Annotated in this window: 43 protein-coding genes and 3 pseudogenes (1 of these 46 running past the window's edge); 23 read left to right on the top strand and 23 right to left on the bottom strand. The window is 43.0% G+C overall.

Annotated features, from left to right (window positions below; all coding sequences use genetic code 11):
* The 7 genes from pntA to ACED46_RS03680 all read left to right on the top strand — a co-directional run.
* Positions 1–1,403: the 3' portion of a Re/Si-specific NAD(P)(+) transhydrogenase subunit alpha gene (gene pntA / locus ACED46_RS03710; protein ID WP_371720917.1), read on the top strand. The gene continues 145 nt to the left of window position 1, outside the view; the window shows 1,403 of its 1,548 coding nt (coding positions 146–1,548); the start codon falls outside the window, past its left edge; its stop codon occupies positions 1,401–1,403.
* Positions 1,404–1,413: 10 nt separating this feature from the next.
* The gene (gene pntB / locus ACED46_RS03705) at positions 1,414–2,811 is read left to right on the top strand and encodes a Re/Si-specific NAD(P)(+) transhydrogenase subunit beta (protein WP_017064580.1); all 1,398 of its coding nucleotides are present in this window, start codon (positions 1,414–1,416) and stop codon (positions 2,809–2,811) included.
* Between the two features lie 289 nt (positions 2,812–3,100).
* Positions 3,101–4,573: a sensor histidine kinase VxrA gene (gene vxrA / locus ACED46_RS03700; protein WP_371720916.1), complete on the top strand. Its 1,473-nt coding sequence runs from the start codon at positions 3,101–3,103 to the stop codon at positions 4,571–4,573.
* The gene (vxrB, locus tag ACED46_RS03695) at positions 4,548–5,207 is read left to right on the top strand and encodes a response regulator transcription factor VxrB (protein WP_017060099.1); all 660 of its coding nucleotides are present in this window, start codon (positions 4,548–4,550) and stop codon (positions 5,205–5,207) included. The genes vxrA and vxrB overlap by 26 nt, the downstream gene beginning before the upstream one ends.
* Entirely contained in the window at positions 5,207–6,094 is an 888-nt protein-coding gene (locus ACED46_RS03690) for a DUF2861 family protein (RefSeq protein WP_029235234.1), read from the top strand. Before vxrB ends, ACED46_RS03690 begins: the two co-directional genes overlap by 1 nt.
* A gap of 50 nt (positions 6,095–6,144) precedes the next feature.
* Positions 6,145–7,299 carry a conjugal transfer protein TraF gene (locus ACED46_RS03685; protein WP_371720915.1) on the top strand — a complete coding sequence of 385 codons (1,155 nt, stop codon included), beginning with the start codon at positions 6,145–6,147 and terminating at the stop codon, positions 7,297–7,299.
* A 41-nt stretch (positions 7,300–7,340) separates the two neighbouring features.
* Positions 7,341–7,493 (top strand): YoaH family protein, encoded by a 153-nt coding sequence (locus ACED46_RS03680; protein ID WP_004731009.1) that lies wholly within the window; start codon positions 7,341–7,343, stop codon positions 7,491–7,493.
* 546 nt (positions 7,494–8,039) lie between these two features.
* On the opposite strand, the pseudogene ACED46_RS03675 reads toward ACED46_RS03680, so the two are convergent.
* From ACED46_RS03675 to ACED46_RS03665, 3 genes and pseudogenes are all read right to left on the bottom strand, one after another.
* A pseudogene (locus ACED46_RS03675) lies at positions 8,040–8,531 on the bottom strand (GGDEF domain-containing protein); the annotation flags it as partial.
* Between the two features lie 1,031 nt (positions 8,532–9,562).
* Entirely contained in the window at positions 9,563–9,874 is a 312-nt protein-coding gene (gene yciH, locus ACED46_RS03670; protein WP_008221404.1) for a stress response translation initiation inhibitor YciH, read from the bottom strand.
* A gap of 3 nt (positions 9,875–9,877) precedes the next feature.
* Positions 9,878–10,246: a DUF3319 domain-containing protein gene (locus ACED46_RS03665; protein ID WP_017060095.1), complete on the bottom strand. Its 369-nt coding sequence runs from the start codon at positions 10,244–10,246 to the stop codon at positions 9,878–9,880.
* Between the two features lie 100 nt (positions 10,247–10,346).
* Between ACED46_RS03665 and ACED46_RS03660 the strand changes: the two genes are divergently transcribed.
* Positions 10,347–11,315: a tyrosine-type recombinase/integrase gene (locus ACED46_RS03660; protein ID WP_017060094.1), complete on the top strand. Its 969-nt coding sequence runs from the start codon at positions 10,347–10,349 to the stop codon at positions 11,313–11,315.
* A gap of 155 nt (positions 11,316–11,470) precedes the next feature.
* Here the strand turns inward: ACED46_RS03660 and ACED46_RS03655 are convergent, their stop codons facing one another.
* On the bottom strand, positions 11,471–12,466 hold the full coding sequence (locus ACED46_RS03655; protein ID WP_065584955.1) for a D-alanine--D-alanine ligase: 996 nt from the start codon (positions 12,464–12,466) through the stop codon (positions 11,471–11,473).
* A 179-nt stretch (positions 12,467–12,645) separates the two neighbouring features.
* Entirely contained in the window at positions 12,646–13,209 is a 564-nt protein-coding gene (locus tag ACED46_RS03650) for an SPOR domain-containing protein (protein WP_017069919.1), read from the bottom strand.
* Between the two features lie 216 nt (positions 13,210–13,425).
* Here ACED46_RS03650 and ACED46_RS03645 point away from each other — a divergent pair, with 216 nt between their 5' ends.
* Positions 13,426–16,110, top strand: coding sequence for a GNAT family N-acetyltransferase (locus ACED46_RS03645; RefSeq protein ID WP_371720914.1), 2,685 nt, complete (start codon positions 13,426–13,428; stop codon positions 16,108–16,110).
* Here ACED46_RS03645 and ACED46_RS03640 read toward each other — a convergent pair.
* On the bottom strand, positions 16,099–16,986 hold the full coding sequence (locus tag ACED46_RS03640; RefSeq protein WP_371720913.1) for a LysR family transcriptional regulator: 888 nt from the start codon (positions 16,984–16,986) through the stop codon (positions 16,099–16,101). The two genes, ACED46_RS03645 and ACED46_RS03640, sit on opposite strands and share 12 nt — an antisense overlap.
* Before the next feature lie 224 nt (positions 16,987–17,210).
* Between ACED46_RS03640 and ACED46_RS03635 the strand changes: the two genes are divergently transcribed.
* A complete protein-coding gene (locus tag ACED46_RS03635; RefSeq protein WP_371720912.1) occupies positions 17,211–19,343 on the top strand; it encodes a TonB-dependent hemoglobin/transferrin/lactoferrin family receptor in 2,133 nt (710 codons plus the stop codon).
* A gap of 338 nt (positions 19,344–19,681) precedes the next feature.
* Here ACED46_RS03635 and galE read toward each other — a convergent pair whose 3' ends face one another.
* The 4 genes from galE to ACED46_RS03615 form a co-directional block, all read right to left on the bottom strand.
* On the bottom strand, positions 19,682–20,695 hold the full coding sequence (gene galE, locus ACED46_RS03630; protein WP_371720911.1) for a UDP-glucose 4-epimerase GalE: 1,014 nt from the start codon (positions 20,693–20,695) through the stop codon (positions 19,682–19,684).
* Between the two features lie 82 nt (positions 20,696–20,777).
* Positions 20,778–22,754, bottom strand: coding sequence for a diguanylate cyclase domain-containing protein (locus ACED46_RS03625; protein ID WP_065584959.1), 1,977 nt, complete (start codon positions 22,752–22,754; stop codon positions 20,778–20,780).
* The gene (locus ACED46_RS03620) at positions 22,754–23,290 is read right to left on the bottom strand and encodes a YfiR family protein (protein ID WP_371720910.1); all 537 of its coding nucleotides are present in this window, start codon (positions 23,288–23,290) and stop codon (positions 22,754–22,756) included. The genes ACED46_RS03625 and ACED46_RS03620 overlap by 1 nt, the downstream gene beginning before the upstream one ends.
* Positions 23,280–25,343, bottom strand: coding sequence for a TonB-dependent receptor plug domain-containing protein (locus ACED46_RS03615; RefSeq protein ID WP_371720909.1), 2,064 nt, complete (start codon positions 25,341–25,343; stop codon positions 23,280–23,282). Before ACED46_RS03615 ends, ACED46_RS03620 begins: the two co-directional genes overlap by 11 nt.
* 170 nt (positions 25,344–25,513) lie before the next feature.
* On the opposite strand from ACED46_RS03615, the gene ACED46_RS03610 reads away from it, so the two are divergent.
* The 3 genes from ACED46_RS03610 to ACED46_RS03600 all read left to right on the top strand — a co-directional run bounded on the left by ACED46_RS03610 (position 25,514) and on the right by ACED46_RS03600 (position 28,087).
* Positions 25,514–26,257, top strand: a complete 744-nt coding sequence (locus ACED46_RS03610; RefSeq protein WP_017060084.1) for a 5-oxoprolinase subunit PxpA — start codon at positions 25,514–25,516, stop codon at positions 26,255–26,257.
* 134 nt (positions 26,258–26,391) lie between these two features.
* Positions 26,392–27,144, top strand: coding sequence for an allophanate hydrolase subunit 1 (locus tag ACED46_RS03605; protein WP_371720908.1), 753 nt, complete (start codon positions 26,392–26,394; stop codon positions 27,142–27,144).
* Positions 27,137–28,087 carry a biotin-dependent carboxyltransferase family protein gene (locus tag ACED46_RS03600; RefSeq protein ID WP_371720907.1) on the top strand — a complete coding sequence of 317 codons (951 nt, stop codon included), beginning with the start codon at positions 27,137–27,139 and terminating at the stop codon, positions 28,085–28,087. The genes ACED46_RS03605 and ACED46_RS03600 overlap by 8 nt, the downstream gene beginning before the upstream one ends.
* A gap of 180 nt (positions 28,088–28,267) precedes the next feature.
* Here ACED46_RS03600 and ACED46_RS03595 read toward each other — a convergent pair whose 3' ends face one another.
* The 3 genes from ACED46_RS03595 to ACED46_RS03585 form a co-directional block, all read right to left on the bottom strand.
* Positions 28,268–29,722: an FAD-dependent oxidoreductase gene (locus ACED46_RS03595; protein WP_371720906.1), complete on the bottom strand. Its 1,455-nt coding sequence runs from the start codon at positions 29,720–29,722 to the stop codon at positions 28,268–28,270.
* 532 nt (positions 29,723–30,254) lie between these two features.
* A complete protein-coding gene (locus ACED46_RS03590) occupies positions 30,255–32,693 on the bottom strand; it encodes an ABC transporter permease (RefSeq protein ID WP_371720905.1) in 2,439 nt (812 codons plus the stop codon).
* Between the two features lies 1 nt (position 32,694).
* Positions 32,695–33,369 carry an ABC transporter ATP-binding protein gene (locus ACED46_RS03585; protein ID WP_017067780.1) on the bottom strand — a complete coding sequence of 225 codons (675 nt, stop codon included), beginning with the start codon at positions 33,367–33,369 and terminating at the stop codon, positions 32,695–32,697.
* Here ACED46_RS03585 and ACED46_RS03580 point away from each other — a divergent pair.
* The 5 genes from ACED46_RS03580 (at position 33,368) to mrdA (ending at position 41,410) form a co-directional block, all read left to right on the top strand.
* Positions 33,368–33,991 (top strand): arylesterase, encoded by a 624-nt coding sequence (locus ACED46_RS03580; RefSeq protein WP_017069908.1) that lies wholly within the window; start codon positions 33,368–33,370, stop codon positions 33,989–33,991. The two genes, ACED46_RS03585 and ACED46_RS03580, sit on opposite strands and share 2 nt — an antisense overlap.
* An 81-nt stretch (positions 33,992–34,072) precedes the next feature.
* The gene (gene fabV / locus ACED46_RS03575) at positions 34,073–35,272 is read left to right on the top strand and encodes an enoyl-ACP reductase FabV (RefSeq protein WP_371720904.1); all 1,200 of its coding nucleotides are present in this window, start codon (positions 34,073–34,075) and stop codon (positions 35,270–35,272) included.
* 179 nt (positions 35,273–35,451) lie between these two features.
* A complete protein-coding gene (locus ACED46_RS03570) occupies positions 35,452–37,359 on the top strand; it encodes an EAL domain-containing protein (protein ID WP_371720903.1) in 1,908 nt (635 codons plus the stop codon).
* A gap of 120 nt (positions 37,360–37,479) precedes the next feature.
* Positions 37,480–39,135, top strand: coding sequence for an ABC-ATPase domain-containing protein (locus ACED46_RS03565; RefSeq protein WP_017060076.1), 1,656 nt, complete (start codon positions 37,480–37,482; stop codon positions 39,133–39,135).
* A 376-nt stretch (positions 39,136–39,511) separates the two neighbouring features.
* A complete protein-coding gene (mrdA, locus tag ACED46_RS03560) occupies positions 39,512–41,410 on the top strand; it encodes a penicillin-binding protein 2 (RefSeq protein WP_371720902.1) in 1,899 nt (632 codons plus the stop codon).
* 125 nt (positions 41,411–41,535) lie between these two features.
* On the opposite strand, the gene ACED46_RS03555 is transcribed toward mrdA, so the two are convergent.
* Both ACED46_RS03555 and ACED46_RS03550 read right to left on the bottom strand, forming a co-directional pair.
* On the bottom strand, positions 41,536–42,156 hold the full coding sequence (locus ACED46_RS03555; RefSeq protein WP_371720901.1) for a DNA-J related domain-containing protein: 621 nt from the start codon (positions 42,154–42,156) through the stop codon (positions 41,536–41,538).
* A gap of 309 nt (positions 42,157–42,465) precedes the next feature.
* Entirely contained in the window at positions 42,466–43,305 is an 840-nt protein-coding gene (locus tag ACED46_RS03550; protein ID WP_371720900.1) for an isopenicillin N synthase family dioxygenase, read from the bottom strand.
* 201 nt (positions 43,306–43,506) lie between these two features.
* Here ACED46_RS03550 and ACED46_RS03545 point away from each other — a divergent pair, with 201 nt between their 5' ends.
* Positions 43,507–44,112, top strand: a complete 606-nt coding sequence (locus tag ACED46_RS03545; RefSeq protein WP_102320821.1) for a DUF2238 domain-containing protein — start codon at positions 43,507–43,509, stop codon at positions 44,110–44,112.
* A gap of 82 nt (positions 44,113–44,194) precedes the next feature.
* On the opposite strand, the pseudogene ACED46_RS03540 reads toward ACED46_RS03545, so the two are convergent.
* The 5 genes and pseudogenes from ACED46_RS03540 to ACED46_RS03520 form a co-directional block, all read right to left on the bottom strand.
* A pseudogene (locus tag ACED46_RS03540) lies at positions 44,195–44,446 on the bottom strand (hypothetical protein).
* Between the two features lie 21 nt (positions 44,447–44,467).
* Positions 44,468–45,363: pseudogene (locus tag ACED46_RS03535) on the bottom strand (DMT family transporter).
* Between the two features lie 49 nt (positions 45,364–45,412).
* Entirely contained in the window at positions 45,413–47,104 is a 1,692-nt protein-coding gene (locus ACED46_RS03530) for an SgrR family transcriptional regulator (protein ID WP_102394480.1), read from the bottom strand.
* 153 nt (positions 47,105–47,257) lie between these two features.
* A complete protein-coding gene (locus ACED46_RS03525) occupies positions 47,258–47,491 on the bottom strand; it encodes a DUF3389 domain-containing protein (RefSeq protein WP_017064605.1) in 234 nt (77 codons plus the stop codon).
* Positions 47,492–47,586: 95 nt separating this feature from the next.
* Positions 47,587–48,012, bottom strand: a complete 426-nt coding sequence (locus ACED46_RS03520; RefSeq protein WP_017060067.1) for a hotdog fold thioesterase — start codon at positions 48,010–48,012, stop codon at positions 47,587–47,589.
* Between the two features lie 139 nt (positions 48,013–48,151).
* Between ACED46_RS03520 and ACED46_RS03515 the strand changes: the two genes are divergently transcribed.
* Positions 48,152–48,940 (top strand): M48 family metallopeptidase, encoded by a 789-nt coding sequence (locus ACED46_RS03515; protein WP_017060066.1) that lies wholly within the window; start codon positions 48,152–48,154, stop codon positions 48,938–48,940.
* Positions 48,941–49,077: 137 nt separating this feature from the next.
* Here the strand turns inward: ACED46_RS03515 and ACED46_RS03510 are convergent, their stop codons facing one another.
* Positions 49,078–50,160 carry a site-2 protease family protein gene (locus ACED46_RS03510; protein ID WP_371720899.1) on the bottom strand — a complete coding sequence of 361 codons (1,083 nt, stop codon included), beginning with the start codon at positions 50,158–50,160 and terminating at the stop codon, positions 49,078–49,080.
* 358 nt (positions 50,161–50,518) lie between these two features.
* Here ACED46_RS03510 and ACED46_RS03505 point away from each other — a divergent pair, with 358 nt between their 5' ends.
* The 3 genes from ACED46_RS03505 to ACED46_RS03495 all read left to right on the top strand — a co-directional run bounded on the left by ACED46_RS03505 (position 50,519) and on the right by ACED46_RS03495 (position 55,081).
* Positions 50,519–51,772, top strand: a complete 1,254-nt coding sequence (locus ACED46_RS03505) for an outer membrane protein transport protein (protein ID WP_371720898.1) — start codon at positions 50,519–50,521, stop codon at positions 51,770–51,772.
* An 18-nt stretch (positions 51,773–51,790) separates the two neighbouring features.
* On the top strand, positions 51,791–54,295 hold the full coding sequence (locus ACED46_RS03500) for a VolA/Pla-1 family phospholipase (protein WP_371720897.1): 2,505 nt from the start codon (positions 51,791–51,793) through the stop codon (positions 54,293–54,295).
* Positions 54,296–54,523: 228 nt separating this feature from the next.
* Positions 54,524–55,081 carry a PhnA domain-containing protein gene (locus ACED46_RS03495; protein ID WP_017060062.1) on the top strand — a complete coding sequence of 186 codons (558 nt, stop codon included), beginning with the start codon at positions 54,524–54,526 and terminating at the stop codon, positions 55,079–55,081.
* Positions 55,082–55,164: 83 nt separating this feature from the next.
* On the opposite strand, the gene ACED46_RS03490 is transcribed toward ACED46_RS03495, so the two are convergent.
* The gene (locus tag ACED46_RS03490; RefSeq protein WP_371720896.1) at positions 55,165–56,316 is read right to left on the bottom strand and encodes a BamA/TamA family outer membrane protein; all 1,152 of its coding nucleotides are present in this window, start codon (positions 56,314–56,316) and stop codon (positions 55,165–55,167) included.
* A 261-nt stretch (positions 56,317–56,577) separates the two neighbouring features.
* Positions 56,578–57,483 (bottom strand): LysR family transcriptional regulator, encoded by a 906-nt coding sequence (locus ACED46_RS03485; RefSeq protein ID WP_102427943.1) that lies wholly within the window; start codon positions 57,481–57,483, stop codon positions 56,578–56,580.
* Positions 57,484–57,671 lie beyond the last annotated feature (188 nt).

Genomic DNA, 57,671 nt, shown 5'->3' with positions numbered 1-57,671 from the left:
CTTATGAACAAGCTGGAGCAAAAGTTGTCACCGCAGATGAAGCTTGGAAATCCGATATTATCTTTAAAGTTAACGCTCCGATCGTTGACGAGTCTAAAAATGAAATCGATCTTCTTAAAGATGGCGCAACATTGGTCAGCTTTATTTGGCCTGCCCAAAATCCAGAATTAATGGAACAATTGTCCAGTCGTAACATCAACGTGATGGCGATGGATTCTGTACCACGAATTTCAAGAGCTCAGGCGTTAGATGCATTGAGTTCTATGGCAAACATCGCGGGTTATCGTGCTGTTGTTGAAGCGGCGCATGAGTTTGGTCGATTCTTCACGGGTCAGATTACGGCTGCGGGTAAAGTTCCGCCAGCAAAAGTACTGGTTGCAGGTGCTGGTGTTGCTGGCCTAGCGGCAATCGGCGCTGCGGGTAGCTTAGGTGCAATCGTTCGTTCATTCGATGTTCGTCCTGAAGTTAAAGAACAAGTTGAGTCGATGGGTGCTGAATTCTTGGAAGTGGATTTCAAGGAAGATACCAGTGCTGGTGACGGCTACGCAAAAGAGATGTCTGAAGCATTCAATAAGAAAGCGGAAGAGCTTTATGCAGCTCAAGCAAAAGACGTTGATATCATCATTACAACGGCGCTGATTCCAGGTCGCCCGGCTCCGAAGCTGATTACCAAAGAGATGGTAGACAGCATGAGTGCAGGTAGTGTGATTGTAGACCTTGCGGCGGCCAATGGCGGTAACTGTGAATACACGGTTGCGGATCAAGTCATTACAACGGCTAATGGTGTGAAGGTGGTTGGTTACACTGATATGGTTGGTCGACTGCCGACTCAATCATCTCAACTGTATGCAACGAACCTAGTTAACCTTCTGAAACTGCTTTGCAAAGAGAAAGATGGCAACATCAAAATTGACTTTGAAGATGTTGTTCTGCGTGGTGTTACTGTGGTTAAAGAGGGCGAGGTCACTTGGCCAGCTCCACCAATTCAAGTTTCAGCTCAACCACAACAAGTTAAGCCAAAAGCGGCCAAACCAGAGCCTAAAGTTGAAGAACCTGTTTCTCCAATTAAGAAAGTGGCGGGTATGGCGGTAGCTGTTGGTGCATTCGCTTGGGTAGCTTCGGTTGCTCCAGCTGCGTTCTTATCTCACTTTACCGTTTTTGTTCTCGCTTGTGTGGTGGGTTATTACGTAGTTTGGAATGTAAGCCATTCTCTGCATACGCCTTTGATGTCCGTGACTAACGCGATTTCAGGCATCATTGTAGTAGGTGCACTGTTACAGATCGGACAAGGAAGTGGCGTCGTCACGTTCTTATCATTTATTGCCGTATTAATTGCAAGTATCAATATCTTTGGTGGCTTTACCGTGACCAAACGTATGCTTGAAATGTTCCGTAAAGACTAAGGAGTAACAGATGTCTGAAGGATTAGTACAAGCAGCTTATATTGTTGCTGCTGTATTTTTTATTATGAGCTTGGCTGGGTTATCGAAACAGGAATCTGCGCGTGCAGGTAACTATTACGGTATCACGGGTATGGCAATTGCGTTGATCGCGACGATCTTTGGCCCTCACTCTGCAGGTATTGTATGGATCATCATTGCTATGGTGATCGGTGGTGGTATTGGTATCCACTACGCAAGAAAAGTAGAAATGACTGAAATGCCAGAGCTGGTTGCAATTCTGCACAGCTTCGTAGGTATGGCTGCAGTACTTGTAGGTTACAACAGCTACATCGATCCACCTGCTGCTGTTTCTATCAACCCTGCAGATATTCATGCAGAGCACGTTATCCATCTAGTGGAAGTGTTCCTTGGCGTGTTTATCGGTGCGGTGACGTTCACGGGTTCTATTGTTGCGTTTGGTAAGCTTCGTGGCGTTATCTCTTCGTCTGCATTGAACATCCCTCATAAGCACAAGTGGAATCTAGCGGCTATCGTAGTTTCTACACTGCTGATGATCATGTTCGTTAAAGCAGACGGCAGCATGTTCGCACTAATGGTGATGACACTTATCGCATTCGCATTCGGTTACCACCTAGTGGCATCGATTGGCGGTGCAGATATGCCAGTAGTTGTCTCTATGCTGAACTCGTACTCTGGTTGGGCAGCAGCAGCGGCAGGTTTCATGCTTGCAAACGATCTGCTTATCGTAACTGGTGCATTGGTTGGTTCGTCGGGTGCGATTCTGTCTTACATTATGTGTAAGGCGATGAACCGCTCTTTCATCAGCGTTATTGCTGGTGGATTCGGCCAAGAAGTGGTTGTGTCTGATGGCGATGAAGAGCAAGGTGAACACCGCGAAACATCAGCTGAAGATGTGGCTGATATGCTGAAAAACTCTAAGTCAGTAATCATCACTCCTGGATACGGCATGGCAGTAGCTCAAGCACAATACCCAGTGCATGAAATCACTGAGAAGCTACGAGCGCAGGGCATTAATGTTCGATTTGGTATCCACCCAGTTGCTGGTAGGTTACCGGGTCACATGAACGTACTGCTTGCTGAAGCGAAAGTGCCTTACGATATCGTTCTAGAAATGGACGAAATCAACGATGACTTCGATGAGACAGATACTGTATTGGTAATTGGTGCGAATGACACCGTAAACCCTGCAGCACTTGAAGATCCAAACAGCCCAATTGCTGGTATGCCAGTACTTGAAGTTTGGAACGCTCAGAATGTTATCGTATTCAAGCGTTCGATGAACACAGGTTACGCCGGTGTGCAAAACCCACTGTTCTTCAAAGAGAACACGCAGATGCTGTTTGGCGATGCTAAAAAGAGTTGTCTAAGTATCTTAGAGCATCTATAGAGATCACCTCTAAACAATATGTAACAACTCGATAAGGAGCTCATTTGAGCTCCTTTTTTTATCTTACGAAAGCGACTCTATGTGTGATCTCAGTTGATACGAAGTTGACGAAGCCTGATGCAAAACTTGTCGCAATTGAGGTTTGGCTTGCCAATCAGCCCACTAGTACATATGTACAATGTGGCCGTAATATATTGGCCTTTATCTCTGTAGCTCGCCATTCTCAATGTTTTTCATGCGGTTAAAAATTTATCTTTGATAGCGAATGGTATATATTTGGTTGATCTATATGAATTTGCGTTGGTTTGTGATCATCAAAAGAACATTTACTCTTCTTATCGCTACGTTGTCTGTGTCTGCAAACGCATTTGCTGACTCTTTACCTGAGCGTATCGATAATTTCACCAAACTCTTTGATCATGAAACGGCAATCGAATCTTACGATATTCGAGTGCTACAGGCTGATTATCCAACACGTTTGATCATGCCGTCTTCTATGCTGCCACAAACAGCAGAGTACCCGTTAAAAGACATTCAGCGCTTGTACCAGTTATCAAAAACCTGTAGTGGTAAACTGCCGTTAAGCCCTTTGATTACTGAGCCTTTAGTTTTTACTCGTGCAATGTGTAAAGGCACCAAGCTTTCTGACCGTTGGTTTAGCCGTAGTGGTTTGATTCACCCTGGTGGCGGTTCTTATGCGGCACGATACGTTGAGAAGTACCCAGAAAAATTCGACTCTCTGAAGCGCTTTATGCATATTCAAGAGCGACCAAACACCGAACACGATGAACTACTGTCTCGCTTGCAACAAATGGATAGCGAAGCAATCACCGCGCTGTTAGCGGGTGCGAGTATGTTTGTTGAGCTTGATGAGATGTGGGTAAAACGCGGCTACAGATATTACCTGTATAAAAAATCAGTCTGGAACGAAAATGCCACGCTTGCTGGGTTATCGTTTAGCTTGTCTTCAGAAGGTAAAAGCTGTTTTGTCCAGCGTGGTAATGTGTGTTGGGAAATAGAAGATCATTCAGAGCTTCTGCAAGTCGCCATGTTTATCTTGGTTATTGCCAACATCATGCTTGTCTTAGGTTGGGCGATTTACCGCTGGAACAGCAAGAAACAAGAGATGAAGAGTCGCATGCTGGTTCTTCAAATCCTAACGCACGAATTAAGAACGCCGATTGCGAGTTTGTCATTGACGGTGGAAGGGTTCAGGCGTGAGTTCGAACACTTACCAGAATCGGTATATGATGAGTTCCGTAGGCTGTGTGAAGATACACGCCGTTTAAGACAGTTGGCGGAAGCAAGTAAAGATTACCTGCAATCAGATAATCAACCGCTCGCAACAGAGTGGGTGCCAAGTGTTGAAGAGTGGCTCCAATACAAAGTTGAAGAAGACTTTGCGCCGGGGATTGAACTCCGTGTAAACAAAGATATAGCTGCAAAAGTGAACGTATATTGGTTGGGAACGTGCATCGATAACCTAATCAGAAATGCCGTGAAATACGGTGTGGCTCCAGTAATTCTAGAACTGAATACTTCTGACAAGAAGCTGACATTCAAAGTTATAGATAATGGAGACTTGTCTCGCATAGATTGGGGGCAACTAAGAAAGCCATTCGTAAGTAAGAGTGGACTCGGTTTAGGTCTGACGATAGTGGAATCTATGGTTGGAAAAATGGGCGGTCACATGACGCTTATCGGCCCCCCAACAACATTTATTTTGGAGATACCTTGTGAAACAGACATTGCTTCTCGTTGAAGATGATAAAAATTTAGCTGACGGTTTATTAGTTAGCCTTGAGCAAGCTGGATATGAATGTTTGCATGCAGAACTGATCTCTGAAGTTGAAGGCTACTGGGAACAAGCGGATCTAGTGATTCTAGACCGTCAACTTCCTGATGGCGACTCAGTAGATTCACTTCCAGGTTGGAAGAAAAAGAAAGATATCCCAGTTATTTTGCTGACGGCTCTCGTGACAGTAAAAGACAAAGTAGCGGGCCTAGATTCAGGTGCAAACGACTACTTAACAAAGCCATTCGCAGAGGCTGAGCTATTTGCTCGAATTCGTGCTCAACTTCGCCTGCCAGATTCTGAAGAACAAGATGCATCAAAAGTTATCGCTCAGAATCTTGTTATCGATAAAGCGACACGTGAAGTGTTTTTCAATGAACAGGAAGTAACGTTAACGCGCACTGAATTTGACCTTCTACTGTTCTTGGCAAGTAACCTTGGACGTGTGTTTACACGTGATGAACTGCTTGACCATGTATGGGGTTACAACCATTTCCCAACAACACGTACGGTAGACACGCACGTTCTGCAACTAAGACAGAAACTGCCGGGTCTAGAAATTGAAACGCTGCGTGGCGTTGGTTACAAGATGAAAGCGTAATGAGAATAGCCTTACTTCCACTATTAATGTTTTCTTGCGTAGCGAATACCGCGCAAGCAACGGATTGGTTTAAGAGCAGCGATGCTCTGACTCAAGTTCATAAACATCTGCTAGATAACGATTTACCTCAGATGTTTGACTCATTAGTGGAAGTTTGGCAAATCAACTCGTCTCAATCACGAGAAGATCACCTCAATGAACTGTTCGATCAAGCATTGAACAAAGATTGTGGTAAAACTCTCACCAGAAAAACACTCCCAGATTGGATTAGTTCAGTCGTCGTTAAAAGACACATCATTCAAAGCCCTGGCCGAGATACCTTTCGTGTATCGATTAATGTTGAATCCGAAAACAACATTCAAGACATTACCTTCGAGAAGTGGGTCGATAAGATCGTTTCTTCGGACAGTGAGTTAACCAAAGACAGTGAAGTGGTTAACAACGCATCGGTGAGTCTATACCGCAAGCGTTACAATTTAGCCTCTCAACTTGAATCCGGTTTATACCGTTTAAGCGTTAAAGGTGATGGCGGAAAGTCTTGGAGCACTTGGGTTGTTTTGGGTGAAGTTGCCATGCGTCAACAAGTTCGCTGGGCATCAAAAGACACGTGGCGAATCGATAAAAAAGAACTACTCAATCCTTATTGTCCGCTCCCTAAGCTCGAAATCGGTTTGTACGATTACGTTGATGAACACTATGAACAGGTCTGGGGCAAGAGCTACGAATCTGATTATCCAATGAACCTTACTGGTGAAGAACTTCCTAATGATCGCTATGTTTTAGCGGTTTCAATGGTGCATTCACGCTGGCAAGGCGACATAGCGATAGAACAAGCACAAACTATCAGTAAAACTTATGATATTTCTAGCGAAGAAGAGTTAAAGTAATTTAAAATTGTGCCGTTAACTATGTAAGGGATCTAACAAAGATAAACGGCATGAAAAAAACTACAAAACTACTCGCAGCGTCAATTGCATTCGCCAGTCTTCCTCTTTCAGCAGCAAACTACGCCATTGAAACGCGTGGTGATGCGATGGGTGGTGTTGGTGTTGTTTCAGCAAACTTCCTAACTGCTCCATTCTATAACCCAGCACTTGTTGCGATTTATCGTCGTAATGATGACATGGGAATGATCACGCCAAGTTTTGGCGGTAATTATAATGACCCTAATAACTTAGTTGATGATATCGATAATTTAGTTGACAGCATTGAGTCAGGTACTGTGACTGGTTCTGATCTAGATGCTCTTAATGGTGATAGCCTGAATGTTGATTTAGGTGGTGTTGTAGCATTCGCTCTACCAAATCAGTATATTGCAGCAAACGTATTTGCAAAAGCATACACTGAATCATTTGTAACCCCTGATACATCTAGTGACGCTGCTAATAGTGACTTGGTTAATGCTGAGTTAACTGCTGTTAAAGCTGTTTCTATTGGCATTATGGAAGCTGGTATATCATTAGCAAAATATCAAACGTTCATGGGACAACATTTGTCGTTTGGTATTTCTCCAAAACTCCAAAGAATCTATACGTATAACTACATTGCCTCGGCACAAAACTACGATCTAAGTGATGTTCGAGAAAACGACACCGCGGAAACTACATTTAATATTGATGCAGGTGCGCTTTGGTTTTACGGCCCATTTAGAGTGGGTTTTTCTGCAACGAATATTATAGACCGTGAGATTGAAACTAAATCCGTTAGCCAACAGCTAACAAGCAGCACAGGGGCTACAAGAACAGTAACATCGAGTCATTCTTATAACCTGGGGCCTGTCTACACTGTTGGTGCGGGGATCGTTTCTGATTACTTTACGTTGAGTGTTGATTATGATTTGAATGAAGCAGAGAAGTTTACTTCGTTCGAAGACAACGAACAGATGATTCGTGTTGGTACTGAAGTCGACCTGTTACGTCAGCTTAAGCTAAGGGGAGGGTATTACAAGAACCTGGCTTACTCTGATTCAGAAGGAACAGTGACAGCTGGTGTTGGTATCTCGCCATTGAACTTGTTTCAGCTAGATCTAAGTGCTAACTACACGAATGAAAATGCAATGGGTGCATCCATCAATTTCCTTGCTAGTTACTAACAGTCCTTATATAGTTCTGCTCCTAAATAAAGGAGCAGAGCATGCTAAACGACTTACCAACCCTTTCTCACGAAGAACAACAGAAAGCTGTTGAACGAATTCAAGAAATGATGACCCAAGGCATCAGCACAGCACAAGCTATCAAAATCGTTGCTGAGCAAATCCGTGAAGAAATGAGTAATAAAGAAGAGTAGGGCATCAGCCCTTCTTTTTTAACCCTTAGTGCACTATAACTAAATAATATACCCTCTAGTATATTATCTCGTACATACCAACTCTTTAGCTACCCTGAATTCCCGACCTATCCAAAACCATTAAGTTCCTTTTATTCAGTAAGTTATGTCGGAGTGATCCACTTTTCAGGCATTTCTTGGCTTTGGGTTGTAATTAAATTACAGTAAGTTCTGAAAGTGGAACAATCGCCATTTTAGGTGTCAGTATTTGTGTCACCGTACCTAAGTGGCTAAATATATGGTGTTTTTACGGCTAGTGACGTTGTGACTTGTATTTTGAACGGATGAGAATCCATGAATGTTCAGAAGCAGACAAATGATGATTTCATCGAAGAACAGAGTGAGACAATCCACAGCGGTAATGTTCAAAACCGATATCGCGAATGGCTTACCACCGCTTAGAGCAAGCTTCGTTGCCACATATGTGCTTTACAGAATAAGTATTTAAAAAGCTTACGAGGCGTAAGGTGTTGTGTAGAAGTCGATTAAGGAATGCGGCGCGTATCAATTTGAGAATGCTAAATTGATGTGTTTTCTATTGGGGAATGATAAGTCTAAGCGATAGAACTTGTTAGAAATAGGGTCGCTTTGAGCGCTGTAGTTGTCGTCGTGGTTACGTATGTAGAATCGAAACCTTGGCTCCTCTTGACCTTCATATTCTATATTGATGGTGACCGAATCGAACGTTGAGAGATCGAGCCCTTTATTTTGGGTCGATCTCTTAACGTACTCAATTTCACAGAAGGGTAAGCTATAGGTTTGTTCAAAGTCACGCTGTAACTTAATTCCATCTTCTGACTTATGTAATGAGCCTACGGTGCCACCATCGTGGTCTCTGTCCGTATTTACGCGCGTAGGCTATCTGTCAGGTGTGATGATGTAGTTCTTATCCATGAGCGTATTAAAAGAGATCAACGACACTAGCGTGAATGCTAGGCAAAAATACGCGCCCAGCGACAGATATATGCCTAAATAGCGTTGTTTTTGTTCGGTATTTATACGAAAGGTAACGTTTTTAAGGGGATAATAATTTAACTGTGTAAATATACAGTTATTATTTGGGTTCTTTATTTTGTGTTCCATAGGACCAAGCTTTACCTGTACAGCTAGCTACAGTGTCACTTTACTTATTGATTACATGTGTCGATAAACATTATAAGCTTTCTAATCTCAGGCGGTAACACCATTGCGACTTCAAAGCAGGCATATCAGTTAGAGAAAACAAGTAAAGAAAAACTAAGCGCAATGGGTTTAAAGTAACTCTTAGGTTTATTACCAAAGCTACCTAAGTCCAATTGAACGTAATTTCAAGGAAAACCGTGATTATGGATCTCCCAAGTATCGGTGTTGTGTACCAGCAATAAGTGTAATGAATCTATGCAAACTGAACACAAAGTACTAACTCTAGAGAGAATCGTTAAGAAGGTTTGAAAAATGTGTGTGCGAATCTACGTAAGACAGACGAACTTTATTAGCTGATGGATTTGAACGAAAGCTCAGCATGTGCAGTTGATAAAAAACATTGGTCGCGTGTGTGAAATCTGAAAAAGAAACAACAGCAATGCTCACAAGAATCACACACAACGCGGCGGTTCGTTAGTGCAAACAGAGAAGTGGCAAGATAAGTTAAATCAGATGGACAAAGTTTCTCGTCAATTAGATTTGCTGAATGAAGGTTGGATTGTGTAGATGTTGGCCGCACATATAATTATTTGATTTCAAATGCGCTAAGAAAACCCTGAACGGCGCAAGAAGCGTGAGAGTCAGTTGGAACAAGGATTTTAAGGACAAAAGATGAGAATACTACCTTTAGAATTAACTACACGTATTATTAACTGCGTATTATGTACGTTATGTTAAATGGATTTTGATGTTTATAAGGCAGATATCTTTGTGTGATGCCCTGCCTTTGTATTGTGCCGATATTCTCTAATTTATACTGTGTATTTAACCAAACTAGCTATTTACCATAAAATACCTAATAACCAGTGATAATAATCTTCGATTTTAACCCTGGTATTAGTTAGAGATTAACCGCCAGCAAATTTAACTTTGTAGCCTTTCTTTTCAAGGTGCGCTTTGATCTTGTCGCGCGCGTCACCTTGAATTTCGATGTTGCCATCTTTTACTGAGCCACCGCAGCCGCAAACTTTCTTGAGTTCTGCTGCCATTAGTTTTAATGGTGCGTCATCTAGGTCTAAGCCAGTTACGACAGAAACGCCTTTGCCTTTACGGCCTTTGGTTTCTTTTTGGATTCGAACGATACCATCGCCTTTAGGACGTTGGACTTTCTCTTCTTCAGGCTTAATGCGACCTGTTTCTGTTGAATATACTAGGCTCATAATTTACTTCTTTTGTTGCTCTGCTTTTTGTTTTGCGAGTAAGTAAGCTTCTATATGGCGTTGGATTGCAACCTTGCCGCCTTTGATTAAGCGACCGTTAAACATGCAATACCACGCATTAGGCTCACCGGTGTCATTCTTGATTTGGTAGCCGTTGAAGTTTTCAGTCGAGCCACCAGTTCCTCTCGACTTATTTAATGACATGAATTCTTTTGGATCAATAATAGATGCGGTATCAATCCACCAATCAATACTCTTTTTCACGGCAGCTAGGTTGCCCTGAATAACGTTGTTTTTTAACTTAGCACGCCAAACTGTGTTGTTAGCATCTATCGATTGAAGATGGACGCTTCGGTAAATTGAATTAGCCATATCTATTAATCATCTTTCTGTTTTCACTGCATTAATCATAAGTATACTAATAATGATATCAAGCATAATATGGTAAAAACACCTGTCGAGGTATGGTAATTTGAGAAAAAAAGTCCCTATTTTAACTGACTCTGTGATAATTAATTCATTTGTTGAAAAATTAAACAGCAACGCGACAATAGAAATTATAGATGAGTTGACAGGATTTCAATACTCTCGCAATTCACTGTTGGGCATTTACAGTGATTGGAATCGCTATCATGCGTTCTGTACCAAACATCGTATTAACACACTTCCCGCATCTATAACCGCTGTTCGTCGTTTTCTTGAAACGGAGTCTAACGATAGAAAATACGCATCGCTAAAACGTTACACTGCAACGCTTAGCATGTTACATACTGTGTTGAGCTTTGCTAACCCGATCAAGCACAGGCAAGTTCGCTTTACCCTACTCCACTTACAATCTCAAATGGCCGGTGACGCTAAACAAACCAATGCTATGACATCTGTGCATCTCACTGATTTGAATACGTTACTCTCCCATGAGAAAGCAAACCTGAAAGAGATCAGAGACATTGCTATTTATAACGTGATGTTCGAGTGTGCTTTAAAGCGCTCAGAGCTTAAGTTGTTATCGATGAGTGATGTTGAGTACGTTGAAGATCATTACCAAGTAACAGTCAAAGATTCAGCTTATCAGTTGTCACAAATAGCCAGTGTTGCACTTCAACGTTGGCTTTCGTTTACTGGTATACAAGATGACTTGCCAGTATTTCGTGCGATAGACAAGCATGAGAATATTGGTTTGCAGCCTTTAGATGATTCGTCCATCTATAGGATATTGAGAAGAGCTAGCGACTTACTTCAACTGCCAGAAAATCACCATTTCTCTGGAAATTCGATTCGTGTTGGTGCTGCACAAGAGTTGTCGAAACAAGGTCTTAAGGTGAGAGAGATTCAGGACTTTGGTCGTTGGCTTAGCCCGGCAATGCCAGCTCAATATGTCGGTTTCACGGGAACGGCTGATAGTGAGAAAATGAAGTTTAAGGCGTTAATACCTTGGCAATGACGGGTCGCAGATTACTTGGATATTACTATTTTGATATAAGTTATGGTTAAAACGATATTTGTAAAAACGGTTAGCGTTAAAAACAAAAAGCGCCTTGGCGAAAGCTCAAGGCACTTGTTGGTTCAGCTCTAAGTGAACGAAAACGAGTTAGAAACCTAAGAAAGGCTTGTTCTCACGCAGTTTTCTAAGAACTGGCTGAATTTGTGGCCGTCATGCTCAACCATTTTAGGGAACATGGAGATTGGCGTCATACCTGGGAAGGTGTTGACTTCGTTCAGGTAGATTTCGTTGTCTTGCGTTAAAAAGAAGTCGATACGAGACAAGTGACGAAGCTTCATCTGGGTGAAGACTTTTCGTGCGCTGTCTGCAATCAATTCACGCTGTTCGTCAGTTAAATTACTTGCTTCAACTTCAGTGATCGAGTGGCTGTCTGCACTGTACTTCTCTTCGTAAGAGTAAAATGCGCCATTCGGTGCAATCACCTCACCCGGTTTGCTGATGTGTAGCTCGCCATCGATTTCATAAGCAGCAATTTCTAGCTCTCTAGGCACCACTGATTTCTCAACCAATACTTGGTTCGAGAAAGTGAACGCCTTGTTGATAGCCTCGCTTAAATCTTCTACTTGGTTAACTTGGTAACAACCTACAGAAGAACCTTGACGAGCCGCTTTCACAAACACTTTACCCCACTTTTCAAATGCTTGAGTTGCTTGTGAGTGAGCTTGATCATTGTTGTCTGATAAGAACAGGTACGGCGTGTTTGGAATACCAAGTGCGTCGTACCAAAGCTTTGACGTGATTTTGTTAAAGCTGTTGTTGCTTGCTTCTGGACCACAACCTAGGTATGGAATTTTAGCCATTTCAAACAGTGATTGAATGTCACCTGTTTCACCTGGGAAACCGTGTATGCAAGGCACAATGAAATCGACTTTAGATGCTAAATTGTCACCGCGTAAGGTTTGGTCGTTAATATCAAGATAAACCAATTCACCTGAATCAAGACACCAGCCTTCGTTCTTAATTTCAACTCTTACAACGTTAAAATCTGCAACGCTATTAAGTTGTTCAAAAAGGTAATTGGCTGAAACTAAAGATACTTCATGCTCTGAAGATCCACCGCCGCAAAGTAGAAGGATGTTTGTGGTGTTCATGGGTAAATTCGGTCCTTGAAACTAGGAGTACTGACTTCAATGATAAACAAAAGTCGAGATAGGTACAGTGTTTTGATTGTTAAAATTGCGTTCGAAAGATCGAGCGATTAACTATTAAACAAAACAGCGAGTCTTAAAACAAAAGAAGGAGCATTTGCCCTTTCTTTATGAATCAAAACTTAGTTCAACTTGTTAAGCGTTGGGTATTCAGAGTTCTTGATGTCATCAATGCTCTTAACGAACGGCTTCAAGTTTTGGAAAGTGTTCGGCAGTGTTGAGATTGCCTTTTTAGCTTCTAAGCGTGTTGCGTAGTCACCATAAAGTACCGTGAACCACTTAGTGCCGTTAACCATTTTGTAGTTTTCCCAAACTGGTTGAGAAGTCGTAGGTAGCATTTTCACGAAAGAATCGACTTTACTTTGGCTGCCAACAGCAACAACTTGAACTGTGTAACCAAAACGTTGGTTCATGTCTTGTTGTTTCTTGGTTGGGCCTGTCACTACTGCAACTGGCTTAGCTTGAGTCGTTTGAGCGACTTTCTGTTCAACAGGTTCGGTTCTGATAACGTTGACAACATTTTCTTCAACAACGCTTGTTTGCTCAGATTGAGATACAACTGGAGCTTCAACTTTTGCCGTTTTGTACTCTTCTTGATAACTATCTGAAGTGACATTGGTAACGTAGTCGTCAGATACACACGCAGCCAAGAGCAGTGGCAAAGTCACAATTGCAAATTTTTTCATGGAAAGCTCTATATCCTTAATAATAATTACTATAAATCATGCCGATACGTCGGTTTAGAATCAAGTTAACTTTGGGATTATACACCATTAGTGGGTGACCTATTTCACAAACTTTATGCAGTGTTTACTTATTCATCTGAATTCGGTGAATTTGCCATCAACCTGTGAGTGCAAAGTAAGTTACGATGAACTTACGTGCATTGCTAGGATATGTCTATGAATCATCTTGATCCCCTACTTAAACCCCGTTCAATCGCTGTTGTTGGTGCTTCTCAACGAGAAACACGCGCAGGATATATTGTTATGAACAATTTGTTGCATGGGGATTTTAAAGGTGCGGTGATGCCGGTTACGCCGAAATATGATTCAGTGGCCGGTGTGCTTTCTTACAAGAACATTTTGTCGTTACCGATTGTTCCTGACCTCGCAATCTTGTGTACCAATGCGACCCATAATGTCGCTATTTTTGAAGAACTGGCTGAGAAAGGTATAGCCTCTGTCATTGTGCTTTCTTCAGACATGCAGCAAGAAAGCGATAATGGTGAGACGTATGATGAACGATGCCTAGCGATTGCCAAAAAGCACAACATTCGAGTGTTGGGTTCCAATAGTTTGGGGGTGATTGTTCCTTGGTTAAATTTGAACGCCTCATTCTCTCCAGTGACAGCATTACCCGGTAAGATCGCCTTTGTTTCTCAGTCGGCAGCTGTGTGTACCACTATTCTCGATTGGGCTAATGACAAAGAGATCGGTTTTTCGGCGTTTATCTCTATAGGCAATGGTAGCGATATCGAATTCTCGGAGTTATTGGATTATCTCAGTACCGACTCTCACACCGAAGCGATATTGCTTTATGTAGACAGCATTACTGATGCGAGGCGCTTTATTTCTGCAGCGCGTGCGGCTTCGCGTAACCGACGAATTTTGGTGTTGAAAGGCGGTCGAACGGCGAAAGGCAGAGCCGCAGCAATGGCTCACACTGGCGGTGCCGACACATTAGATATTATTTATGATTCCGCAATCCGACGCAGCGGCATGCTACGAGTTAAGAACTTACATGAACTGTTTGCTGCGGTAGAAACACTGACTCATTCAGTACCATTGCGAGGCGAGCGCTTGGCTATTGTTACTAATGGTGGCGGCCCTGCGATTATGGCTGTGGACACCCTATTTGACCGCGGTGGTAAGCTCGCAGAGTTTTCAGAAGAGACACTTGATAAGTTGAACAAGGTTTTGCCATCGAGTTGGTCTCATAGCAATCCTATCGATATTGTCGGCGACGCTGGTGATCAACGTTATATCGACACTATAAACATCTTACTCGATGGCGATGAAGCAGACGCGATTCTTATCATGCACAGCCCTTCAGCGGTCGCACATTCCGCTAAAACGGCAGAACGAATTATTGAAGCGATTAAGAAGCACCCTCGCCACAAGCGCTTTAACATCCTGACGAATTGGTCTGGTGAGCTAACAGCAAGGCCCGCACGAAAGCTGTTTACCGAAGCGGGTTTCCCAACTTATCGGACCCCTGAAAGCTCTGTGGTCGCATTCATGCACTTAGTCGAGTACAGACGTAACCAACGTCAGTTAATGGAAACGCCGACCACTGCAGAAAAAGTACACATTGAAGATCTAGCAGATGCGAAAGGTTGGATAGAAAGAAAACTACTGGATAAAGATACAGTTAGCCTTGATACTCACCAAAACAGTCAGTTTTTCAAGAGCTTCAACCTCGATGTGTTACCAACTTGGATCGCTTCTGACCCAAGTGAAGCGGTACACATCGCTGAAACGATCGGTTATCCCGTCGCAGTAAAATTACGTTCGCCGGATATTGCACATAAGTCAGACGTACAAGGCGTGATGCTCAATTTGCGAAACAGCAGTGAAGTTGCCAATGCGGCTCAGGCAATTCTCGATCGTTCTCAATTATCCTTCCCTACAGCAAACATCCACGGCTTGTTAATTCAAGGTATGGCTAAGCTCGCGGGCGGCCAAGAGTTGCGTATTAAGGTTACAACAGACGAAACCTTCGGCCCAATCATATTACTTGGACAAGGTGGTTCGGAGTGGGATGAGTCGATTGATGCCGCAGCTGCTTTTCCACCGCTCAACATGACACTGGCGCGTTACTTGATTATTCGAGCGATAAAAAGCGGCAAGATTCGTCTACAAAAACTCCCTAACCCCATCGATATAGAAGGTTTGTCTGAGTTATTGGTACGTATATCGCAAATGGTAGTGGATTGCCCTGAAATACATGATTTGGATATCCATCCAGTACTGGCCAATGGAGACAAGTTCACAATATTAGACGCAGATATTATCTTGAAAGCTTATGAAGGTGATCCTCAAGAACGGTTGGCAATACGTCCTTATCCTGTAGAGCTCGAAGAAAACATTCAACTCAAGGATGGCACAGAAGTGCTGTTACGCCCTATTCTCCCTGAAGATGAACCACTTCACGCAGACTTCATTAATAGAGTATCGAAAGAAGATCTTTATAAGCGTTTTTTTAGTGATGTGGGTGAATTCAATCATGAGGCATTGGCTAATTTTACTCAGATTGATTTCGACAGAGAAATTGCTTTTGTGGTTGTTCGCAAAGAACAAGGTGTTCCGGCTATTATCGGTGTATCAAGAGCGCTAATTAACCCAGAAAACACAGATGCAGAGTTTGCGATATTAATTAGGTCTGATCTGAAAGGTGTCGGATTAGGTCGAATTCTTCTGACTAAGGTTATCGACTACTGCCGAGCAAAGCAGACCAAGCAAATGTCTGGGATGACGATGCCAACGAACAGAGGCATGCTAACACTAGCTCAAAAGTTGGGGTTTGAGCTAGATATTAGTTTTGAAGACGGTACTGCGGATATGGTGTTGCCGTTACTTGAGTGACCATGTCTTTTTAAGGTGCTGAATACACCATGATTTGGCGTCGCCCATTTTATTGCGTCGCCAAGCCATAACAATATCGATCGGTTGTGGTTCTGTACCGGAGATCTGCTGTAGTACGCCAGATTCAATCAAAGGTTTAGCGACACTATTCGGTAAGGTGCCAATCCCTAGTCCTGATGTCAAAGCCTCTACTTTCGCAGGAAAGCTTGTCACGGTTAAACGTGGCTGTTTCTCTAGAATATTGATGCTTAGTGCTGGCTGATCGCGTGCGGTGTCTGCAATGGCAATAACCCTGTAACTTTCTCTCGCCTTCTGATCGAATTCACCAGAACGCTTGTGAACATAGTGGCTTGATGCCGCGACCCACACCATCTCCATTTTACCAATTACGTCACTTTTCATATCGTTTGGAATTGTATCGAGCTTAGGGCATATCAATAAGTCAGCACGACCATCTGTGAGAGATTCCCAACAACCCGCTAAGATTTCCTCTTGCAAACGAACGCGTGTTTTACTGATTTTTCCTAGTTCATCTACCAGTGGGAAAAAGTTAGCAATCGGGATAATGCCATCAAAGGCGATGGTCAAATCGAGCTCCCAACCATTGGCTAGAATGCTTGCCTCGTTAACAAGACGTTCTGTAGCTCCAAGAATGATTCTACCTTGCTCAAGTATCAACTGACCCGCTTCCGTGAAATTTGCACGGTGGCCTGAGCGGTCAAAAATCATGATGTCTAGATCTTGTTCAAGCTTCTGTATTTGATAGCTGAGTGATGAAGGCGCTCTGTCCATTTCATTGGCCGCGGCGGCGAAACTTCCACGTCGGTCGATGGCGTCTAGGATGTGTAACGCTTCAAGTGTTATTGGACTATGCATAGCTTTCCTACTTTATAAATGAGACTTGAATCACAAAAACAGAAGCATTCAGACTGTGAATGGAACTGTAAAAGTCTTTTTAATACAGATATTTAAGAGTATTAATTATGAGTTAGTTGATAAAATTGAAAATTATTTAAATGCAAATAATAGTAATTATCATTTAGATCTAATATTATGTTTCGCAAATCAAGATAATACTATGGAACTAAGGTAACTATCAGATGTATAAGCAATCCCTGCTCTCTGCTTCAATCGTTTTAGCGCTTTCATCAACATCAGCCTTTGCTGAAGATTATGCCCTATTTGACGAGGTTGTTGTATCTTCGACTCGTACTAATCAACAACTTGAAGATGTTGCTGCGTCGGTAACTGTGATTAACGATAAAGATATCGAAAAAAACATGGTTACGGATGTAGAAGACTTATTTAAGTACACACCAGGTGTCACGGTGACTACGAATTCTCGCCAAGGGATTCAAGGTATTAACATTCGTGGTATGGAAGGTAACCGAGTAAAGGTTATCGTTGATGGAGTATCACAAACTAGCCAATTTACTCCAAGTGGTACTCAGTCATATAACTTCATTAACTCTTCACGCATTGATGTCGATACGGATATGTTGAAGTCTGTCGAGATTGTTAAAGGTGCGGCTTCTTCTCTGTATGGTTCTGACGCGATTGGTGGTATTGCTGCGTTCGAAACAAAAGACCCGAGTGACTTTTTAAAAGACAAAGACTTCGGTGGCCACGCGAAGTTCAACTACTCTTCATCTGATAATACCTTTAGCGAATCGGTTGCTTTAGCAAATCGTATTGGCGACCTAGAAACGTTAGTTGCTTATACTCGCAGAGACGGTGAGCAAACTGATAACTTTGGTACACCTGATGAGCAAGATACTCAGAACAACAACTTGTTGGTTAAGCTTCAGTACCAATTAAACGAACAACACCGTTTAGAGTTTTCTGGTAACTTCATTGAGAATTCTGGTGATACCGATTTAAATAGTGCAAGTTACACCGACTACACTGGCGAAGACACAACCAGCCAACAGCAAATCGGTATCAAACATATTTGGGATGCTGACCTAGCGTTTGCAGATACTATTACTTGGCAAGCTGACTGGCTGAGCAAAGAAGAGAATGGCGTAACTAATCGTACTTCTAATGGCGGTATGTTCCTACCTCCGGCAGGTAATGTTCAGAAAAAGGACTATATCTACGAGGATGAAGGTTATCAATTTGATGTGCAATTCGATAAGTTCTTCATGACGGGTAATGTAGAAAACTACTTTATCTATGGCGCTTCATATTCGGACAAAGACATTAAAAACGTTAATAACGAATATAACTCCATCAGCGCAGACCAAGTTATTTTCTACATCCCTGCCGCATCTGAAAGAAAATATGGATTCTTTGCTCAAAATGAAATGACGATCGGAAATTGGATGATTACTCCGGGTGTTCGTTTTGATGGTTTTGAAACTGATCCAGGTGATACAAGTCAAAACCCAAGTGGTAACCTAGAAGAGTCTTATGCAAAATATTCAGACTCAGCTGTTACCGGACGTTTGGGTACAACTTACACGCTTAATGATGAAAATAAGATCTTCGGTCAAATCAGCCAAGGCTTTAGAGCTCCTGATTTCCAAGAGCTTTACTACTCATTTGGTAATCCTGCTCACGGTTATTTGAATGCCCCTAACCCTGACTTAGAAGCTGAAGAAAGTATTTCATACGAGTTAGGTTGGCGTCATAACACAAATTATTCATCAAGCGAAATCGCTATCTTCTACAGCGATTATGATAACTTTATTGATAACGTAGCAGTTAGTGGCTCAGCCACTCCGGCCGATCCAACAATATATCAGAATGTAAACATTGATGAAGCCGTAATTAAAGGTATCGAAGCGTCAAATACACAGTCTTGGAATAGCTTCATGCCAGTGAAAGGTGTTAGTACTCGTGTTTCTGCAACGTATACTGAAGGTGAAGATGGCGAAGGTAATCCTCTTAACAGTGTAAACCCTTGGAACGCTGTCGTTGGTTTTAACTATGATGCTCCTTCAGCACTATGGGGTACATCACTTAACATAAGCTACACAGCAGGTAAGAAGTCTAGTGATATCAACAGCGATGGTTTGAATGATGAAATTCTACCAATTGATTCAGCAACTGTAGTTGACCTAACAGCATACTACTTGCCGATGAAGGATCTTACGCTTAGAGCAGGTCTCTTCAACGTTACGGATGAAGAGTACTACTCGTGGAATGACGTTCGTGGATTCTCACAAGAAGATAAAGATTACACGCAAGCAGGTCGTAACTGGTCAATTACAGCTAAATACGAATTCTAATTCGTTAAAAAACTGAATTGCAGATACTAAAAAGCCAGCTAAATGCTGGCTTTTATTATTTCACTAAAAATTGTATCAAAAAGGATAAAGTGAAATTACTTCTCTGCCATTTCTTTCTTAACCATTACTGCTGCAGCAATGATGAAAGTGATGATTAGGCCTAGTTCCATGATTAACTCCAAAGAAAATTAACATTAAACATATAATTCGCGAGCATAATAACACAGTGGATACAGAATGATACTTTTTAACCACTAATTTACTTTTTATTCGATTAAGATCAAAAAAGATGCCCGAAAGCATCTTTTAATTTTTGAATCATTCACGAAACCACTAGGTTAACCAGGGAATCCATTCGGGTTTGTTGACTGCCAGCGCCATGTATCTTCGGTCATTTCAGCCAATGTGCGGCTTGCATTCCAGCCCAGTTCTTTCTGAGCTTTAGCTGGATCTGCCCAACACTCTGCGATGTCACCAGGACGGCGTTCAACTAGCTTGTAAGGGATCTCTTTACCGCTTGCTTGTTCGAATGCTTTAACCATGTCTAACACACTTGAACCGTTACCCGTACCAAGGTTGTAGATATGAAGACCGTCTTTGCACCCTACTTTCTCAAGCGCTGCGATGTGGCCATCAGACAGATCCATTACGTGGATGTAATCGCGAACGCCAGTCCCGTCTTTTGTTGGATAATCGCTACCAAATACAGATAGGAATTCACGGCGGCCCACTGCTACTTGAGAGACAAATGGCATTAGGTTATTTGGGATACCTTGCGGGTCTTCACCTAGCTCACCACTTGGATGTGAACCTACAGGGTTAAAGTAACGCAGCAGTGTAATGCTCCAATCAGGATTGGCTTTTTGGAAATCGGTTAAACACTCTTCAACCATTAGTTTACTACGACCATATGGGTTGGTAGCGCTTGTTGGGAAGTCTTCAGTAATTGGCACACTTGCAGGATCACCGTATACCGTTGCTGAAGAGCTAAATACCAAGGTTTTTACACCCGCATCACGCATTGCATCAACAAGAACTAAAGTGCCGTTTACGTTGTTGTCGTAGTATTCAAGAGGCTTTTCCACAGACTCTCCGACGGCTTTCAGACCAGCAAAATGGATAACCGCTTCGATGTTGTGTTGCTTCATAGTTTCAGTCAAAAGCGCTTTATCACGAACGTCACCTTCAATGAAGTTGGGACGAACGCCCGAGACTTTTTTGATGCGCTCTAGAACGCTTGGTTTGCTGTTGTACAAGCTATCAAAAAGTACAGGTGTCATACCTGCGTTGATCATCTGGATACTTGTATGGCTACCAATGTAACCCATGCCACCTGTAACTAAAACATTCATGCTTAGCAGACCTTTTAATTAAAAATATTCAACCTATCACTTATGATACAACAACTTAGGGTGAGCTCACAAACACCGGTGCCTATTTACCCTCACGAGCGAACACAAACTGACCTTTTCCTTTGCGTTTCGCTTGGTACATAGCCTCATCAGCAACCTTTAGAATCACGTCAATATCACGCTCTGAGCCATCAACTAAATTGATACCTAAGCTCGCCCCAACATGAAGTGAACGCTGTTTATAATTCACTTCTTGCCCGATCAGATCCAACAATCGCTCGGCTAACTTCGCTAATAAGACTTTGTTTGTCTGTTTAATAATAAGAACAAATTCATCACCCGACAAACGTGCAACCAAATCCCCCGCTCTTACCTGAGATAATAACCGGTTTGACACTTCTTTAAGGATTTCGTCACCCGCATCGTGACCATAGTTGTCATTCACTTCTTTGAAGCCATCCAAATCCAAGTAAATAACCGCAAAATGCTGATTTGAATAGTGGCTCGACGTGACAACATCATCCATAACCTTATACAGCTGCGCTCTATTCGCTAACCCGGTTAATGCATCGTGATGAGCCAAGTGTTCGAGTCTTTCCATCTCTTTAACGTTGGATAAATCAGACAGCGTTAATACCATATCAAACTCGTCTTTCTCGTTGTCTGAGGCAATTCGATTCACTTTGACAAACATTGGAACTAACGTGCCGGACGCGCTTTTCTCCCACACTTCGCCTTGCCATTGACCATAGTTGTCTAACGAACTGCGAATTGTCGGCATCAATGATGAAAATTGCTGCCACGAAAATACTTCAAATGGTGTTTTGCCCACCAGCAGATCAGAGTGATAACCGAGAAGTTGTGTGATCGCCGGGTTAACCATGGTTATCACATTGGATGAGTTGAGCACGATCAAGCCGTCTTTACTGTTTTCGAAAACACCCGCAGCAATACGTTGGCGACTCATGGCCGTTTCTATGTCGGTGACATCTTGGATTGCATAAAGAATACGACCATGTTTTGTCAAAGAACGACTGCTCACACGAAGCCAGCGTTTTGATTGAAAGAGATCGGTGGTTTCCAGCAATTCGTCATTAAGTTCAATATTGGCATCAATAACATCTTGTAAGTAACCCGTTTGCTTGGTCGCGATCAACTCTTGGATCAACAAATTCTCAAGAAAGGCTTCCGAGCATTTAAAAATATCCCGAGTAGCTGCGTTCGCATGAAGAATGAGCCCTTTTTCATCCACCACCAACAAAGAGTGCTGAACGGTTTCAATGACCTCATTTGCGAATGATTTTTCTTCTTGTAACTTGTCTAACGTAAAATTGATTTGGTTATCGCGATGTTGAAGCCTTTCTAACATGGTATTGAAAGCTCGAACCAGATCGCCGATTTCATCGCGGTTCGTTACGACTAATTTAGGCTGCTTCGAACGACGCTCAACAAAGGCTTGCATCGCCTCATTGAGGTCAAACATCGGTTCGATAATCAAGCGTTGCACCAATTTGACCACTACTCCGCCTAACATCACCAGAAACAACAGGTAGACGACCGCAACCTTGAAAATATTCGTTAAGATCGAATTAAACGTCTCTTTCGATATTGTTACTCTCAAGTTCGCGATCACTGCGCCATCCAGTGTCACTGGAACGAGCAAGAAGATGAAATGCTCAGAGATGGCAAATTGATGATCGGCGATATCGTCTAATTCTTCTGCGTTTGGCCTTGGAACCAGAGTGTTGCTCACCTGATAGCTGGCAAAAAGCTGTTCGTTGATGTCATAGAGCTTCACTCTAACAATATCTTTATCTGCGACGAAAGCTGACAATATTTCCTGAGCCGATGACTTGTCTTCAAATAAAATCGCGGCTTGCAAGTTATAAGCAACACCTTGTGCTAGCACTTTAACACGCTGAATAAGACTCTCTTTCTCTCTCTCAAACGTGACAGTGTAATTTACCGATTGGATCGTTACAAAAGTGACTGCGATGAAGATGATAATGGGTAATATCAGCTTGTTTTTAATCGATATGTTATTAATGAAAGACAACATTATTGGCCCTCCACTATAGCGATTCGTAACAGGTTCGAGCCAATGACGTAGTCACCGCGCCTTGCGTTCTCTAGATTGATCTTAGGTTTGAGCTTATTATCGATGTGCGTGAGTTCAATGATTCCACCTAAGTCCGTAAAGTTAGGGATATCACTGATTGTCACAGTATGTGGCGAGTGCTCTTGACTAAGAAATTGGTCATTTTTACGGTCAGACAAATATGTAATATCACACTTAGAAGTAATCGACTGTTGAACTCGGATAGCGAGCGAACGAATAGATTTCCCCTCGGTAATTGACGTTAGCACTTGGCTTACCTTTTCATCGCCAATCACACAAAAGTTCACAGCGTTCATTGAGCTTTCATCATTCCAACGTATAAAATTCGCAATTCTAAAAAGGTACACCGCTTTCACTTCATAAGGTTTGAAGCTAGCAGCTGAGGTGTTCAACGGCACAATAAGCATCGTTAAAGCCGCTAAGCCTAGTTTAGATATGCCGAGCTTAATGCGGTGCTTAAGCCATTTAGAATTCATGAGAGATCCTCACATACACCGATTCTTGATTGACGCTTTTCTGAGATGTGAATTCAGCTTGATAGCCGTCACTCTTACCTATATTTTCAACAACCACTTCAATTAAAGGTGCTGCGGACGATTTTTTCCATGCGAGACGCGCATCAAAGGTTATTTCATGTGGGTAAGACTGCCATTTATATTGAGTGCCATCGCCTGCTACCCAATAGTCTGGGTAATTCACATTAATGTACTGGCCTATCACATCGAATTGCCAACTTTCGGTGATATTCCACATCAACTGTGCCGTGGCTAAATGTTCATTATCAATATCGTAATAAACACTCGTTTGAGGACTAGATTTCAGGTCATCACCTTTATTCTCACCTTCCAATGTCGTATAGGCGTAACTCAGGTAACTGGCTAAATCTGCGGTGAGTTGGTAACTCGCGCCTAACTCTAAGCCATAAGTTTTTGCTTTATAATCATCAGACAACGCACCGACATAGACATGATTCGCAGGGATATCATTCGGGTCATAGCTGTGAAAGCGAAGGTTGTCATGTTCACTCAGATAAATCGTTGCATCGAGTTCGAAATTTGAATTGTTTGAGTAGCGATAACCCATTTCCGCCGTTACGACACTCTCTGTTTCAAGACTCGAGCTTGATTTATATACATCTAGGTAGCTGTTGTTTGAGTCAGCATTGTAACTATTGAAATAATAGGTGGAATTGGAATCCATATAAGATGGTGCAACGACCGCACGGCTAAGCCCCGCCCATACGGAGTGACGTTGGGTGAACTTATATAAACCACGCAATTGAGGTGAAAACTCAGTTGATTCATTCTGCGTAAAGTATTCAACCTTGGCACCAAGAGTAATAGACAGCGCTTCCGTCATTTGAATTTGAGACTGTATAAAAGCGTTCGCAATATAATCGTTGGCAGATTGGATGTTGTAAGCTCGACCGTAGTAATCAGGGTTGTACCAATCCACGTCCGAAACTTGGCTTGAGGAGAAATCAAGATACATATATCGCAGGCCACCACCAAGTGTTAGCTGATGGCTTTCCGATAGTTGGTTGATATAAGTAGAGTCAAAATCGAGGGTCGAATAGCTTCCCGGAGCGTCTGGCGCATTATCCTCATTATATTCACCCCATAACGAATATGAGAGTGTCGAACTTTCATCAAAATGGCGAGAGTCGTTGAATTGGACGTAAACAGATTGGCTCTTGTTATCGAAATCATTGGCTTGTGCCCCGACAAACGACCCTGAGTTATCATATTGAAACGTATACAATTCCGACTCATAAAAGCTTTTCTCACCACCGATACGTAATGACCAATTTTCTTCAGCATTACTTGGCTGAAACACCATCCCTGCCGTTTGTGCTTTCCATTTTTCAGATTCATTTGTGCGATATGTTGGTTCTTCTCGGTATTTATAAAAGGCACGAGCATTCACACTGTCGTTGAGGCTTAATCCCTGACGAACACTAAATTCGTAGTTATCAGTATTAGACGCAACACCGGAGAGATAAGTCCCCTGCGTATCATTGGCAGACTTAGTAATGATATTGACAACACCATTAACCGCGTTACCTCCCCAAATTGTTCCGCCGGGGCCTTTTAGTACTTCGATGCGTTCTATGTCGGAAAGCACATAATCAACGTCGCTCCAATACGTACCGCCATAGACTGGGCTAAACAAGCTTCGTCCATCCATCATCACGAGCATCTTGTTATATAGCCCATCATGAAAGCCGCGTGTCGAAACAAACCATGAGGTTTCATTGAATTTGGTGACTTTGAGTCCGGGTACAAGCGTTAGGACTTCAGCAATGGTTTTCGCCCCACTACGCTGAATTCGCTCATTAGAAAGTACGTACACCGACGAGGGAATGTCAGTGAGTTTTTGTGTCACTTTCGAAGCCGTTTCCATTTCGACATCTAACATAGACAACTCTTCAAGGCTCATCGACATGAGCTGGTCTAGAGAGTTTTCTTGAGCAGAGACAAAAACAGGTATCGTTAATGCTAGTCCTAAGCAAACCTGGCGGGATATCATGTGCTCACCTAATATACAGATAGATATTAATCCTTTAATCAATAGCTCAACTATATATGAAATGCCATACTGGTAAATCTACGGTGTCGAAAGTTTGAGTTAGGTCACTGTTTATTTATGGTATTTATAAGACCGTCATTACTTACCTAAACGTAAAGGATTAGCACCACGTGACAACGAAGATTTTGCTTAATTGCGACATGGGAGAAAGTTTCGGCAATTGGAAGATGGGCGATGACGAGTCGGTCATGGAATGGGTCGATATGGCAAACATCGCTTGTGGCTTCCACGCGTCTGATCCGCACGTTATGTCCAAGACGATAAAACTGGCGCAGCACTATCACACCCAAATTGGTGCTCATCCCGGTTATCAAGATCTCGTTGGTTTTGGTCGCCGTTCAATTCCACACACCATGGACGAAATCAGTGAGCTGGTTTGCTATCAAGTCGGTGCATTACAAGCCCTTTGCCGCTATCACCATACCACTGTTGGCTATGTGAAACCTCATGGCGCTCTTTATAACGATATGATGGCAAACATTGATGTGTTCAATGCGGTAGCCCAAGCCGTCGCTGAGTTTAACATCCCGTTGATGATTCTCTCTTCATCAGACAATCAACAGTATTTGGATATTGCTGACGACCATGACTTGCCTCTCTTGTTTGAAGCGTTTGCCGACCGTGCTTATTTAAATAACGGACAATTAGCGCCACGTACTCAAAAAGGCTCGGTTTACGTCAATCAAGACGATATCTATAACCAAGTTATGCAAATCATTAACTATGGCTCGGTTACGACTTTAGAGGGCGAAAGACTGCCTATTGAAGCTGATACTATCTGTGTTCATGGTGATAACCCTCAATCCATCGCATTAATTAGAAAAATCAGACAAGACCTCAACGCTTTTAATTAGTATGAAGCGTGTGATTGGTATGACGCATGGTCTAATCGCTCGTGAGATCTAATTGATTTGTATTGGCTTGGACACGGAAGTGAGACACGCCAAGTAAGCTAAAAAAGGCAAGATAACAAACGTATGGAAACGAAATGACGACGAATCAGATTGAATTCAATATAGCGCCAGTCGCGGAATGCAGCGTTTTGGTGACCTTGACGCTATCGCCTTCAAATAATCAATCTAGCGCCGAATATGCGCATTACATGGCTCACTTTTCCGATGCCATTCGCCAAAATTTAGCATCTGTGTTGATGAATGTGACACCGGCTTACCACACAATATTGGTCGATTACCTACCTTACCGCATATCAGAACAGCAGCTCATTCAACAGTTAAATAATTTGTTGAGTCATGCTCTATCGTCCTTTTCTAGTGTTAATAAAACTCGTAATACGATTGAGCTTCCTGCCTATTACTCACCAGAAACGGCGCTCGATTTAGACCGATATCAAGACAGAGGCCTATCTCTGGAGGATATTATTCAATATCACACCTCACAGACATACAGCGTTAGTGCGATTGGGTTTACGCCTGGCTTTGCGTTTATGTCTGATGTGGTTAATGAGCTTGCTTTGCCCCGCCACTCGACACCACGCTTAAATGTGCCCAAAGGCAGCATCGCCATCGCGGATACTAAAACAGCTGTGTACCCTTCGGATTCACCGGGCGGTTGGAATATTATTGGCAATTGCCCACTTCCGTTGTTCGATCATAGCCAGTTGAAGAACGCCGATATCACGCAAAGACCACTGTCTCTGCTTAATGTTGGTGATACCGTCCGTTTCATAGCGATTTCAAAAAAAGAATTTGTAGAGTTGGGTGGAGGCATCGTAAATGGCTAAGACAAAAACTAAACCAACACTGACAGTGATTAAGCCCGGCCCGTTGAGTTTGATTCAAGACTTTGGGCGATTTGGTGTTGCTCATCTTGGATTAACGCAAGGTGGACCGGTTGATGACTACTCTTATAGCTGGGCTAACCATCTATTGGGCAACCCAGTCAACCAAGCGGCGTTGGAAATCACGCTTGGGCAATGTGCGTTGAGAATCGATTTTGATTGCGAGATGGCACTATGCGGGGGTGATTTACAAGCGAAACTCGATGGTAAACCACAGGCTAACTGGAGCACTTTTCAAGCTTTTAAGGGGCAAGTTCTCTCATTTGGTTTGCCTAAAAATGGTCTAAGGGCGTATTTAGCCATTAAGGGCGGTTTCGATGTTCCATCAACTCTTGATAGCTGCTCTACAGTCACTCGTGAAAAGATTGGTGGATTAACGCAAGATGGCGAGCCATGCCAGCAAGGGCAACAAATCGCTTTTACCCAACACCAACTCTCTCATCTATTTAAAGCGTTGAGTGTTACCTTCCGATACACGCCTGATTACAATCTACCCGTGAACCTACGAGTGATTGAAGGCTATCAAAGCGAGCTATTCTCCGAGTCAGCAAGAGAGATTTTGTATAACGCGCAGTATCACGTTGACCAAAACTCAAATCGGATGGGTTATCGACTCAGTGGCGAACCCGTCGACTCGCCTGACATTTCGCTATTGTCAGAAGGCATTGCCTTAGGTGCGATTCAAATTCCACAAGATGGACAACCTATCGTGCTGCTTAATGATAGACAGACCATAGGTGGTTATCCGAAGATAGGATGTGTCGCCAGAATCGATTTACCACGCTTGGCGCAAGCAAAACCTGGACATGCGATATCGTTCAGCAAGGGCGATCGCTTGGGCTTACAAGATGTTTGGTGCCAATGGGCTCAGTTTTTCGGCTATTAGTTTTTGCGATGTGTTATGTGCTAAATGCTATGTAGCTGAGAATAATCAACTAGGAAGATGTCATTTAGATGAGGTTCGGTATCTAAGCAGATGTTGAAATGAAGATTCGGCTTACCTATTACAGTAAGCCGAATTGAAGAAATTAAACGCAGTCGATGATGATAGACTAATTATAGGCTATTAAGCGTGATCTTGACCTGACACCTTGGCAAGCGCTTCTGGGTATCCACGTTCTTGTGTCAAATCTATCGCTCTGTTTTCAATATCATTTAGATTAAGTGACATTGTCACTGAGTGTGTGTCTTCAATAGATGCCGCCTCTGATACATCAAACCATTGCTCAGCGACCTTTTGTGCCGCTTCTAATGTTGAAGAAGCTTTTACTACTTCAAGTCGAGCATAGCGATCCCCACAGAATGAAACGTCTGAAGCTCTTAAGCTTGGATCGGTTCCCGGAATCTGTTGTGCACCAAACAAAGGTTTACCACCGACCAATGAAGAACTGAAACTTGGGATGAACTGAGACATATGCGTTATTGCCGCGCGAGTTCTTAATTCAAGCTGATCTTCACTCCAACCCGATACGATTTTCTTAAGCAGCTTCGAAGGCAACTGTGGCTGTGACGAGTCTGTTGACGATGAAACAAGCCCACCCTCAAACAGAGTAATCCCTTCTGTCATGCCGTGAAGTTGGAACACACCATCAGCATACGGCGTTAATTGCGCCATGCCTTGCGGTGTGCCTCTCGGGCCATGGAAGATAACTTCTGGCCACTCTTCCTTACATTCTTGCGAATATGGCCACTCTGTAACGTATGCAGCTTTAAACTCAACAAGTCTTTGCTGCTTAGAGCCAACAAAGTCATCTACGATACCCGTTTCAAACCCACTCGCATTAATCAAGTAATCGGTCGTTAGTTGGCAGCTTTGGTTTTCGGCATCGGTATAAGTCAAAGACCAACCTTGACCTGTCGACTCAACAGATTGTAATCGGCTGTTGGTTAACACAGTACAGTTAGCTTGTTGCCCCAAAGAGAGTTGAGCGGTCGCAGAAAGTCGGAATACGCTCCAGCCATACTCTTGGACCATCGCAACAGGATACTTTAGGGTCTCTAAATCCGTATGCTTGGCGAAAGGAATACACCAATCATCAAGCGATGTTGGTTTCAGAGGCTGTGTTTTCGCAGAAAGTGCTAATAAATCTTCTTTGCTGTACAGCTTATAATACTCTTCCGGATCACCGAGCACTTGGTTGCTTTTATCTTGTTTAACAAGATCGGCATAAGCGCTTTTGATTATCTTGAGACGAGGAAGCAGATCCAACGGCTCTCCACCATCACTGTGCGGAACGGCGATGATTGTCGGACGAATATTGATCGTATGAGGGAATAAGCGGACGGTATCAATTGACTGTGTGAGCAATTGAAGACACTGCTCTACAGAAATATCTCGATACAAATTGCCGCCAGCGTGCAGGTGGCAAATTGGTGGACCATTAACCAAACTCGGCCCTTTTTCTAAGATAGTGACCTTAAAACCCAACTCACTAAAGTGAATCGCGCTCGTTGTTCCGGCAATACCACCACCAACAATGGCAATAGAAGGTTGATTTGTATCCGTTTTGTTGTGGTTCATCGTGTTCTGTAGAATAAGATTAACTGCCTCTATTCTACTTTTGTTCTGCGATGAATTAAAACACATTTTTATCAAGGTCTTAGATAGGCGGGATTTAATATCTATGTAAAAAACATAAATAATCTCTTGACTCAATAACTCCAGATAGGGTTTTAAAGGTTATTCTAACAGTCAAATTTGTCCTAAGTGACGCCACATAAAGGCTGCCTCAGTACTCTTAAAACATAGCGGTTAACTTATCCCTAAAGTTATCCACCGTTTTTGTGGATAACTGTTGATAACGTTCTTGCTAAGTTGCGCAAACCCTTTGTTTACAGGGACTAACCGCTGTTCATTAAATCGGCATTATTGGGTAATTAGTTTTAAAAAATGCTAAAAACAGTGGAATCTAAGGTGCGATATTTTTTACTTATGCTACCGGTTGGTTAAATAAAAAACGGTCTAAAGCGACGTATTATAAATAGTGCATGACTAAGTATAAATAATCTCACTTTTAGACCGTTTTAAGCGCTTGGCTAGATCTCGCTAACGACTAGCCAAAATCCTTGTTTACTGGTGCCAACAAACGTTTGATTAAGCTATTCACTACCGCGGCTAATGTGATGAACGTTAGCACCGGTAGCGCTATCCACAACATCGGGTGAAGTGAAGGTTGTAACTCAAAACCAAAGTTCATCACTCCTGCCACGCTGAGCTCAGAACCAAGGGCTGCAATTGAGCCTGCGACTAACGCCATTAAACCGTACTCACACCAAATAGTATTGAGAATTCGCTTCTTACTCGCGCCTAATGTTCGATACAAGCGTATCTCTTGTTGTCTTTGAGATAAGCTCAATCGCAATAGAGTGAAGATAAGCAACAGCCCCGCCACCACACCTAACGCCGCAAGTACGGTAATCGACCAAACAATCTGCTTAAGCAACTCTTGGATCTTGCTACCCATCTTACGAATATCCATCAAACTCACGGTTGGATGATTTCGAGAGAGTTCGTTGAGCATCTGATTGTGTTGTTCTTCTAATCTGAAGCTCACTAGCCAAGTAGAAGGGATTGAACTCAAGACATCTGGAGTAAAAATGAAGTAGAAGTTCGGCTTCATTTCTCGCCACTCGACTTTGCGGATGCTATTCACCTTGGCAGAAACATTCTGGCTGTTGATTGTGAATGACAGCTCATCGCCAATCTTTAGATCCAGTTGCTCCGCGACATCCGATTCCACAGATACGCCATGCTCTTGCGTCCAGTTACCTTCTAACACTTCATTGTACTCGGGTAAGCTATCTCCCCAAGTGAAGTTGATCTCTCGACTTAGTGCGTCTGTTTCGCCTGAGGTATCGCTGTATTCCGACGCTTCAACACCGTTTATCGTCGTCAGTCGTCCTCGGATAATTGGAAACGCTTGAGTACGCTCTACTTCGTTTGCATCAATCGTCTCGAGATAACTGTCTTTCTCATAGCTTGCAATGTTAAGTGCAAACGCATTCGGTGCGTTCTCGGGTAAGGTTTGTTGCCAATCTGACAGTAAATCACCTCTTACCAACCAGATGATAGACAGCAACATCAGTGAAAGCGCTAAAGAGCCAAATTGAATCCCAGTTGCTAAAGGTGTGCGATTAATTCGACTCAATGCCAAACGCATCGATGTCGATGTCGGCAACTTACTAACTAAACGCAGAACAAGCGTACTGACGACCGCAAGCACTAAGAACAGGCAAGCGATACCCGCTAAAACTATCCATACCAATAGATTGTCGCCATACATCAGCATCATTGGAATAATCGGTACCAGTAACAACAAATATTTCTTGTAGCTTTCATTGGACTGGTGACTTGATTGGATAACGCTGATTGCCGAGGTGTTGACCAAGCCAATTAACGGGATACCAAGAGCAGGAACACCAATTAGGATGCTTGATAAAATCGCCAAGATTGCAGGTTCAATACCATAGCTAGGAAGTGGCGTTGGTAATAAGTCGCCCAGAGGTATACGAAGCAAAAACTCCAAGCCGATACCGATGGTTATTCCCAGTACTGCACCGATAACCACTAACAAAGATACCTGTACAGACAACCATTTAACGATCCACTGCTTGCTTGCACCTAAACTCTTAAGCATCGCGATGGTTTTACGACGACTCGCAACATAATGTTGGCAAGTGAGTACCAAAGTGGTCGCAGCCATGATCACTACGATAGCTACCGTTAGTGATAAGTATTGAGTGGTGCTTTCGAACATGTCGTTGGTACGACTGGCTGAGTCTTGTGTACGCCAGCGGTCACTTGGTGTCAGTTCGATACTGTCTTGTGCGGCTTTGAGTTTCGATTCATCACCATTTAAAAACAATCTAAAGCTAACGCGACTGCCCGGTTGAATCGCTCCCGTGGCATCGATATCACTTGTATGAATCAGCACAGCTGGCATTTGTTGGAATGGGTTAAAGCTTAAGCCTGGTTCTTGAGTGATTCGTCCAGTTATCGCTAAATCGGCATCACCAATAGTGACATTGTCACCAATTTCAACCTCTAACTGTGCAAATATACGCTCGTCTAGCCAAAGTTCACCCGGCTCAACATGGTTACTTGATGCTTTATCAGCGCCCTCTAAGATCATTTCACCGCGTAATGGGTAATTACTTTCAACTGCTTTTACCGTCACTAACTGCATTGAGTTATCACTGAATGCCATGGTTGAAAAACGAGTCAACTGAGATCTTTCTAATTGTTCAACTTGAGTGAGGTCTAACAAGGATTGCGGAATTGGGTTTGCTGAGATAAACACGCTATCAGCAGTAAGCGCATCTTTGCCCTGTTTAACAATTACCTGCTCCATACGTTCGGCCAACGCCGACAATGCAAATACACAAGCAATAATAAGCGTTAAAGCGATTGAAACTGGCCACAACTGGCCGTGTCGAATCTCTTCGATACTCCATGAAAACAGGCGTTTATTCAGTCCGTTTGATGAATTCAATTTAGACTTCCTCTATCTGACCGACATGCATCTTGAGTGTTCTTTGGCAACGTTGTGCAAGCTTAGGATCGTGTGTCACCAAAACTAAAGTTGTGCCGTGGGATGAGTTCAATTCAAACAACAACTCAACAATTTTGGCTGCCGTTTGTTGGTCTAGGTTGCCTGTGGGTTCATCGGCAAAAAGAATTTTTGGCTTAATCATAAATGCGCGCGCCAACGCGACCCTTTGTTGTTCACCACCCGATAGCTGCGACGGCAAATGATCAAGCCTGTCTTTCAAGCCTACTGATTCAAGCAGAGCAGTCGCGCGTTCGATGTCTTCGTCTGCTCCCTTCAACAAACAAGGTAACGTGACATTTTGCAGCGCAGAAAGGCTTGGAATTAATAAGAAGCTTTGAAATACAAACCCAACCGATTCACTGCGAATCTTAGCCCTTGCCTCATCATCAAGCTGTGAAAGTGGCTGTCCTAATAAACTGATTTCGCCTTTCGTTGGTACATCAAGACCAGCTAACAGCGTCATTAGGGTCGATTTACCCGCACCAGACGTGCCGACAATCGCGACGGTTTCGCCTTCACGAATATCGATATCAACGTGCTCTAGGATTGTTAAATGTTCTTGATTAGTAGACACTGTCTTGGAAACAGCTTCTGCTTTAATGATGGATGTATGCATGACTCGACTAATTTCCTTTTTATTTTTTATTTTATTTTCAACCGCTTCTTTAGCTCAAGGCTCTGCGTCAGCTCAAGATTCAAAGTTATTGGTACTTGGCGATAGTTTGAGTGCTGGTTACAACATGGATATCAAACAGAGTTGGCCAAGTTTGTTGCCAGACGCGCTAGCAAAACATGATAAAGCGGTTACCGTGGTTAACGGGAGTATTTCTGGTGATACAACGGGCAATGGTTTAGCCCGCCTACCACAATTGCTTGAAGAACATGCTCCAGACACCGTTCTTATCGAACTTGGTGCGAATGATGGACTTCGTGGTTTCCCACCTAAGCTGATGTCTGCAAATCTTGAGCAGATCATTGAGCAGATAAAAGCTGCGGGCGCCAAACCTATAATGATGCAGATTAAAATCCCACCAAATTACGGAAAGCGTTACAACCAGCAGTTTGAATACGTTTTTGCAGCGCTTGCTGATCAACAAAACGTGCCACTTTTGCCGTTTTTCCTAGAGCATATCATCCTCAAACCTGAGTGGATGATGAACGATGGACTGCATCCAAAACCAGAAGCTCAACCTTGGATTGCTGAATTCGTCGCCGAAGAATTATATCAGTATCTTTAAGTTTTAATGGTCTAGCTCAATAAATTTTACACAGCTTTACGTTAGCCTGAGTGCATATCACCGTTAACTGTAAGGTTATTTATGCTGATCGAACCTGTTATCAAGGGTGTGGTAGCCAAAAGCGCTCACCCTCTTGGCTGTCAAGAAGCCGTAAAGCAACAAATCAAGTTTGTTAAGAGTGCGCCGCAAATCAAAGATGGCCCTAAACGAGTACTGATTATCGGCGCTTCCTCAGGCTTTGGCCTTGCCGCTCGTATTGCCCTTACCTTTGGCGGCGCAAAAGCTGACACTATCGGCGTCTCATTCGAGCGCGGTCCAAACGAAAAATCCCTAGGTAGTGCTGGTTGGTACAACAACATCTACTTCAAAAAAGAAGCCGAACGAGAGCAACGCACTGCTATCAACATCGTTGGCGACGCATTTTCGCAAGAAACACGCTCACAAGTTGTCGAAGCCATTGAAACCTACTTCGAAGGTGAAGTGGATCTGATTATCTATAGCTTAGCTGCAGGCGTTCGTCCTAAACCAGATTCCGATGAGTTTTGGCGCTCTGCCATCAAACCTATTGGTGAAAGCGTAACTGGCACAACCATTTCTCTGGAACACGACAACTGGGTCACCAACACGCTTGAAGCCGCGACGGAAGAAGAAGCCGAAAGCACACTCAAAGTGATGGGAGGCGAAGATTGGGAACAATGGATAGATGAGCTCATCAACGCAGAATCTATTGCTCCGGGTTGTAAGACAATCGCGTTTTCTTATGTGGGTCCAGAAGTCACACATCCTATCTATTTAGACGGTACATTGGGACGCGCTAAGATCGACCTTCACCAAACCAGCCACGCTCTTAATCTAGAGTTAGCTAACTTTGATGGCAACGCTTACGCGGCGGTATGTAAAGCCCTAGTCACTAAAGCGAGCGTTTTCATCCCTGGATTAAGCCCTTACTTACTTGCTTTGTATAAGGTGATGAAAGAGAAAGAGACCCACGAAGGTTGTATCCAACAAATGCAGCGTCTGTTTGGCAGTAAACTTTATGGTCAATCCAAAGTACCACTTGATGGTGAGCGATTGATCCGTATGGATGATTGGGAATTAGACCCAGAAACCCAAGCGCACGTAACTGAACTGCTAGAAAAGATGGACGAAAATAACTTCCAAACCTTAGGGGATTACCAAGGGTTTAAAGAAGAATTTCTACAATTAAATGGGTTTGCTCAACCATCGGTAGATTATAGCCAGAAACTTAATACAGAAGATTTTATAAAGTTAAAGCCTTAATCTAAAATTATCTCATTACTGAGACCCGGATTCACATTTGAAAACCTCTGCATAATTGCGGAGGTTTTTTCGTGCAACATTTCTTATACTTATTAAACGTAAGGTTCATAGTTTTCTTTGGTTCATCATAATTAACACAGGATGTGTTGATGCATTTAGCATAATTGACTCGGAGTCATATGAAGAAGATAAAAACAGTAGACTTAGATATCCCAGACGATATGGAGCACGGTTGGCAAAATATTGTCGACCTCTTGGCTCAAATCACTCAAGTGCCCGCCGCACTGATCATGCGTGTTCACGCCAATTACATTGAAGTTTTTTCAACCAGTCGTAGCGAGAACAACCCATACAACAAAGGTGATTCTGAAACGCTGGGGAATGGGCTGTACTGCGAAACAGTGATGGAAACTCAACGACAGCTTCTTGTGCCTAACGCGCTTGCCGATCCTAAGTGGGACAACAACCCAGACATCAAACTCGGCTTAGTCTCCTATTGTGGTATTCCATTACTTTGGCCTAACGGTGAACTGTTTGGCACCATTTGTATCTTGGACTCGAAAGAGAATCACTACACCCCTACTTATATCAAACTGTTAGAGAGCTTTCGGACTTCGATTGAATCTCAGCTTAAAACCCTATTCCAACACGCCAAGCTTACCCAAATGAATCGCGACCTAAAAAACCGCGTTTACAATCGCACTAAAGATCTCGCGAGCCTTAATTACTCGTTGAATCAAGAAATTGATAAACGAAAAGCGGCTGAACAGAAGATTAACTTCCAAAAGAATCACGACCTCGGCACCGGCTGTTTAAACCGAAACGCATTTGAATCTCGCTTAAACCACAAGCTACTGTCACAGAGAAGGCTGACAGACAGCTCATTTGCAGTCGTTCATATTGGTTTTACCAACGGTAGACGCATACAAGCACGCTACGGCTATAACGCGTTAGACCAAGTGCTTGTTGAATACCGAAAACGCATCGACTGTATTTCTGATATCGATGTATTAACTGCACGCCCTACTTCGGTTGACCTCGTATTGGCGTTTAGCGTTAAAGATTTACACCATCGCCTTGAAGAACTTTGCCAGACGCTCGTTAAAGTTGGTCATTCAGAATTCGACATCGAAAGTGACAAAGTGCATTTGCACGCGTTTATTGGGATTGCAATTACGAACGACGAAGATGACGCGGAAAGCATTCTGCAGAAATCTTCTGAAGCGATGTTAGCCTGCAAAGATTCAGGACAAAAGTTCGCTTACTACTCTCAATCCCATACCGAAGAACAAACTCACATTAATAAGATCGAAGGCTATTTGCTTCAAGCCGTTCGTAATGATGACCTTATGCTCTACTTTCAACCCAAAGTTAGCCCGTTGACGCATCGCTGGGTCGGTGCTGAAGCTTTGCTTCGTTGGCGACATCCTGTTTTGGGTGATATCTCTAACGAAACCCTGATCCACATGGCTGAACAAAACGGTTTGATTTTCGAAGTGGGCAGCTTTGTTTTACGCAATGCGATTGAAAAAGCCAAAGAGTGGTCCGAATACGTTGAAGATTTCAAGATGGCTGTGAATGTGTCTGCAATTCAACTCAAGAACGTACACTTTGCTGAACAAGTGGTTCACCTACTCGAAACCTATCATTTAGAGCCTCGTTTCTTAGAACTTGAAGTTACGGAGAGTGGACTGATAGCAGATGAAGTGGTTGCCAAGAATACCTTGGGATCTTTGCACGATATTGGCGTTACATTGTCACTAGATGACTTCGGTACGGGCTACGCCTCCTTCAGTTATCTGAAGAAGTTCCCATTCGACACCATTAAGATTGATAAGAGCTTTATCGACCAAATGCTCAACTCACACGAAGACTCGGAAATTGTTCGTTCTATTGTCCAAATTGCCAAAAAGCTCGACTTAAAAGTGACGATTGAAGGCATAGAAACGGAGGTTCAGGAGCAATTTATTATTAACGAAGGCTGCGATGTGGGCCAAGGTTACCTTTACGGAAGACCAATGCCGAGCCAAGAATTCGAACACAGCTTAATCAATCAAAACTATTTGGGGACAACTCGTTACGCTTAAAGCGAAAAAGAGCAGTTAGTTTTGGATTTAGGCCTACTTTCTCTTTACTCTAAAGGTGGTGATTTTTATAATCGCCGCCTTTCTGTTTTTATCTTTCCCCTTATATAGGCATTCCTCGTTATGGATCAGTTGACTGCAAAGCTTAAAAAGCTCGAAAAACAAAACTACCGTGCATATCAACAAATTAAAGGTCAATACGACTTTGCTGATTTTGAATTACACATCGACCACATCCAAGGTGACCCATACGCGTCAGCTTCTCGTTTTCGTGCAACGCGCGCGTGGTCTTTGACCGGGTTAGATTGGCTGAAAGAAAAATCTTACGAATACCAAGTAGCCGCTCGTGACTTTATCGCACGTAGCTTCTCTGAGTTCGCGAAACAAGAGTCGACCGTTTCTATCGCGCTGACGGGTCAAACCGTATTAGACAACACAGCTGTTGTATTCACAGACCACGGCATCGAAATTCGTTTCCGTATTAATTTACCAGCTGATGGTCGTAGCATTCTTGCTAAGAAAGCGAACAACATCATCACTTTCTACTTACCGAAGTTTATTCGTCGCGCGACGCTTGAGCGTGAGTTAAACATCGATGCAATGATCAAACATTGTGAAACGATTGAAGACCAAGAAGCGCTGCGTGCTCAATTGGATGAAAACAACCTAGCCGCTTTCGTTGCAAACGGCAGTGTGTTACCTCGTATCGCGGGTAACTGCGACCTTCCAATGAAAGACGCGGTACCTTTCGCGGCTCCAGAATCATTGAGTGTTACGTTAAATACTCCAAACCAAGGTGACGTGACCGGCCTAGGCATTCCAAAAGGCATTACGCTGATCGTTGGTGGTGGTTTCCATGGTAAATCGACACTGTTGAACGCCGTTGAACGTTCTATCTACAACCATATTCCTGGTGACGGTCGCGAAGGCATTGTAACTGCGATTGATACGATGAAGATCCGCGCTGAAGATGGTCGATGTGTGCACAGCTTGAACCTGTCAAACTACATCAACCATTTACCAATGCAGAAAGACACATCTGACTTCAGCACACAAGATGCGTCAGGTTCTACGTCTCAAGCGGCTTGGTTACAAGAATCGATTGAAGCCGGCGTTCAAACTCTACTTATCGATGAAGATACGTCAGCGACTAACTTCATGATTCGTGACGAGCGTATGCAAGCGCTAGTGTCAAAAGGCGATGAGCCAATCACACCACTTGTCGACCGCATTGGTCAGCTTCGTGAAGAGATGGATATCTCTACCATTGTTGTAATGGGTGGCTCTGGTGATTACCTAGATGTCGCGAACACTGTGATTCAAATGCACGACTACCAAGCGGTAGATGTGACTGAAAAAGCAAAAGACGTGATTGCTCAGCACCCTACTCAGCGTACTAACGAATGTGAAACTGCTTTAGAAACGTTTGTACCGCGTTCATTGAACCGTGCTTCACTGATGAACATTCTGACTGACGGTAAATTCCGTGTTAATGCTAAAGGCAAAGAGTCACTGCGTTTTGGTAAAGAGTTTGCAGACCTTTCTGCGCTTGAGCAATTAGAATCACCGTCTGAAGTGAATGCGATCGGTTGGGCTTGGTTCCAATTCGCACAAACTCCAGGTTGGTCAAACAACCCTGCTAAAGAGTTTAACGCTATTTTAGAAAACGAATGGCACGCTAACATGCCTAACTACGGTGACCTAGCGAAACCAAGAACGTTAGATGTGATGGCTGCTCTGAACCGTATGCGTAAATCTCAGTTCAAGCCTTCGAACTGATTTCGTTAAATATCGGATTTATTGTGCTTCTAGGTTTTTGAAGTTTTAATCTTCTAATTTACTAAAGCTTCTAAGCCACTAAATAAGCAAATTAACCTTCTACGGCTCTCATTCTGAGGGCCGTAAATTTATCTAACCTCTTTTGACCTAACCTCTAGTGTCGTCAAAACTCTTGAACTTTATAAATTCATAAAACCAATTTTTACATCAATTACTTATCATCTTTTGTAATGAGAAAATTAAAGGCACTGTTTACCGCCATCTAATGCTGTCGATCCCTCAAAACATGACACAGCTTTTACAAAACCCTAGTGATATTCAGATAAAGTCCCGATTCAACAAGTGTAACCAAATGTAACAGACCCTTGAGGCTTCAATGAATCATAAACGCGTTAAGATGCGTGACCATAAAATCGAAGTGAACCTATTCAAAAACCGCGTAATCGTCGCGTTTTGTGGGATCTTGATGTTCACTCTTGTCTTAGTCGGCAATCTATACCGACTTCAAGTTGAAAATTTTAAAAGCTATCAAACTCGTGCCGATGGCAACAGAATCAAAGTATTACCTATCGCCCCTACTCGTGGACTTATTTACGACCGTAACGGCGTGTTGCTTGCAGAGAACAAGCTTGTCTTTGATCTAACCATGATTCCTGAGCAAACCGATGATGTCGATGCAATGCTCACCAAGCTAGACAAATATGTCCCCCGTGATGCAGAGCAGATCGCTCGTTTCAAAAAACGCTATCACAACACCCGCCGTTTTAAATCTGTGACTATTCTAGAGAACTTAACGGAGGAAGAGATCGCCAAGTTCTCCGTGCACCAGTACCAGTTCCCCGGCTTATCTATAGATACCAGCTTAAAGCGTTTTTACCCGAATGGTGAGGTGCTTACCCATGTTCTTGGTTACGTGGCGCACATCAATGATAGCGATCTCAGAAAGCTTGAAGAACAAGGGATAGAAGCGAATTATCAAGCTACAACAATCATAGGAAAACTGGGTGTTGAACGTTATTACGAAGATATTCTGCACGGCACCAAAGGTTATCAAGAAGTCGAAGTAAACAGCCGTGGGCGAATAGTCCGAACCATTGAGTACGTGCCGCCAGTAGCTGGTAAAGATATCGTGTTAAATATTGACCTTGAGCTGCAAAAATACGTCTTTGAGCAACTTGATCACCGAACTGGAAGCGCGGTTATTCTCGATCCGAAAGACAACAGCGTGTTGGCGATGGCATCAAGCCCGAGTTACAACCCTAACCTATTTGTCGACGGCATTTCGAGTAAGAACTACCAACGTTTATTGAATGATCCGGCTCACCCGTTGGTTAACCGCACCACTCTAGGCGTTTATCCTCCTGCCTCAACCGTTAAACCATTTATGGCTGTGGCAGGACTGCAAGAACATGTCATCTCTGAAGATACCATCCGTAACGACCATGGCGTTTGGAGAATTCCTGGCTCTAAACGAAACTCTAAATCGTGGCGTGACTGGAAACGTTGGGGTCACGGACCTGTCGATGTCACTCAAGCCATTGAAGAGTCGGTAGATTCATTCTTCTATCAAACCGCTTTCGATTTGGGTATTGACCGAATTTCAAGTTGGATGAACCGATTTGGATTTGGTGAACCGACAGGCATTGATATCTATGAAGAAAGTACCGCCAACATGCCGACTCGAGAATGGAAGATGATGCGTTATCGCACCCCTTGGTATCAGGGTGACACAGTTCCGATTGGTATTGGCCAAGGGTATTGGACATCGACACCTATGCAACTTGCTAAAGCAACGTCAGTATTGGTTAATCATGGTAAGGTGATGCCACCTCATATCTTAAGAGCCACCTTAGATCATGGTGAAGATTTCAGTACACAACAACTTGTCGAACCGGAGCCAATGCCCTCAATCACCGAAGTGCCGGATAGAATTTGGGATGTACCAATCAACGCGATGCGACTCGTGAACCACGGAAGTAGAGGCAGCGGCAGACGTGCATTTAAGGGAACTGACTATACGAGCGGCGGTAAATCAGGAACTGCACAAGTCTTTGATCTTGCGAAAGACCAGGTCTACAACTCGAAGAAACTCGCTAGACACTTGCTTGACCATGCGCTTTACACGGCTTTCGCACCGTATGAACACCCTGAATATGTCGCAACTGTGGTTATTGAACACGGTAACGGTGGCTCAAAAGTTGGTGCGCCTTATATCCGTAAAGTACTCGACTATGCCTTTGAACATAAAAGTGGTGAGAGCAAAGATCACTCCTAACACCAATAACTTAAGTCGCTACAGCACATAGCGTAATAACGACAAAGCCCCACTTGTGTCACTCACAATGTGGGGCTTTCTGTTTTAGGGTTCTAAGCAATTAGACAGCTAAAAATGCCTGTCGATTATGAGCTTCTTAATACATGCCATGCTTCACAGAGCGTCTGAAATTTTGCGGTGTTGCCTTCGTCTCTGTTCGGATGCCATCTCAATGCCAGTTGTCGCCAACGTTTTCTAATTTCATGGTGTGTCGCGTCTAAAGGTAACTCAAACAGGTTCAATGCTCGACTTCGATCCATATCGAGTTCATCACCACCCACATACTTTCTATACCGAGTCCAAAATTCGTTCAACAGCCTTTTGACTTCACCTTCATCCGCTTCATAGTTAACCCAATTAATGTAGTATTCTCGAAGTGGGTCTTGATGATCGATGCTGTGACTGCTTCCGTGATAACGACCATTCATCAATTCGATGTCCATCGCTTGGACTTGGAGCCAACCATCTGGGTGTAAGGTTTCTTGAAGCTGATAAAGCGCATTCATGATAAGGAAGTTCTTTTTAAACAACTCTTTCTCAGGCACAGCATCCAACACTGGCACAAACCCAAGATCGTTCAGATGAGCTGCCAATGTGTGTACTTTCCATCCGCTTGGCTTTTGCTTAAGCACTTCCATTATCGGCCAAAGCAATGGGTTTTCCATATGGCAATGAAAGTTTGCTCTCACATCTTGATAATTCGACATAGTTGACTCAGTTAGCTTCTCTGAATTAATGGATTTCTAGAACTGTGGATACTATAAGTAACCTGTTTCGCATCCGTTGCGTATCTTCTTTAATTGAAAGCGATTTTCTAAGATTTGTCGAGCTTAAGGACAAACAACTTTCTAACGTTTGGCTTAAAGGCACCTTTTATCGTCAAAACTGAGTACCATTTCGTTGAATACAACCGTTAGTAATAAAGCCGCAATTCTTTGGTACGGATACAAAAAAGGTCAGCGACTTAGCTGACCTTTCACATCTATCCCAATTTTAGGGACGAAGCATTGAACTGACTAGATAACGCCAAGCTCTCTTAGACGTTCCATTAGGTATTCGTTTGCTGTGTACTTTTCAGATAGCACTACTTCTGGTTTCGGGTGAAGGAATAGAGGCAAAGAGATACGAGACTTCTCTTGGCGTTCACCTGATGGGTTGATTACACGGTGAGTTGTCGATGGGAAGTAACCACCAGATGCTTCTTGAAGCATGTCACCGATGTTGATGATCATGTTACCGAAGTCACATGGAACATCTAGCCACTCGTCATTTTGAGCTTTAACTTGAAGGCCCGGCTCGCTTGCAGCAGGAAGAACCGTCAGTAAGTTGATGTCTTCGTGTTCCGCAGCGCGGATTGCACCTGGCTCTTCATCACCTTGCATTGGTGGGTAGTGAAGAACACGAAGCAGAGTCTGTTCACTGCCGTTGATCATTTCTGATAACGCAATAGAGAATTTCTCTTGTACTTCTTTAGGAGCATGAGCTTCAACCCAACCTAGCAGCTCTTGAGCAAAAACATTCGCACGTTGGTAGTAATCTAGAATCTGTTCTTTCAGCTGTTCAGGGATTTGGCCCCAAGGGTATACGTGAAAGTACTCTTTGATGTCTTTTACAGTGTGGCCTTTAGCAACTTCAGACACTGAAGGTGGAAAATATCCATCTTGTGTTTCAACATTAAAGTGGAAGTTCTCTTTCTCTTCAGAGATGAAGAATTGGTACCAGTTTTCGTAAATTGACTCAACAAGCTCTTTCGGGATTGGGTGGTTCTTAAGAACACCAAAACCAGTTTCACGTAGAGAGCGAACAAATTGTTCTGCTGCGTCGTCAGCAAGGTAATCGACAGTTTCCAGTTTCATGACTTTCTTTCTTGTTATGTAGTAATAGAGCGATTTTAAGGATCGCTTTGTTGTAAATCAAACTTTTGTGAAACTCTAGCAACCGTTTGTCTAGATACTGGGCGATAACACCACTTTTCAACAAATCTGGTGATTAAGACCCAATTGAACACTGTTCATTATTGTGTAACACTATTAAAAACTTCGACGAGAGATCTTGATATGACAATCACGCCACTTGCTCAAAATCGACCATTGCTGTCATTGACGACGCTGTATCTGACTGTGTTTCTATTTTCAGCGTTCGCTCCCTCTTCAAGAGCGGTGTGGATTGCCGAAATTGTCCCAGCGCTCGCAATATTGGTGGGTATTTGGTGGTTATCAACAAAGCTCACCTTCACTAAGACAGCTTACGTTTTGATGTTTATCTGGCTGATTTTGCATACGATAGGCGCAAAATATACCTTCGCGGAAGTGCCATTTGATTGGTTCAATAACATGATAGGTTCAGAACGGAATAACTTTGACCGTGTCGCGCATTTCTCTATTGGCCTTTATGCTTACCCACTCGCTGAGTACTTGATTCGTAAAAAACTGGCTCAACCGGTGCTGGCATGTTTCTTTGCGCTATTTGCGATTATGAGTGTTGCTGCAGGTTATGAAATTATCGAGTGGTGGTACGCGGAGATCGCAGGTGGTGATGAAGGTATCGCGTTCCTTGGCTCACAAGGTGATATTTGGGATGCACAGAAAGATATGCTGTGTGATACCACAGGCGCAATTGTTTCGCTATTACTTCTTAAGCTTCAAGGGCGTGTCAGAGCTTAAAGCTTTATTCTGAGTATCAAAAGTAACGTTGAAATGCCAAACACAAACTGTGCTGTGGCATTTTTTGTTTCACCGTGGCGGGTTATTTCATCGTTACCTTACCACCAACAAACTTGTAGGCTGGCGTACCTCGAACCAAAGTGTCACGGGCAAATTCAATCCCGCATTCAGGGCACACTCATGGCTCTGTCGTGAAATCTTCAACGATACGCTCCTTAAAACATTTCACGAGTGCACCTTTGCCACCTTTCCGATACTTAAAAAGCTGCGTTTTACATTTGGCACAGAAAATCTGAACCGTCTTGGTCGGTTGTTTCTTGTTTGGTTTAGCCATAGAAGTTAATGATTGAACTCTTTATTTCTTAAGTTTAGGGGCGACAAGAACCAAGCTTATCCCTAGAAGTATAACGGTTGATGAGACTATAAATTGCATAGTGACAGGTTCAGATAACAGTAATACACCACCAAGTGTTGCGATAACTGGAACAGAAAGCTGTGCAATAGACGCAACCACGGTATTCAGTTTTTTCACTACGTAATACCACAAACTATAACCCACACCGGAAGCCACCGAGCCCGATATAACCGCGTAAATCAAACCTGGTTCAGTGATAGACACTTGCGTTAACGCATTAGGTATCAAAACTAATAAGCTCAATGCCACAAGGATAACTAGCGAACTGAATCCAAAGTTAGCGGTGGTCGATTGCAGTGCGTTTGACGATGTCTTTCCTGCCAATGTGTAAATACTCCGGCCAGAGACATCAAGATAATAGAAACTAAGTCGGGTACTTGAGTCGATTCCGTTGGCATTAACAAGTAAACAAGCCCTGCCACAGATAACAAACACCCGCCCCACTCAATGAGTGACATTCTGTTGCCAGAAAGCAAGTGCGCGGCAATCATCGTAAATTGCACTGCGACAAACAACACCAGCGCACCAAGACCTGCGCCAAGCTCTAAGTAAGCAAACGAGAAACCAAACATATACACGAGCAGTGACAATATTGATGTTAATTGAAACTGTGATTTGAGTTTTGCATATGCCGATGTGTTGTTTGTTAACTCACGTTTAGACTTAGATTGGGAAGATAACGTTAATAAAATCAGAAGCGTAAGCGCACCAGATAAGATGCGAACGATCGAAAAGTTCAAAGGATCAATCGTTTGATCCATTAAGGCCCAGCGACACAAAACTGAATTAGCAGCAAATGCCACCAGCGTAATAAATGTAACCATCAGAGTTTGCATCGTTTTTTCCTAAATGAGTTATTTGGTCCTAACTGAGTTTTCTTGGATTTCAATCAACGTCAGGCTTCACCCAAACTTGGCTAAAGTCGAACCAACCTAATGCATTACATTTCGCGTTTTGCAACGTACCACATTGATCTTTATTAACGCCTAACCAGCAATGGAACATCGGGATCAATTGATTGCTTTGGACCAGTTGTTTACCTAACTGTCGTGCTGGGAATTGCTCGAATTCACCAGAACGCCAACGGTCAATCATGTAACACCATTGGTCGAAGTCCTCTGCCGGGCTAGATTCATCAAGAAAACTGTAGTCCATTAACCAGCCAGCCAAGGCGTCGTCTCTGTTATTGGCGATGCCCATAGGGTTAATCCAAACATCAACATCATCGGCGTGCGGAGGATCGGTTTCGTAACCGTAAAGATCAACATCGACGTTGTATTGCTTCAGCACCGTGACAATCGCCTTTGCAAGCGTTGGGAACATTGGGTGTTGGCATTGATACGCTAATCTTATGGTAGGCTTCGAATCTGCTGGTGGACAAACGGGCACTTTTAACTTTATGTCATACCAACCGGGTTTTATCCCATAAGCGTGTAACACGCCCAAATCGATAACAGTCTCTTTTGGAATATGAACAAACAGATCCGCCGCATTCAACGCGTTAGATAAAAACTGTGCCCATGCGGGATCTTGTGCAATACCTTTCTTTCTATTGAGCAGTAAATACGTGCAGCCAGGATCGAGTTCTACTTCATCGCTATCGCCACGGTCGGCCATAACAGGCTTAGATAGGCTTGGGTAAACCATTGAAGAATAAGCCTCATCCACCACCCAAACTTCAACGCGATCAATTAACGGTCTAAAACCAAAGTACCCATTAAAAGCGGTTAACACGAGTTGTTTCTCGTCGTTCTTTTCAATGCGATAAGGTCCCGTTCCAATCGGTCGAATATCGTAGTCTTCACCACGTAAAGTGATCGGTAATGTGACTTTAGCGACCGATTCCGTTAGTGCGAGGGGAAAATACTTGTCTGGACGTGTGAGAAAAACATCTACTACACAATTTGCAGGTGAAGAGACATCTTTGATATGCGAAAACATGTTGAGAGGTTCGAGTGCAAGCAGTGTATCCACAACATGATTGGTTAACAGAGGTTCCCCGTTATGGAAACGAACACCGGGTCTCAAGAAGAATCGCCATTGGTAATCGCTAATCTGCTGCCACGAGTGCGCAAGATCAGGCTGGAGCTGATCGTTTTCATCCAAACGCGTTAGACCACTGAAGACTTGGCAGGCGATGTGTTGCTCTGAACGACGCATAGACTTTGTCGGATTAAGCATGGATAGCGGACGGTAATAAGGCAAACGAATAACTTGTTCGCCTTCTTGATACTGTACACCCAAGTAGTTTTGAATAACTTGGGTGAGTTTGGCAGCATTGTGATCAAGCACTGACAGCGCCTGTCCAATTTTGCCTTCTTGTAAATAGCGTCTTGCTAGGTTCTCGCTGACATCACAACGATTCTGTTTAAAGATAAGTTGAGATAACTTCCCTCGACCAGCTGCAGGTAACCATTCTACCCACCCTTCTTCTTCAAGCTTGTTGAGTACCATTCGGGCATTACGACGGGTACAACAAAGCACATCCGTGATGTCGTCGAGTTGAACATCAGAATCTTTACCATCGAAATATTCAAACAGGGTTTCAAATTGAACGCGAAGTCTTGGGCTGCTCATAAAGAGGAAAACTTATTCAAAGGACATTGAATTCAGTTTCCCTATTTTATGGCGTAAAATCAATATTACTGACACAATTTTATTGTGAATTATGAGTACGACATCCTAAGATGTTATTCAATCTTAAGGGTTAAGTGCCTTTACCGTAAAGGATTACATTACATCGCAGCCAATTTCATTAGCGATTTCACGGAGCTGCTGTTCATCGTCTAATTTTATCGACCATTTACACTCAGAACCGTTAGCTGAAATAACATTTGCCCCTTTTCCGATCAATTGAATTGCATCAACTTGGGCTTGCAGCGTGACTCTATGCTCCCCATCTAAACGAACAACCAATTCATGTGCGGTTGCGATGACTTTTCCACTTTTAAACGTTATGACCATGGGCTTCTCGGGTTACTTCTTTAAATACTGATTGCTTGTTCTAAGTACTGATTACTTCTTCTAAAGACAAAACCAGCGTACGACTGCCTAGTCTGTTATCGCTTATGTTTCTTAACGGCAATGGTTAAACGGCTGGTACAAACTAAGCGTTGACGATCATCAGTGATATTGATCTGCCATACTTGAGTAGAGACGCCCAAGTGAATAGGCTCAGCAGTACCAATGACATGCCCTTCACGCATTGACCTTACGTGGTTCGCATTGATATCGAGCCCAACGCAATAATAGCCTTCTGGTACGCAGAAGTTTGCAGCCAATGAGCCAAGCGTTTCTGCTAGCACAACCGATGCGCCGCCATGAAGCATACCCAGTGGTTGGTGCGTAAAGTGACAAACCGGCATGGTTGCTACCAAAGAATTGTCATTTACTTCGGTGTAAACAATGTTGAGGTGTTCAATTAAGGTATTTTTTGAGGTCGCGTTGAAGGTATCTAGGTCAACGGGCTTTTTCCAAATACTCATATAGGTTCCTTAATTATTGATCTTGTTATCGCGTGCATAGCTTTTTTCTATATTACCGCTGTTAGTTATCTTACAGCCCTTAGCTATTACGCAAGTTGATGTTAACATGCATAAAAACCGAATACACAGAGGATATTGTATGACGTCATGGATGAAGTTTGCCTCGCTTCTCACACTTGCAGGCCTAACCGCGTGTAGCGCTTCTCCGACAGGCAGAAACCAATTGCTGCTTTTTTCAGATAAAGACATGTCTCAGCTTGGAGCACAGTCTTTTGAACAAATGAAAAAAGAACAACCCATCAGCAAAGATGCCAAAACTAACGCTTATGTACAGTGCGTAGCGAACAGCATCACTCAATATATTCCTAAACAAGGTTTTAGTGAATGGGAAGTTGTTGTGTTTGATAGTGATCAAGTGAACGCATTCGCCCTACCTGGCGGAAAAATCGGTGTATACACAGGGTTACTCAAGGTTGCAGTCAATCAAGACCAACTCGCGACGGTTATCGGTCACGAAGTGGCACACGTTTTAGCGGACCACAGTAATGAGCGCCTTTCTCAGTCTCAAATCGCTAATACGGGCTTATCTATTACTAACGTTGCGTTAGGTGCATCAGAATACAAACAGTATCAAGGTATGACGATGGCCGCGTTAGGGTTAGGCGTTCAATATGGCGTTATTCTACCGTATGGGCGAACTCAAGAGTCTGAAGCCGATGTTGTTGGTTTAGAGTATATGGCTCAAGCAGGTTTCGATCCAAACCAAAGTGTCAACTTGTGGCAAAACATGGCGAAAGCATCAGGGGGTAATCAACCGCCAGAGTTGCTTTCTACGCACCCTTCCCACAGTACGCGTATTAAAGATCTACAAGCAACGATAAAAACGCTTCCTCAATCAGGTTCACCAAGACCAAATTGCAAAGCGTAATCTAAGTAAGAATCGCCTAGCTGGTGTAAATACAAAAATGCCCTATCCATATTGGTTAGGGCATTTTCAGTTTCTTGCTTGCTAACAGTTCAAGTGCACTAAGCAGCTGGATAATTCCAACAACAGAAACTCACTCGTTAAGTACCAAGAATTTGTAATGGTAGGCTTAATAGCTGATCACCAGTAGATGCAAAATACCAGATAACACCAATCAAACTGCTCACTAAACCTACATACCAAACGAACGACACGACTTGCCCGTATTTGTCTAACGGTAACAAGTGACTGTGATGACGTCCTTTCCATTCAAACAGTATTTCAACACTGCCCATGATCAATAAGAAACCAAACAGGGTTAAATTCAACTGATAACTCAATACCACACCAGCAACGGCAGCCGCGACACAAAGTACAATGCCAAGCACACTGTTCATCGAGAAACTGATACTTTTAAGAACATGTCCGCCATCGAGAGGCAAAATCGGCAATAGATTGAACAGGTTTAATAGAGCATTAAATACTGCAAGGCCGGCAAAGAACATTTCGCCAATCGCCCAATACAGCACCATAAATACTAACGACAATATCAGGCCGAACAATGGCCCCATGATTGAGATAACCACATCTTGCCAACGCGTATTAATCTTTTCATCGGATAACGCCAAGCCACCAAGAAATGGTATCAAATAGATCCCTTTGGTTTTCATGCCGAAGTATTTCATCGCTCTAATATGACCGTACTCATGGAACATTAAACAGGCGATTAAGGCCAAAGCGAACTGAATTGAAAACAACCATGAATAGGCCGCTAAACTCGCAGAAGCAAGTACGACCTTGATTAGCTTGGCGCTTTTAAGCGCTTTCATACCAAGCGACACCAACCCAATTAAGCTAAAACGCTTCTCTGTTTTAGGAGCGACAACAGGAGTTTGTTGTTCAATATCTTTGGTGTTTCGATTGCCTTCGGTAATGGTTTGCCCATTCACCGACGCTTTATACGTCATCTCAAACGGTTGCCACTGAACGGTCGATTCAACGTGACACTGCAACGTTTCTTCGCCAGCGCGTAGTGTAAATTCGTGTTTTCGGGCGTCTTCTTGGTCTGTGGTCGCATCTAATTGAGATACCAAAGTGTTATCCCAATACAACTGTTGCCACCCTGCCATTGATCCTTCTAAACGAAGCGGTTTACCAAGAAACTCTATCGCGAGTAATTCCAAACTTAAAATTCCAATTTAATGACTTCTAACGAGTGTCGATATTATGCCGATTTAGCGAATGGTGGTAAACAGAAACAAAGTTGTTACATATTGAGCTATTGAACACTATTTATACCGCAACGATGCATAAACACTCTGGTCACACCTCCAACCACGAATAAATTATTGATTATACTTATATTATCGATGTTAAAGTGCCGCCCCTTTAAAACATAACCTCACAAAATAACAACTCTTTCTTTGACTTTATATAAAACATGAATTTAACATGCCATTTACATTGGAGCTTCAGCACCAAAAATGCTCAGTGTGTTTTCAAACCATAATAACGAAATTCGATGCCCTAGGAGGGTCAAGGATGAAAACAATACAACGCTCTCTCGTTTCACTTTCAGTACTATTTGCATGTAACTCACTTGCGGCTGGTTTCCAAGTTGCTGAGCATTCTGCCTCAGGTCTTGGTCGTGCCTTTTCAGGTGAAGGTGCAGTAGCTGATAACGCGAGTGTACTAGCGAGAAACCCCGCCGCAATGACCCTATTTGATACAGCACAGTTTTCAGGCGCGGTTTCTATCGTTGATCCCGAGGTAGACGTTACTCAAACCAAAATCAATGACAACGAATTCAACCAAAAATCATCAGATGTAGCTCCTTTACAAATTGTCCCTGCTGCTTATTACATTAGTCCTATCAACGACAAATGGGCTTGGGGAATTGGCATGTTCACGACTTACGGAGTAGCCACTGATTACCCAGATGATATTTATGCTGGTGATTTGGCAGGTGACACATCACTAATTTCAGTCAACTTAAATCCAAATATCGCGTACAGAGTTAACGATAGTTTTAGTGTTGGAGCTGGAGTTAACTTTGTTTATGCAGAGGCCGAGCTCAACAGACACAAAGGCAGCCTTCCTGTTGGTGGCTCACCAAGTGACAAACTAATCTCGATGACTGGTGAGACTTTTGCTTTTAGTTGGAATGTAGGTGCGTTATATGAACTGAACGAGTACAACCGTTTTGGGTTTGGTTACCGCTCATCCGTTGAACTCGACTTTGATGACGGTGAGTTCACTGATTACACAGGTCTAAAAATGGAAAACGGCGCTCCTGGTAAAACCACAGGGCGTCTAGAAATTGAACTGCCCGATATCTTCGAATTATCTGCTTTTCATCAACTTAACGATGCTTGGGCAATACACTATGGTTGGCAGTTAACTAAGTGGAGTAAGTTCAAAGAGTTAAAAGCCACTAGTTCAGATTGTAAAAACAATGAATGTTTCTTAAAAACCGAACATTACGAAGACAATCAGAGATGGTCTGTAGGTGGAACTTACATGGTTAATCAAAATTGGACGGTACGAGCGGGCCTAGCGTATGACGAGCAAGCTGGTGAAGCGACATTAAGCATCCCAGACAGCGATCGTATGTGGTATTCAGCAGGTCTCACCTACGCTATTTCAGAGAATATGACTGTCGATGCTGCATTTGCACTCGTACAAAGTGAAAGCGGTTCGTTTACCGAAACTGATGCGGCAGGACAAAAGCTTACATTTGATGCTGAAGGCGTTGCTTACCTTTCAGCGATACAACTTAACTACATCTTCAACTAACCGTACGGGAATAATTACATGAACAACAAATTTTCTTTATCTCTCGTATGCTCAGCATTACTACTTGCGGGCTGTGGCGACAATAGTGAAAGCTCTGGTGATTCAACAGCGGCACCTTATTCAGATGCAATCAACCAATCATTAGCTAGAAGTTCAAAAATTAGCTTCACTCTTCTAGGTAATGAAGCGGATGTTCCTCTTCCTTCGTTTTTCTTGTTCGATACCAACGATCACACTCTAAATATTCCGTTAGATGCAAATTCAACGGGGCTCTTGAATGATCCAAAAGTAGCCATGGGGGAAGCTGATGGTTGGAGTACTATCATGCCGTTCACTATCAATGTGAATCTTCCAAGTGATAGGACGCTGAAGAATGATGTCGTGATGATGGGTACGACACCGTTTAGCGCGCACCTAAATGCCGGTGTAAAAGTTGCTAAAGTGGATGTTGACCTGAGCACTGGTGTAATGTCTAACTTTACTGCGCTAACTGCTGGCGTTGACTACTTAGTGGCATCTAGTGATTTTAAGACCATACAAGTGTTGCCTCTTAAAGGTTTAGATCCTAGCTCTGACTACATCTATGCATTAACTGACTCAATTGTTGATAGCGCAGATGAACCACTTGGAACATCAAGCTCTTACGCATCTTTAAAAACGACAGATATTGACCAAGCAGGCTCGCTCGATTTACCACAGAAAATCATCCATCAAGTTGAAGCGTTGTTCGCTGGCTATGGTTCTGTATCAAGCTCAGATGAAATCATATACTCATCTTGGTTTACTACTGCGTCGGCAGGTAACGTTATGAACGGGACCAAAGCTGCAATTGCACAAACAGTTAGCCCCGCAGTTACCCCGTCTGATATATGGAAGAACCTAGCGAATCCAAATAGTATTTCGGAAGCTGATCTTGATAATCTGTATACATTTACAGTTGATGGAACGAAACAGGATTTTGCTACAGCTGTACAAGCTGACGCGATGTTTAAGAGTGCATTTGGTAACGATGCTGCAACACAATTAGCTGCGGGTTATAACACTAACTTTTCAACACCAGCAGCAGCTTCTATTCAAGTGTATCGAGGAACAGTTAAATTACCGTACTTCCTGTCAGATTCGTTAACTAACAATGCGTGGAAAACAACGCCTTGGCGCAGTGCGATGCCTAGTGTTTTAACTATCTTGAATGTACTCAGCTCAGGAAGTGACTCGGACAAAACAGCTATTGCTACACAGCTGGCAGGTTTAGGGATCACAGAGCCTGCTACTCAACTCTATCAAGCAGAGTACCAACAATTACTCATTGGAGAAAAGTTAACTCTTGCAAGCGGAGAGCAATTGGATAGCGCTAGAGTTATGACGAAATACAGCGCTGTACCGCAAATTCGAGCAGCAAAGTCAGTGCCGTTCGTTATGTTTGTACCTGAAGGAGCAGCTATCGACAGCAGTTTACCAATTTTACAGTACCAACACGGTATCACTAGCATCAAAGAGAGTGCTTATGCTTTTGCGATGCAGCATATTGGCGGCGCACTTACTGGATCTGCACCATACAAACCCTATGCAATTATTGCTATCGACCAACCACTTCACGGTCAACGCGCACTAAGTGCAGATATTGTTACGACACCAACAACACCTACTGTATACATGAATCTTGAGTATTTACCTGTTGCACGAGATAACATCCGTCAGAGCGCCATTGATGGTCTTGGAGTTCGTTTTGCGTTAAATTCTGCTACTGATGCAGCATTTAGTAGCCTCGACAAAACGAATGTGTCTCTATTTGGGCATTCTATCGGGGCGATTACAGGTATCAGCTCTTATACCGTTGGTAACAGTTCGTTGAACCCTGCTATTGATTCTATGTTTAGTTATACAAGTGCAACACTTGCTAACCCAGGTGGTGGCATTGCCCCTTTCTTGCTTAAGTCAGGTTCGTTTTCTCCTGAGATTAAGCACACCGTGAGCCTATCAAGTGTAACCGAGTACCAAGCACATTATGTAAGTAACTGTGTGCCAGTCAGTAAGTCAGGTGGTGATTGCTTTAATGAATACTACACAGCCCTAAGTAATGATAGTGCTTCAGCCTCAGACAAAGCAGTCAAAGCGACAATCGACTCGATCCTTACTTCATTCACTTATGCTGCGCAAACAGTTCTAGATAACGTTGACCCATATAATATTGCATCTACAACTACGGGACCTGTGCTTGGTATTCAAGCGAATGGTGACGAAACGATACCAAACTCGGTCGCTGAGTTTCCAACAGCAGGTACCGAACCCCTGTTTAAAAAGTTATCCTTGGTTAATACTGCACTGGACTCTTCGGGAGACAAGCTGGCTTCGTATTTTGACAAAGCATCTTCAGAAGCAGACCACTCCACTGTAATTTCTCAGCAAAATGCTGGTGATGCAGCAGCCAACGCAGAAATGACCTCACAAATTGTACAATTTACCTTGTCGCAAGGTACTGGCATTGCAAGCGTAACCGCTGGCTTGTTAGATGCGAGTAAGTAAGCGCATGAGCAAAATTTAATTTAACCAAATGCCAGCCTAACCGCTGGCATTTTTGTCTCTGTCGTTCGAACAAGTCCCCTAGTTGACCGTTTGCATAAAACTTTAAAACACAAATGGTTGATCTCAGCTAAAATTAATCAAGACAGAATACCGTACGACCTCTTTCTTTATTGCAAATAAAGTGGATAATAGCCCCGTAATTTAATACCTAATAAATGTGAGTCCATTATGTCTTCTGAAGCTACTATGCTAGAACGCTGCCAATCTAAATGTGAACTATGTGGTTCTGATTCTTCTCTTACTGCATACGCAGTGCCGCCACACAGCCACGTAACAGTGGATCACGGCATCATGGTATGTGACAAATGTCTTGGTGAGATTGACGATCCTAAAGATATCAACCACTGGCGTTGTCTGACTGACAGCATGTGGAGCCAGGAAGCGCCAGTTCAAGTAACGGCATGGCGTCAACTTACTCGTCTGAACACAGAAAGCTGGGCTCAGGACGCGCTAGACATGATGTACCTTGAAGAAGAAACATCAGTTTGGGCACAAATCGGCATGTCTGCTGATGACAAGCCTCTTGATGTGAATGGCGTTGAACTTAAGAAAGGTGACGACGTAACAGTAATCAAAGACCTGCCAATCAAAGGTACTAACCAAGTGATTAAGCAAGGTACTGTTATTCGTGGTATCAGCGTTGGTGACGATCCTAAGCTTGTTTCTGGTAAAACAAACGGCGGTCAATCAATGTACGTAATCGCTGAGTTCTGCCGTAAGAAGTAATCTTACTGTAAGAAAGTGATAGAAAACGAAAAGGCGCTAATTAGCGCCTTTTTTCTTGGAAAAATTTAACCTATTCCGTTGTTCTAGAAACCACTGCCTACGTTAAAGTAGATAGCGCGTTCTTCATGGCTTTGCGCATAATCCATCCCAAGGTGCAAACCGTAACGTCTCGCGATTTGGTATCGAAAGCCGACACCTCCGGCATTGACGGTACTGTCGTGGCTTATGCCGTTATCTTGCTTTGCAACCCCTGAACCGTAAAACCCAGACACCTTCCAACGATGAGTGATGCTATACGTCAATTGGCCTTGGATTGTTTCAATCTCATCTCCTTGGTACCGATAAGATGACACCCCGCGTAACGACACGTACGGTTTCGCTGTGGGTGATACAAACAGGTCTTGCTGTTCGAAGCTTTGATAATTTGCAGCCAAGCCTAACGTCCATTTATTGGTAATTGGGATATAGGCTTCGCCATCTATGTTCAAATTTCGGTAATTGTAATCACTGCCAATCGCATCGTCGTACACCATGTAATCTGCAGACAATTTGTAACCTTTGGTTGGATAAAATAAATTATCTCTTGTGTCATATTCAGCCTCCAACCCTAAACCAGAAGTAACCGATTCGTTACCCAAAATTCGGTCTAAAACCATGTTATCAAATTCAATCTCAGACTTAGCTAATAACTGCTTTATTCCCAACATCCAAGGCGTATGCCCAATCCGGAACTGCACCTTTTGTGAAAGTACGGCTACCGAAGTTGACGTGCCTATTCTAAGGTCATGATCTATGGGGCCCCAGTTGATTGATGTGTACAAATCCAAATTCGCAACACCAAAGCCGCCGCCTCCTGTGTAACGAATGGAATCATTCATCCAAGATCGTCTATGGCCACCAAATACAAACCAAGTTTCGTTCTCTGTCCCTACTGCGCCCACTACTGACATTGCTGAGGGTACTAACTGCGCACCACCATCTATGGCAGAAAGAGCAGCTTGCTTTCTTTGTCGCTTTTCCTCATCCGTCTCATGTAAAAACAAACCAACCACACCGCCGCCGTACCCCACCGCAGGCTCGGTAATCAAAATTGGGATAGGCAAAAAGCCATGTGCGTTTTCCGCAAGGTGATGCCCCATATCAAATTGACCATCAACAGGATCATAAAACGATGCGAAAGAAGATGTTGTAAATAAAAAGCAGGAAAGAAGAACAATGCCGCCGCAGCGAGTCATAAAATTTGCCTCATAAAAAAGACCGGGTGACGAAACCCGGCCGAAAGTTTGCTTCCTTGCAATAAACATAGAAATTAAACACTTATTGCCAATAAAGGGGGTCCTTAATCGACAGGCATAGAATAGGCCAAATAATGGTGTTGCCCTACTCCTATATAGAGGATGTCGCCCTACAAAATTAAAGAGCTTTCGAGATGACAGAAACGCAAAAGGCTCATATAAATGAGCCTCTATTAATAAGTTACCTACATTCTTCCTTTGCTAATATTGACTCAATACTCGATCAACATGTTCTTGTATAACAGATAAAACCGATAATTTTACATCCTTCACTTGCTTAGAATGATGGCACCAAAGCGCAAAACCGAATTTGAATCCTTGGTGCATTTCAGACGACTGTATAGGTTCAATGTCGTAATGGGAAAATTCAGAATGAGCAAACGTTTTTGGTAACAGTGCCCACCCTAAACCGGCTTCAACCATTTTAATAACTAACGCCAATTGATCGACTTCTTCGTTATCGGAGCTGATGGTTACTTTTTCTGACATTCCCTCTTCAATAAACGATCTCAAGATAAACTGCTTTGAATTTCTTAACGCTAAAAGTACATCCTCTTGCGCCAAAGATGAGAACTCACCATTTTTTTGAACGAATGGGGAAAACTCAATGTGACCTAGAAAAGTCGCATCAAAGCTGTGTATACCCCGGCTGTCATGCACATTGACTAGTCCAAAGTGATACTCTCCGCTTTGAAGGCCCTTCTTAATATCCTTTTTGTTTCGAATTAAAAAGTTCACTCGCATCATCGGGAAATCACGACGCAGTTTCTTTCGAATATCCAAAAGCATTTGATGAGGTATCACACCAGAATAAGCAAAGGTGATGTTTTCCAACCCGCCATAAGACAAGCTCAAAGCCACCTTGTCGAATGTTCTTGCCTGTTCAATCGTTTGCTTAGCGTAGTGGTAAAGATGATGACCATCTTCTGTCGGCTTTACAGAGCGTCCAACCCTTTCAAATAGGCTTACCGCGAGTTGGTCTTCAAGGTTAGTTATAACCTGCCCGATTGTCGTTCTGTGCTTGTTAAGCTTGACTGCTGCCTTGCTGAAAGAGAGTTGGTCATAAACGGTAACGAACGCGAGAAGTTGTTCAATGCTGAAATTCATGTTGTTGTGCTTACTTTTAATCGTTATGTATTTAAATTATCACAGGTTGGCGAAATATCTACTTTGTCAGAATAATATTAGTGAAAATAATTCGTCAATTTGAAACAAAAAAACCTACTTAAGCTAGTAGGTTTTCATAGACAGAACCTTAAGCACTAAGCTCAGCGTAAATTCCGTCTAACGTAATG

The sequence above is a fragment of the Vibrio sp. 1S139 genome (assembly GCF_041439475.1).
Classification (GTDB): domain Bacteria; phylum Pseudomonadota; class Gammaproteobacteria; order Enterobacterales; family Vibrionaceae; genus Vibrio; species Vibrio crassostreae_C.
The sequence above is the reverse complement of the archived record's forward strand: the minus strand, read 5'-3'. Positions and strand labels throughout refer to the sequence as shown.

Coding starts and splice junctions, on each gene's coding strand:
- ACED46_RS03495 (WP_017060062.1), top strand. CDS start 54,524: ATGTCTTCTGAAGCTACTATGCTAGAACGCTGCCAATCTAAATGTGAA.
- ACED46_RS03490 (WP_371720896.1), bottom strand. CDS start 56,316: ATGACTCGCTGCGGCGGCATTGTTCTTCTTTCCTGCTTTTTATTTACA.
- ACED46_RS03520 (WP_017060067.1), bottom strand. CDS start 48,012: ATGAGTATTTGGAAAAAGCCCGTTGACCTAGATACCTTCAACGCGACC.
- ACED46_RS03635 (WP_371720912.1), top strand. CDS start 17,211: ATGTATAAGCAATCCCTGCTCTCTGCTTCAATCGTTTTAGCGCTTTCA.
- ACED46_RS03595 (WP_371720906.1), bottom strand. CDS start 29,722: ATGAACCACAACAAAACGGATACAAATCAACCTTCTATTGCCATTGTT.
- ACED46_RS03515 (WP_017060066.1), top strand. CDS start 48,152: ATGACGTCATGGATGAAGTTTGCCTCGCTTCTCACACTTGCAGGCCTA.
- ACED46_RS03545 (WP_102320821.1), top strand. CDS start 43,507: ATGACAATCACGCCACTTGCTCAAAATCGACCATTGCTGTCATTGACG.
- ACED46_RS03680 (WP_004731009.1), top strand. CDS start 7,341: ATGCTAAACGACTTACCAACCCTTTCTCACGAAGAACAACAGAAAGCT.
- ACED46_RS03665 (WP_017060095.1), bottom strand. CDS start 10,246: ATGGCTAATTCAATTTACCGAAGCGTCCATCTTCAATCGATAGATGCT.
- pntB (WP_017064580.1), top strand. CDS start 1,414: ATGTCTGAAGGATTAGTACAAGCAGCTTATATTGTTGCTGCTGTATTT.
- yciH (WP_008221404.1), bottom strand. CDS start 9,874: ATGAGCCTAGTATATTCAACAGAAACAGGTCGCATTAAGCCTGAAGAA.
- ACED46_RS03655 (WP_065584955.1), bottom strand. CDS start 12,466: ATGAACACCACAAACATCCTTCTACTTTGCGGCGGTGGATCTTCAGAG.
- ACED46_RS03585 (WP_017067780.1), bottom strand. CDS start 33,369: ATGCATACATCCATCATTAAAGCAGAAGCTGTTTCCAAGACAGTGTCT.
- fabV (WP_371720904.1), top strand. CDS start 34,073: ATGCTGATCGAACCTGTTATCAAGGGTGTGGTAGCCAAAAGCGCTCAC.
- ACED46_RS03565 (WP_017060076.1), top strand. CDS start 37,480: ATGGATCAGTTGACTGCAAAGCTTAAAAAGCTCGAAAAACAAAACTAC.
- ACED46_RS03530 (WP_102394480.1), bottom strand. CDS start 47,104: ATGAGCAGCCCAAGACTTCGCGTTCAATTTGAAACCCTGTTTGAATAT.
- ACED46_RS03525 (WP_017064605.1), bottom strand. CDS start 47,491: ATGGTCATAACGTTTAAAAGTGGAAAAGTCATCGCAACCGCACATGAA.
- ACED46_RS03690 (WP_029235234.1), top strand. CDS start 5,207: ATGAGAATAGCCTTACTTCCACTATTAATGTTTTCTTGCGTAGCGAAT.
- ACED46_RS03625 (WP_065584959.1), bottom strand. CDS start 22,754: ATGTTGTCTTTCATTAATAACATATCGATTAAAAACAAGCTGATATTA.
- galE (WP_371720911.1), bottom strand. CDS start 20,695: ATGAATGTTTTAGTTACAGGTGGCATGGGTTACATTGGTAGCCATACA.
- ACED46_RS03600 (WP_371720907.1), top strand. CDS start 27,137: ATGGCTAAGACAAAAACTAAACCAACACTGACAGTGATTAAGCCCGGC.
- mrdA (WP_371720902.1), top strand. CDS start 39,512: ATGAATCATAAACGCGTTAAGATGCGTGACCATAAAATCGAAGTGAAC.
- ACED46_RS03550 (WP_371720900.1), bottom strand. CDS start 43,305: ATGAAACTGGAAACTGTCGATTACCTTGCTGACGACGCAGCAGAACAA.
- ACED46_RS03605 (WP_371720908.1), top strand. CDS start 26,392: ATGACGACGAATCAGATTGAATTCAATATAGCGCCAGTCGCGGAATGC.
- ACED46_RS03685 (WP_371720915.1), top strand. CDS start 6,145: ATGAAAAAAACTACAAAACTACTCGCAGCGTCAATTGCATTCGCCAGT.
- ACED46_RS03500 (WP_371720897.1), top strand. CDS start 51,791: ATGAACAACAAATTTTCTTTATCTCTCGTATGCTCAGCATTACTACTT.
- vxrA (WP_371720916.1), top strand. CDS start 3,101: ATGAATTTGCGTTGGTTTGTGATCATCAAAAGAACATTTACTCTTCTT.
- ACED46_RS03650 (WP_017069919.1), bottom strand. CDS start 13,209: ATGAAAAAATTTGCAATTGTGACTTTGCCACTGCTCTTGGCTGCGTGT.
- ACED46_RS03570 (WP_371720903.1), top strand. CDS start 35,452: ATGAAGAAGATAAAAACAGTAGACTTAGATATCCCAGACGATATGGAG.
- ACED46_RS03615 (WP_371720909.1), bottom strand. CDS start 25,343: ATGATATCCCGCCAGGTTTGCTTAGGACTAGCATTAACGATACCTGTT.
- ACED46_RS03640 (WP_371720913.1), bottom strand. CDS start 16,986: ATGCATAGTCCAATAACACTTGAAGCGTTACACATCCTAGACGCCATC.
- ACED46_RS03580 (WP_017069908.1), top strand. CDS start 33,368: ATGACTCGACTAATTTCCTTTTTATTTTTTATTTTATTTTCAACCGCT.
- ACED46_RS03555 (WP_371720901.1), bottom strand. CDS start 42,156: ATGTCGAATTATCAAGATGTGAGAGCAAACTTTCATTGCCATATGGAA.
- ACED46_RS03485 (WP_102427943.1), bottom strand. CDS start 57,483: ATGAATTTCAGCATTGAACAACTTCTCGCGTTCGTTACCGTTTATGAC.
- ACED46_RS03620 (WP_371720910.1), bottom strand. CDS start 23,290: ATGAATTCTAAATGGCTTAAGCACCGCATTAAGCTCGGCATATCTAAA.
- ACED46_RS03645 (WP_371720914.1), top strand. CDS start 13,426: ATGAATCATCTTGATCCCCTACTTAAACCCCGTTCAATCGCTGTTGTT.
- ACED46_RS03505 (WP_371720898.1), top strand. CDS start 50,519: ATGAAAACAATACAACGCTCTCTCGTTTCACTTTCAGTACTATTTGCA.